This window comes from Ruegeria sp. C10 (assembly GCF_056537805.1).
In genome coordinates this window covers 457,703-515,373 of sequence record NZ_JBQFSC010000001.1, presented here as the reverse complement: position 1 = coordinate 515,373, position 57,671 = coordinate 457,703, and the positions used below count along the sequence as shown (strand labels likewise).

The 57,671-nt window shown below is 55.0% G+C and carries 49 protein-coding genes and 1 tRNA gene (2 of these 50 running past the window's edge); 21 read left to right on the top strand and 29 right to left on the bottom strand.

All coding sequences use genetic code 11. From position 1 onward, the window contains the following. From nqrM to ACR0DE_RS02310, 3 genes are all read right to left on the bottom strand, one after another. A protein-coding gene (nqrM, locus tag ACR0DE_RS02320; protein WP_170393970.1) for a (Na+)-NQR maturation NqrM crosses the window boundary here: on the bottom strand, window positions 1-169 show its 5' portion. The gene continues 62 nt to the left of window position 1, outside the view; only the first 169 of its 231 coding nucleotides appear in the window; the start codon lies at window positions 167-169; the stop codon falls past the left edge of the window. A gap of 15 nt (window positions 170-184) precedes the next feature. Next, window positions 185-1,210, bottom strand: a complete 1,026-nt coding sequence (locus ACR0DE_RS02315) for an FAD:protein FMN transferase (protein WP_480751586.1) — start codon at window positions 1,208-1,210, stop codon at window positions 185-187. 67 nt (window positions 1,211-1,277) lie between these two features. Continuing rightward, entirely contained in the window at window positions 1,278-1,463 is a 186-nt protein-coding gene (locus ACR0DE_RS02310) for a hypothetical protein (protein WP_480751583.1), read from the bottom strand. Between the two features lie 120 nt (window positions 1,464-1,583). Between ACR0DE_RS02310 and ACR0DE_RS02305 the strand changes: the two genes are divergently transcribed. Then, window positions 1,584-2,108, top strand: a complete 525-nt coding sequence (locus ACR0DE_RS02305; RefSeq protein WP_170393976.1) for a CBS domain-containing protein — start codon at window positions 1,584-1,586, stop codon at window positions 2,106-2,108. Between the two features lie 4 nt (window positions 2,109-2,112). On the opposite strand, the gene ACR0DE_RS02300 is transcribed toward ACR0DE_RS02305, so the two are convergent. The 7 genes from ACR0DE_RS02300 to ACR0DE_RS02270 form a co-directional block, all read right to left on the bottom strand. Beyond that, window positions 2,113-2,892: a metallophosphoesterase gene (locus ACR0DE_RS02300; RefSeq protein WP_480751579.1), complete on the bottom strand. Its 780-nt coding sequence runs from the start codon at window positions 2,890-2,892 to the stop codon at window positions 2,113-2,115. A 134-nt stretch (window positions 2,893-3,026) separates the two neighbouring features. Continuing rightward, complete coding sequence (nqrF, locus tag ACR0DE_RS02295) at window positions 3,027-4,250, bottom strand: NADH:ubiquinone reductase (Na(+)-transporting) subunit F (protein ID WP_170393981.1); 1,224 nt, start codon at window positions 4,248-4,250, stop codon at window positions 3,027-3,029. A gap of 10 nt (window positions 4,251-4,260) precedes the next feature. Beyond that, window positions 4,261-4,869: an NADH:ubiquinone reductase (Na(+)-transporting) subunit E gene (gene nqrE, locus ACR0DE_RS02290; protein WP_050603817.1), complete on the bottom strand. Its 609-nt coding sequence runs from the start codon at window positions 4,867-4,869 to the stop codon at window positions 4,261-4,263. Then, window positions 4,869-5,522, bottom strand: a complete 654-nt coding sequence (locus ACR0DE_RS02285) for an NADH:ubiquinone reductase (Na(+)-transporting) subunit D (RefSeq protein ID WP_152460184.1) — start codon at window positions 5,520-5,522, stop codon at window positions 4,869-4,871. Before ACR0DE_RS02285 ends, nqrE begins: the two co-directional genes overlap by 1 nt. Beyond that, window positions 5,522-6,337 carry a Na(+)-translocating NADH-quinone reductase subunit C gene (locus tag ACR0DE_RS02280; protein ID WP_170732679.1) on the bottom strand — a complete coding sequence of 272 codons (816 nt, stop codon included), beginning with the start codon at window positions 6,335-6,337 and terminating at the stop codon, window positions 5,522-5,524. Before ACR0DE_RS02280 ends, ACR0DE_RS02285 begins: the two co-directional genes overlap by 1 nt. After that, on the bottom strand, window positions 6,330-7,538 hold the full coding sequence (locus tag ACR0DE_RS02275) for an NADH:ubiquinone reductase (Na(+)-transporting) subunit B (RefSeq protein ID WP_170393985.1): 1,209 nt from the start codon (window positions 7,536-7,538) through the stop codon (window positions 6,330-6,332). The genes ACR0DE_RS02280 and ACR0DE_RS02275 overlap by 8 nt, the downstream gene beginning before the upstream one ends. A 5-nt stretch (window positions 7,539-7,543) precedes the next feature. Beyond that, window positions 7,544-8,887 (bottom strand): Na(+)-translocating NADH-quinone reductase subunit A, encoded by a 1,344-nt coding sequence (locus ACR0DE_RS02270; RefSeq protein ID WP_480751574.1) that lies wholly within the window; start codon window positions 8,885-8,887, stop codon window positions 7,544-7,546. Between the two features lie 299 nt (window positions 8,888-9,186). On the opposite strand from ACR0DE_RS02270, the gene ACR0DE_RS02265 reads away from it, so the two are divergent. Both ACR0DE_RS02265 and ACR0DE_RS02260 read left to right on the top strand, forming a co-directional pair. Next, window positions 9,187-10,302, top strand: a complete 1,116-nt coding sequence (locus ACR0DE_RS02265) for a THUMP domain-containing class I SAM-dependent RNA methyltransferase (RefSeq protein WP_480751569.1) — start codon at window positions 9,187-9,189, stop codon at window positions 10,300-10,302. A gap of 126 nt (window positions 10,303-10,428) precedes the next feature. Further along, window positions 10,429-10,505, top strand: a tRNA-Pro gene (locus tag ACR0DE_RS02260). A gap of 60 nt (window positions 10,506-10,565) precedes the next feature. Here ACR0DE_RS02260 and ACR0DE_RS02255 read toward each other — a convergent pair. The 7 genes from ACR0DE_RS02255 to ACR0DE_RS02225 all read right to left on the bottom strand — a co-directional run bounded on the left by ACR0DE_RS02255 (window position 10,566) and on the right by ACR0DE_RS02225 (window position 17,148). After that, window positions 10,566-11,624 carry an aldolase/citrate lyase family protein gene (locus ACR0DE_RS02255; RefSeq protein ID WP_480751566.1) on the bottom strand — a complete coding sequence of 353 codons (1,059 nt, stop codon included), beginning with the start codon at window positions 11,622-11,624 and terminating at the stop codon, window positions 10,566-10,568. 12 nt (window positions 11,625-11,636) lie between these two features. Beyond that, window positions 11,637-12,437, bottom strand: a complete 801-nt coding sequence (gene hpaH / locus ACR0DE_RS02250) for a 2-oxo-hept-4-ene-1,7-dioate hydratase (protein ID WP_480751563.1) — start codon at window positions 12,435-12,437, stop codon at window positions 11,637-11,639. Beyond that, window positions 12,434-13,288 (bottom strand): fumarylacetoacetate hydrolase family protein, encoded by an 855-nt coding sequence (locus ACR0DE_RS02245; RefSeq protein WP_480751560.1) that lies wholly within the window; start codon window positions 13,286-13,288, stop codon window positions 12,434-12,436. The genes hpaH and ACR0DE_RS02245 overlap by 4 nt, the downstream gene beginning before the upstream one ends. Before the next feature lie 63 nt (window positions 13,289-13,351). Further along, a complete protein-coding gene (gene hpaD, locus ACR0DE_RS02240) occupies window positions 13,352-14,335 on the bottom strand; it encodes a 3,4-dihydroxyphenylacetate 2,3-dioxygenase (protein WP_170393998.1) in 984 nt (327 codons plus the stop codon). A 12-nt stretch (window positions 14,336-14,347) separates the two neighbouring features. Then, a complete protein-coding gene (gene hpaD / locus ACR0DE_RS02235) occupies window positions 14,348-15,199 on the bottom strand; it encodes a 3,4-dihydroxyphenylacetate 2,3-dioxygenase (protein WP_480751557.1) in 852 nt (283 codons plus the stop codon). Between the two features lie 51 nt (window positions 15,200-15,250). Beyond that, window positions 15,251-16,762, bottom strand: a complete 1,512-nt coding sequence (hpaE, locus tag ACR0DE_RS02230; protein ID WP_480751555.1) for a 5-carboxymethyl-2-hydroxymuconate semialdehyde dehydrogenase — start codon at window positions 16,760-16,762, stop codon at window positions 15,251-15,253. 2 nt (window positions 16,763-16,764) lie between these two features. Further along, window positions 16,765-17,148 carry a 5-carboxymethyl-2-hydroxymuconate Delta-isomerase gene (locus tag ACR0DE_RS02225; RefSeq protein WP_170596489.1) on the bottom strand — a complete coding sequence of 128 codons (384 nt, stop codon included), beginning with the start codon at window positions 17,146-17,148 and terminating at the stop codon, window positions 16,765-16,767. Window positions 17,149-17,253: 105 nt separating this feature from the next. Here ACR0DE_RS02225 and hpaR point away from each other — a divergent pair, with 105 nt between their 5' ends. Continuing rightward, a complete protein-coding gene (gene hpaR / locus ACR0DE_RS02220; RefSeq protein WP_170394006.1) occupies window positions 17,254-17,694 on the top strand; it encodes a homoprotocatechuate degradation operon regulator HpaR in 441 nt (146 codons plus the stop codon). 34 nt (window positions 17,695-17,728) lie between these two features. On the opposite strand, the gene ACR0DE_RS02215 is transcribed toward hpaR, so the two are convergent. Beyond that, complete coding sequence (locus ACR0DE_RS02215) at window positions 17,729-19,081, bottom strand: aminotransferase class III-fold pyridoxal phosphate-dependent enzyme (protein WP_480751552.1); 1,353 nt, start codon at window positions 19,079-19,081, stop codon at window positions 17,729-17,731. Between the two features lie 32 nt (window positions 19,082-19,113). Then, window positions 19,114-19,893 (bottom strand): IclR family transcriptional regulator, encoded by a 780-nt coding sequence (locus tag ACR0DE_RS02210; RefSeq protein WP_480751548.1) that lies wholly within the window; start codon window positions 19,891-19,893, stop codon window positions 19,114-19,116. Between the two features lie 109 nt (window positions 19,894-20,002). On the opposite strand from ACR0DE_RS02210, the gene ACR0DE_RS02205 reads away from it, so the two are divergent. The 11 genes from ACR0DE_RS02205 to ACR0DE_RS02155 all read left to right on the top strand — a co-directional run bounded on the left by ACR0DE_RS02205 (window position 20,003) and on the right by ACR0DE_RS02155 (window position 34,572). Continuing rightward, window positions 20,003-20,932 carry a tripartite tricarboxylate transporter substrate binding protein gene (locus ACR0DE_RS02205; RefSeq protein ID WP_170394012.1) on the top strand — a complete coding sequence of 310 codons (930 nt, stop codon included), beginning with the start codon at window positions 20,003-20,005 and terminating at the stop codon, window positions 20,930-20,932. A gap of 62 nt (window positions 20,933-20,994) precedes the next feature. Beyond that, on the top strand, window positions 20,995-21,531 hold the full coding sequence (locus ACR0DE_RS02200) for a tripartite tricarboxylate transporter TctB family protein (protein ID WP_170394014.1): 537 nt from the start codon (window positions 20,995-20,997) through the stop codon (window positions 21,529-21,531). A gap of 10 nt (window positions 21,532-21,541) precedes the next feature. Then, window positions 21,542-23,074 carry a tripartite tricarboxylate transporter permease gene (locus ACR0DE_RS02195; RefSeq protein WP_170509171.1) on the top strand — a complete coding sequence of 511 codons (1,533 nt, stop codon included), beginning with the start codon at window positions 21,542-21,544 and terminating at the stop codon, window positions 23,072-23,074. 5 nt (window positions 23,075-23,079) lie between these two features. Beyond that, window positions 23,080-24,564 carry an aldehyde dehydrogenase gene (locus ACR0DE_RS02190; RefSeq protein WP_480751544.1) on the top strand — a complete coding sequence of 495 codons (1,485 nt, stop codon included), beginning with the start codon at window positions 23,080-23,082 and terminating at the stop codon, window positions 24,562-24,564. Between the two features lie 73 nt (window positions 24,565-24,637). Further along, window positions 24,638-25,870, top strand: coding sequence for a Tm-1-like ATP-binding domain-containing protein (locus tag ACR0DE_RS02185; RefSeq protein ID WP_480751541.1), 1,233 nt, complete (start codon window positions 24,638-24,640; stop codon window positions 25,868-25,870). 331 nt (window positions 25,871-26,201) lie between these two features. Further along, on the top strand, window positions 26,202-26,570 hold the full coding sequence (locus ACR0DE_RS02180; protein WP_170407142.1) for an antibiotic biosynthesis monooxygenase: 369 nt from the start codon (window positions 26,202-26,204) through the stop codon (window positions 26,568-26,570). A gap of 208 nt (window positions 26,571-26,778) precedes the next feature. Beyond that, window positions 26,779-30,138, top strand: coding sequence for an adenylate/guanylate cyclase domain-containing protein (locus tag ACR0DE_RS02175; RefSeq protein ID WP_480751537.1), 3,360 nt, complete (start codon window positions 26,779-26,781; stop codon window positions 30,136-30,138). Between the two features lie 43 nt (window positions 30,139-30,181). Further along, on the top strand, window positions 30,182-31,123 hold the full coding sequence (locus ACR0DE_RS02170; protein WP_480751535.1) for a hypothetical protein: 942 nt from the start codon (window positions 30,182-30,184) through the stop codon (window positions 31,121-31,123). Further along, complete coding sequence (locus tag ACR0DE_RS02165) at window positions 31,110-31,586, top strand: hypothetical protein (RefSeq protein WP_170732660.1); 477 nt, start codon at window positions 31,110-31,112, stop codon at window positions 31,584-31,586. Before ACR0DE_RS02170 ends, ACR0DE_RS02165 begins: the two co-directional genes overlap by 14 nt. Next, window positions 31,583-33,487, top strand: a complete 1,905-nt coding sequence (locus ACR0DE_RS02160) for a GMC family oxidoreductase (protein ID WP_480751531.1) — start codon at window positions 31,583-31,585, stop codon at window positions 33,485-33,487. Before ACR0DE_RS02165 ends, ACR0DE_RS02160 begins: the two co-directional genes overlap by 4 nt. After that, window positions 33,484-34,572, top strand: coding sequence for a ferritin-like domain-containing protein (locus tag ACR0DE_RS02155; RefSeq protein WP_480751529.1), 1,089 nt, complete (start codon window positions 33,484-33,486; stop codon window positions 34,570-34,572). The genes ACR0DE_RS02160 and ACR0DE_RS02155 overlap by 4 nt, the downstream gene beginning before the upstream one ends. A gap of 444 nt (window positions 34,573-35,016) precedes the next feature. Here the strand turns inward: ACR0DE_RS02155 and ACR0DE_RS02150 are convergent, their stop codons facing one another. The 7 genes from ACR0DE_RS02150 to ACR0DE_RS02120 form a co-directional block, all read right to left on the bottom strand. Then, a complete protein-coding gene (locus ACR0DE_RS02150; RefSeq protein WP_480751526.1) occupies window positions 35,017-35,361 on the bottom strand; it encodes a RidA family protein in 345 nt (114 codons plus the stop codon). A gap of 116 nt (window positions 35,362-35,477) precedes the next feature. Next, complete coding sequence (locus tag ACR0DE_RS02145; protein ID WP_480751524.1) at window positions 35,478-36,494, bottom strand: D-cysteine desulfhydrase family protein; 1,017 nt, start codon at window positions 36,492-36,494, stop codon at window positions 35,478-35,480. 16 nt (window positions 36,495-36,510) lie between these two features. Further along, complete coding sequence (locus ACR0DE_RS02140) at window positions 36,511-37,239, bottom strand: TSUP family transporter (RefSeq protein WP_170511778.1); 729 nt, start codon at window positions 37,237-37,239, stop codon at window positions 36,511-36,513. A 100-nt stretch (window positions 37,240-37,339) separates the two neighbouring features. Next, on the bottom strand, window positions 37,340-38,083 hold the full coding sequence (locus ACR0DE_RS02135; RefSeq protein ID WP_170407124.1) for an aspartate/glutamate racemase family protein: 744 nt from the start codon (window positions 38,081-38,083) through the stop codon (window positions 37,340-37,342). Between the two features lie 30 nt (window positions 38,084-38,113). Continuing rightward, entirely contained in the window at window positions 38,114-39,352 is a 1,239-nt protein-coding gene (locus ACR0DE_RS02130) for an NAD(P)/FAD-dependent oxidoreductase (protein ID WP_170561922.1), read from the bottom strand. A gap of 4 nt (window positions 39,353-39,356) precedes the next feature. Continuing rightward, a complete protein-coding gene (locus ACR0DE_RS02125) occupies window positions 39,357-41,570 on the bottom strand; it encodes a TRAP transporter permease (protein WP_480751521.1) in 2,214 nt (737 codons plus the stop codon). A gap of 80 nt (window positions 41,571-41,650) precedes the next feature. Beyond that, window positions 41,651-42,658, bottom strand: coding sequence for a TAXI family TRAP transporter solute-binding subunit (locus ACR0DE_RS02120; protein WP_480751519.1), 1,008 nt, complete (start codon window positions 42,656-42,658; stop codon window positions 41,651-41,653). A gap of 127 nt (window positions 42,659-42,785) precedes the next feature. Here ACR0DE_RS02120 and ACR0DE_RS02115 point away from each other — a divergent pair, with 127 nt between their 5' ends. From ACR0DE_RS02115 to ACR0DE_RS02090, 6 genes are all read left to right on the top strand, one after another. Next, a complete protein-coding gene (locus ACR0DE_RS02115; protein ID WP_480751517.1) occupies window positions 42,786-43,748 on the top strand; it encodes a LysR family transcriptional regulator in 963 nt (320 codons plus the stop codon). Between the two features lie 278 nt (window positions 43,749-44,026). Continuing rightward, window positions 44,027-45,016 carry a glycosyltransferase family 2 protein gene (locus ACR0DE_RS02110; RefSeq protein WP_170395047.1) on the top strand — a complete coding sequence of 330 codons (990 nt, stop codon included), beginning with the start codon at window positions 44,027-44,029 and terminating at the stop codon, window positions 45,014-45,016. Beyond that, the gene (locus tag ACR0DE_RS02105; protein ID WP_170422658.1) at window positions 45,009-46,685 is read left to right on the top strand and encodes a glycosyltransferase family protein; all 1,677 of its coding nucleotides are present in this window, start codon (window positions 45,009-45,011) and stop codon (window positions 46,683-46,685) included. The genes ACR0DE_RS02110 and ACR0DE_RS02105 overlap by 8 nt, the downstream gene beginning before the upstream one ends. Further along, window positions 46,682-47,866: a glycosyltransferase gene (locus ACR0DE_RS02100; RefSeq protein WP_480751514.1), complete on the top strand. Its 1,185-nt coding sequence runs from the start codon at window positions 46,682-46,684 to the stop codon at window positions 47,864-47,866. The genes ACR0DE_RS02105 and ACR0DE_RS02100 overlap by 4 nt, the downstream gene beginning before the upstream one ends. A 13-nt stretch (window positions 47,867-47,879) precedes the next feature. After that, complete coding sequence (locus ACR0DE_RS02095) at window positions 47,880-48,713, top strand: class I SAM-dependent methyltransferase (RefSeq protein WP_480751510.1); 834 nt, start codon at window positions 47,880-47,882, stop codon at window positions 48,711-48,713. A gap of 4 nt (window positions 48,714-48,717) precedes the next feature. Next, window positions 48,718-49,635: a hypothetical protein gene (locus tag ACR0DE_RS02090; RefSeq protein WP_480751507.1), complete on the top strand. Its 918-nt coding sequence runs from the start codon at window positions 48,718-48,720 to the stop codon at window positions 49,633-49,635. A 204-nt stretch (window positions 49,636-49,839) separates the two neighbouring features. Here the strand turns inward: ACR0DE_RS02090 and ACR0DE_RS02085 are convergent, their stop codons facing one another. The 3 genes from ACR0DE_RS02085 to ACR0DE_RS02075 all read right to left on the bottom strand — a co-directional run. After that, on the bottom strand, window positions 49,840-51,714 hold the full coding sequence (locus ACR0DE_RS02085; RefSeq protein ID WP_480751505.1) for a heparinase II/III domain-containing protein: 1,875 nt from the start codon (window positions 51,712-51,714) through the stop codon (window positions 49,840-49,842). Between the two features lie 471 nt (window positions 51,715-52,185). Beyond that, window positions 52,186-54,780 (bottom strand): hypothetical protein, encoded by a 2,595-nt coding sequence (locus tag ACR0DE_RS02080; protein WP_480751501.1) that lies wholly within the window; start codon window positions 54,778-54,780, stop codon window positions 52,186-52,188. A gap of 354 nt (window positions 54,781-55,134) precedes the next feature. Further along, window positions 55,135-57,671 carry the 3' portion of a calcium-binding protein gene (locus ACR0DE_RS02075; RefSeq protein WP_480751498.1) on the bottom strand. Its footprint extends 361 nt past the window's final position, so 2,537 of the gene's 2,898 nt are visible here — the last part of the coding sequence; the start codon falls outside the window, past its right edge; the stop codon is at window positions 55,135-55,137.

The window sequence follows — 57,671 nt, the reverse complement described above, 5'->3', positions numbered from 1 at the left end:
GGCTGTCGGGATCGATATCCTTTTGACAGACCACACATTTATCGGCACCCGAGATCGCGTTCAGGCCACCGCAGCTGCCTTTGATGGTTTTGCCCATCAACATCACACCCAGCGCCATGCCAACCATGACGATCAGCAACAGGAAAAAGGCTAGAATAAAGGTGCTCATAGCGGTTCCTACCGGTCAGTTGGTCCCCAGCGCATCCTTGAAGGCGCTGCTTTGTACGGTGATATAGGCTTCTTCTCCGCTTGTCACATCCCGCGAGATGAAGAACACGGCAAGTTTATGCTCTTCGGCCAATTCCATGCCCTTTTCCTGGCCCAAGGCCAGCATTGCCGTTGCCCACGCATCCGCCATCATGGCGTTGTCTGCTAAAACAGTAACCGAAGTGGTGCGATGAGTAATCGGGCGGCCCGTCGTCGGGTCAATGATATGCGAATAGCGCACCCCGTCCTGTTCGAAGAAGTTCTTGTAATCACCCGAGGTCGCCATTCCCAGATTGTCGAGCGGCACGATCAACTGGATTGATTGCGCGCCAGTCTCGGGTTTTTCGATCCCGATCCGCCAGCTTTCGCCTTTGTCATTCTCGCCCATGGTCACCAGATCACCACCGATCTCGACCATATAGTTCTCGATCCCGGCCTCGCGCAGCTGTGCGGCAACCGCATCGATGCCATAGCCTTTGGCAATCGCAGACAGGTTGATCCCGACTCCGGCCTCTGACTTGGCCAAAGTGCCCGCTCCGCGATCCAAGTCTAACAACCGCGCTTGTCCCACTTGCCCTAGCGCTGTCGCGATCTCGTCATCTGCCGGAATTGGGTCTTCAGGTTTTCGCGGTCCAAACCCCCACAATTCGATCAGCGGACCAAGGGTGACATCAAACGTTCCGCCGGATTTCTCGTGCACCTCATTTGCGGCCTCGATCACGAAGGCAAACTCGTCCGACACTTGCATCGGGTCCGTGCTGCCTGAGGCCGAAAAGGTCGAGACCTCGGAATTCGGGTCCCAGTTGGACATCTTGGCGTTGACCTGCGCCAGAGTCTCCTGAACCGCTTGGCCAAGCGCAGCTTCGTCCAAATCATCGCCGATTGCAGTGATGTTAAACGTGGTGCCCATCGTCTCGCCGGACAGGCGCACCACGTCCGGTTCTTTGTCAAACAAGCAGGCCGAAACAATCAAAAGTGAGGCCAGTGCGATCAGTGGGCGCATGATGCAATCTCCCGGGAGTGTTCTTGCCCGGCATATGCCAGTGACCCTGTTCAGAGTCAAACCGGCCTCAGATCTTCAGCGGCAAAAACGCCAATGCACACAGCCCGACTGCTGCCGGGACACCGAACAGCCAAGCGCGCTTTTGCCAACCCTCCGGTTGCTGTTTCCACGCCATGCGAAAATTGTGGCCGCAGACCACCACGATAAAGAAGATCAGCGCGGCAACTGGTGGGGTCAGATACAGGTTGCTCACAAGCAATTTCCTTTTAAAGTGGCCAAGTTACGCCGGTTTTCGAAATTGCACCCTATACAGGGCCGGTCCCTGCGGTAAGGTAGGTTGTAAGGACAATACCGGTGAAAGAGGAGACCGCCCATGGCCCCAAGCTCTTACCAGCCTCCGACACGCGGCGACAAGGCCGCGGCGACAACCCGCAGTCAATCAGTTGAGACCAATCTGTCGCATACCCAGACAACGGTTGCGAAACTGATGGAAGGTAAAGGGGATGCCGTTTTTTCGGTGCGGCCCAACGACACGATTCACTCGGTCGTGGATATCTTGCGCGAAAAACGCATCGGGGCTGTTGTTGTGACAGATCAGAATGGTGCCCTGCAGGGTATCCTTTCCGAACGTGATATCGTGCGCCGTATGGCGGAAACGCCCGGCCAGACCCTACCCCAATCCGTGGCTGATCTTATGACGACTGAGGTTAAAACCTGCAGCCCCGAAGATTATCTGAACGACGTGCTGAAAACCATGACCGAAGGCCGGTTCAGGCATATGCCCGTGCTGAGTGATGGAAATCTGCGCGGGGTGATCACCATTGGCGATGTGGTTCATTTCCGCTTGAAAGAACTGGAATACGAAGCACTTAGAATGAAGCAAATGATCGTCGGTTAGCGACTTACGCTGATACGCGCGCGATTCCGGTGCGCGCTGTCGAGATAAATCGGACAGAACCAGGCGAGATTTCCGCAGCCGTCAACTGATCGGTGATGAACGCACCTGTATCGATCGAAATGACATCATGCTCGACCCGAGCTTCGTCGACGATGGTATGGCCATGCACCACCCATTGCTCGTCTTTCCGGCGTTTCTTGCGGAAATGAGGATGCCCCCAAAGGCAAGTTCTGTCCTGTTGCCGATCGACCGGCTGCGAAGGATCAAGCGCGGCATGAACAACCGTTACATTCCCGCTCGTCCAGGTCAGCGGCCGATCATGCAGCCAGTCCAAAAGCGGTTGTCCCATCGCTTGCTGCAGTTGTTCGGCAACGGCTTGCGGGTTGGACTGGTCAATATCAGCAAGCCCAAACGAAGCCAAAGTCTGAGCACCGCCATTATACAGCCAGACACGCTCCATCCGGGTTGGATCAGACAAAAACCCAAGCAGCATATCTTCGTGATTGCCTTTCAGGCAGATCGCCCGGGTTTCGGGGTTCGTGTCGAGGTGATGTAGCTGACGCAACACCTGCGCGCTGTATCCGCCCCGGTCAACATAGTCGCCTACAAACACCACCGGACAGTCGTTATCCAGCGCAGGCAGGAGCCGTTGTAAAAGATCCAACCTCCCATGAATGTCTCCGATTGCGTAGAATTTTTCTGTAGGCGCCAAAGAATGCAGATCCACCGTCCGATCAGGCGGTGTTTGAGATGCGATAAGCCTTTTAATCCATCCGGTTAACATAAGACCTGCTGCCTAATGCGGAAAAATATGGCGCAGCATTCGCCAAATGCAGACGTTGATATTGGCAGCCTGCCCAACATCAGACCCAAAAATGAAAATGGTCGGTCCCAAGGGTTGGAACCGACCGATGCTGTTTATCCGCCAAAATCATCGAGCATGATGTCTTCGCGGTCCACGCCCAGATCCAGCAGCATGTTGATGACCGACTGGTTCATGATTGGCGGACCACACATGTAGTATTCGCAATCCTCGGGTGCGGGGTGGTTCTTCAGATATTCCTCGAACAGAACGTTGTGGATAAAGCCAGTGTAGCCTTTCCAGTCATCCTCGGGCTGGGCGTCCGACAACGCAACGTGCCATTCGAAATTGTCGAATTCCTTGGCCAGCGTGTCGAAATCTTCGACAAAAAACATCTCTTTCTTCGACCGCGCGCCGTACCAGAAGCTGATCTTGCGGTTGCGGTTTTCAAGGCGTTTGAGCTGGTCAAAGATATGGCTGCGCATTGGGGCCATACCAGCACCACCACCGATGAAGACCATCTCTTTTTCTGTCTCGCGAGCAAAGAACTCGCCAAAGGGACCTGAGATTGTGACCTTGTCGCCCGGTTTCAGGTTGAAAATATACGACGACATCTGACCCGGAGGGATACCTTCGGACCCAGGAGGGGGCGAAGCCACGCGGACGTTCAGCATGATCATGCCTTTTTCATCCGGATAGTTTGCCATGGAATAGGCGCGTTCGATCGGTTCGGCGACGACGGATTTGTACTGCCATAGATTGAAGCGATCCCAATCCTCGCGGTATTCTTCTTCTACGTCGAAATCCGTATAGGCGAGCTGGTGTGCAGGCGCTTCGATTTGGATGTAACCACCAGCGCGGAAGTTCACGTCCTCACCTTCCGGGAGGTCCAATGTCAGAGCCTTGATGAAGGTCGCCACATTCTCGTTCGAGCGAACTGTGCATTCCCATTTCTTGACGCCGAAGACCTCTTCGGGAACTTCGATGTCCATATCCTGCTTGACTGCAACCTGACAGGATAGCCGGTCACCACAAGACGCCTCGCGCTTGGTGATATGGCTTTCCTCGGTCGGCAGGATCGAGCCACCGCCGGAATGCACGCGCACGCGACATTGCGCGCAGGTGCCACCACCACCACAAGCGGAGGGTACGAATAGCTTCTCTGCCGCAAGCGTCTGCAGCAGCTTGCCACCCGCCGGAACCGAGATTGTTTTCTCACCATTGATGGTGATGTTCACGTTACCGGTTGAAACCAGCTTGGACCGCGCCGCCATGATGATGGCAACCAAACCAAGAACGATAACGGTGAAAAGGGCTACACCTAAGCCAAAGGTTTCCATTCCGCCCTCCTTACAGTTTCACGCCCGAGAAGGACATGAAGGCCATCGCCATCAGTCCAGCGGTGATGAAAGTGATGCCCAGGCCTTGCAGACCATCGGGAATGTCCGAATACTTCAGCTTTTCCCGAACACCCGCCATCGCGGTAATCGCCAGAGCCCAGCCAAAGCCAGAGGACAGACCGTAAGTCGCCGCTTCGGCAAAATTGTAGTCGCGTTCCACCATGAACAGTGAACCACCCAAAATGGCGCAGTTTACAGTGATCAGCGGCAGGAAAATCCCCAGCGCGTTGTAGAGCGGGGGGAAGTACTTATCCAGCACCATCTCTAGGATCTGAACCATCGCCGCAATCACGCCGATATACGAGATCAGTCCAAGGAAGGTCAGGTCCACATCCGGGAAACCCGCCCAAGCCAGCGCACCCGGTTTCAGCAGATAGTTCAGCAGCAGATTGTTGGCAGGCACGGTGATGGCTTGCACCACCATGACCGAGATGCCCAGACCCAGCGCAGTTGAAATCTTCTTCGAAACAGCGATGAAGGTACACATCCCCAGAAAGAAGCTGAGCGCAAGGTTTTCGACAAAGATGGCCTTTACGGCCAGTGAAATCAGACCTTCCATCAGTGGGCCTCTACCTGCTGGATTTTGTATTCACGCTCTTCCACCTGGTTCGGCTTCCATGTGCGGAAGGCCCAGATGATCAGACCGATGATGAAGAAAGCCGACGGCGGCAGTAGCAGCATGCCGTTGGGCACATACCAGCCGCCATTGTTGACGGTCTCCAGAATGGTGACGCCGAACAATGACCCGGCCCCGAATAACTCACGAATGAAACCTACCAGCAGCAGGATCAGTCCATAGCCCATTCCGTTACCCATACCGTCGATGAATGACGCGACAGGAGGGTTCTTCATCGCAAAGGCCTCGGCGCGGCCCATCACGATGCAGTTGGTGATGATCAGGCCCACGAAAACCGACAGCGTCTTGGAAATCTCAAATGCATAAGCCTTGAGGATCTGGTCCACCAGGATCACCAGTGAGGCAATGATAACCATCTGCACGATGATCCGGATCGAACCCGGGATTTGGTTTCGCAGGCACGAGATAAAGAAGGACGAGAACGAGGTCACGAAGATCACCGCCAGCGCCATCACCATCGATACCTGTAACGACGAGGTCACCGCCAGCGCCGAACAGATGCCCAGCACCTGCAGCGTGATCGGGTTGTTGTCGACAAGCGGGTCGACCAGCATCTCTTTCTTGGTCTGAGACATCAAAGCTCTCCTGCTTGCAGTTTGGCCAGGAACGGAGCATAGCCCGCGTCGCCCATCCAGAATTTCACCAGGTTATCGACACCAACCGAAGTCAGCGTCGCGCCTGCCAGCGCATCGACATAGAAATCAGGACCTGCTGCGGGTTGCGACTTGGCAACGGTGATTTGCAGATCGCCTGCATCATCGCGCAGCTTTTTGCCATTCCACAGCGCCTTCCAGCGAGGATTGTCCACCTCGGCGCCAAGGCCCGGTGTCTCACCGTGCTGATAGAACTGCAGGCCGTAGATATCGTTGCCGTTGTTTTCCAGCGCGATGAAACCATAAAGCGTGGACCACAGGCCATAACCGTGAAGCGGCAGGATTACCTTGTCGAGCGCGCCTGCATCATCACGCAGCAGATAGATCACGCGGTACTTGGACTTGCGCCCGATCCCAGCCGGGTCATCGTTCAAAGCGACGCTCAGTTCTGGATCGCTGGCAGCAGCGATATCATCGAAGGTGGTCGCGTCGAACTGATCGTCAACGAATTCACCTGTAGACAATTCCAGTACATGCGGTTCAAACGCAGCGAATGCCTCGGTCACATCAATGCCTGGTTCGTAGATGCCGGCAACTTGCAGAACGTTGACTTGCTTATCCTTCAAACGGTTGATTTCCTGCACCGGGCGCAGGCTGACCGCAGCAGCAGACACGACCATCGAGGCTACAAGGCAGACGGCAACGGCAACAAAGATAGTCTTGCCAACCGAATCCGGCGAAGCAGCCAGAAACTTGGCAATCGCTCCCTTGGGTTCATTGGATTGCGTATCAGACATGGCGACGCGCCCTCCGTTTGATGTTTGCCTGGACGACGAAATAGTCGATCAGCGGCGCAAAAACGTTTCCGAACAAGATTGCCAGCATCATACCTTCTGGGAAAGCGGGGTTAATGACGCGGATCATCACAACCATGATACCAATCAGCGCGCCATAGATGTAGCGGCCCATATTGGTGTGGCTGGCCGAAACGGGCTCAGTTACCATGAACGCCAGACCAAAGGCGTAGCCCCCAAGAACGATATGCCAGTACCAAGGCATCGCGAACATCGGATTTGTGTCCGATCCGATCAGATTCAGCAGAAGCGTGAAGCCTATGGTGCCCGCAAGACAGCCCACAATCAGGCGATAATTGGCAATCTTGGTCGTCAGCAGGAAGGCCAGGCCGATCATGCAAGCCAGCGTCGATGTCTCTCCAAAGCTACCCTGAATTTGCCCGAAGAACGCATTGGCCCAGGTGATCCCGTCGGCCGCCAGTGCCTGAACGCCTTCAGCAGCGGAGATGCCCAATGCAGTCGCACCGGAAAATCCGTCCACCGGGGTCCAGACTGAATCCCCCGACATTTGCGCGGGATAGGCGAAATATAGGAAAGCACGCCCGACCAGCGCGGGGTTGAGGAAGTTCTTGCCCGTGCCACCAAATACTTCCTTACCGATCACGACACCGAAAATGATGCCTAACGCGACCTGCCACAATGGCGCTGTCGCAGGCATAATCAGGGTGTAAAGCATCGAGGTTACTAGAAAACCCTCGTTGACCTCATGGCCGCGTACAGTGGCGAAGATGACCTCAAAAATACCGCCCGCAACCAGTGTGGTGATGTAGATCGGAAGGAAATACATCAATCCATGCATCACATTGGCGAAAATGCTGTCAGGGTTCAGCGAGATGCCGAACACCTGCAGGATCGCAATCCGCCAGCCTGTTGCCGAATCCGGTCCCAACGTAGCGATGGCCGAGTTTGCCTGATAGCCAGTGTTATACATCCCCCAGAGGATTGCGGGGATCGTAGCAATCACGACATAGGTCATGATCCGCTTCATATCCACGTAAGAGCGCGCATGCGGCGCGACGGTCGTGACGGTTTTCGGAGTGTAGATAAAACTTTCCACCATCTCGTAGATGGGGAAATATTTTTCGTACTTGCCGCCCTTGGTAAAGTTCGGCTCGATCCGATCGAAGAAGCTGCGCAAACCCATGTGGATCAGCCCTCCTTTTCAATCTTGGTGAGGCAGTCGCGCAGCGCCAGCCCATATTCATATTTCGCAGGGCAGGCAAAGCCCACAAGGCCCAGGTCTTCTTCGTCCAGTTCCAGTGCACCCAGCGCCTGCGCGGTGTCGGTGTCCATCACCAATAGCGCCCGCAGCAATTGCGTCGGCAGATAATCCTGGGGCATAAGCTCTTCGAATACACCCGTCGGCACCATCGCGCGGCGACCACCATTCAGGTTAGACGTGAATGAATAGAGCTTCTTGGCAAAAGCCGATCCCAAAACAGGCTGTACCGCATATTTCGAAGACATAGGAAGAATCCAGCCCAGTGTGTGCTGATCATGATCTTCGCGAATAATGCTGATCTGTCGCGCAAAACGGCCCAGGTAGGCGGTCGGACCATCGGCATGCTGCCCCGACAAGATCGACCCCGAGATGATCCGCGCGATCCCGTCGACGTTCACTTCATCCCGGGTCAGGTCATCCGTCGACGCGCCCATCACGGTGCGGATCAGGCGCGGTTGGCGCGCGCCCGGTCCAGACAGAGCAATCACGATGTTTGTATCCAGATGACCGGTCTGCATCAGACGACCGATCGCGATCACGTCCTGGTAGCCAATGGTCCAAACCTGCTTGTCCCCTCCCAGCGGCTCAAGGAAGTGAATATGAGTTCCAGCAAGGCCCGAGGGGTGTGGGCCGGAAAACGCAGCCGCTTCTATACCTGGCAGATCGGAACCGGGGATGGATGCCCCCTCTTGCTGGCACAGATAAGTCTTGCCGTCGGTCAGGTTTGAGACAGCTGCGAGACCAGCCGCAAATGCCTCGCCCGCATCCGCAATAACCAATGCCGCATCACCTGCCAGTGGATCGCTGTCCATGGCTGTCACGAAGATTGCTGTAGGCTTGGAGCCTGGTTCGGGCATCTTTGAATAAGGACGTGTCCGGAAAGAAGTCCACAGCCCGGCCGCGCAGAGCTTAGCCGTAACACCTTCGGCAGTCTCGGCATCGCCGGTGCCCGAGAAATCTATGCCGGCGTCATTGGCATCCGAAACCTCGATCACCACGCTCTGCAATACACGTCGCGCCCCGCGATTAATTGCCACGACCTTGCCAGTCAGCGGCGCGACCATCATCGCGTCGGGCGCATCCTTGTGGCAGAATAACGGCGTTCCTCGCTGGACCGCGTCGCCCTCTTGCACCAGCATCTTGGGCTTTAATCCGATATAATCACTGCCCAGAACGGCAACCGACGAGAATTCAGGCCCCGGCTGGATTTTCTGTTCGGGCGCGCCTTCAACCGGCAAATCCAACCCTTTTTTTAGTTTGAAAGTTTGCATGTTGCTACGTTCTTCCAAGCCTTTGTCCTGCGCCTGCTGCGCGCCATCTTACAATGATGCCAGGAAATAACACGAAATTTCCCGTCTGTCCGGTCGCGAAAGCGCCATTATCCGACCAGAATCCGCAGGCGTATTTCCGATCACGGGTCCTTTACGCGGGGATGAGTGCAAACGCAAACCTGTTACCGCCCAAAATCGAAAAGGAATGTCACATTCTTTTGAGCTTACGGTCGTTCAGAACAATTTGCCCATTTAATTTGCGTGTCGCACAGGCTGATCAACCGGTGTAAGCAACCACAATGGACAACAATGATAAATTCGAGATTTTTCTGATTGCCACTCCAGGGCTCGAAACGCCTTTGTGTGCCGAGGCCATCGAGCGCGGATTCTCAGGCGCCAGGATCGTTCCAGGTGGTGTCGTGTGCCGTGGCGATTGGCCGGAAGTCTGGCGCGCCAATCTGGAATTGCGCGGTGCCAACAAGGTTCTGGTGCGACTGGGCAGTTTCCCCGCCGTGCATTTGGCGCAATTGGACAAGCGCGCCCGAAAATTCCCGTGGGCGAGTTATCTCAGGCCAGACATTCCCGTGAAGGTCGAAGCAACCTGCCGTAAATCTCGTATCTATCATGCAGGAGCGGCGCGACAGCGCATCGAACAAGCCATATCCGAGGGGCTCGGCACCTCAATCTTACTCGATGGCAAAGTCCGCGTGCTGCTACGAATCGAAAAAGACATATGCACGATCTCCGTCGACACATCCGGCGAGCTCTTGCACAAGCGCGGTCATAAGCCTGCAGTCGCCAAGGCCCCGATGCGGGAAACAATGGCTTCGATGTTCCTGCGTGAGTGTGGGTTTGACGGGTCTGAACCGGTTCTGGACCCGATGTGTGGCTCTGGAACATTCGTTATCGAAGCGGCTGAAATTGCACTTGGTCTGCCCCCAGGCCGCTCACGTCAGTTCGCATTCGAAGATTTGGCAAGCTTCGATCCAGATGTCTGGCAAAAAATGCGCACTCGTACCGGTCGACCCGAAACGGAGCTGAGATTCTTTGGCTCAGATCGCAATACAGGCGCAGTCGATGCTTCACGCTCTAACGCCCGACAGGCACAAGTGGATCATGCCACCCGATTTCAGCACTGTTCGGTCAGTGATATCAAGCCGCCAGAAGGCCCAGCTGGGCTGGTCATCGTCAATCCGCCCTACGGGGCACGCATCGGTGATGAAAAGCGCCTGCGGTCGCTCTATGGCAGTTTAGGCAAGGTATTATCCAGTCGTTTCCAGCGATGGCGTGTCGGCATCATCACCACCACACCCGGACTTGCCCGCGCAACGCGATTGCCAATGCTTCCCCCCGGCCCAATCGTTGATCACGGCGGAACAAAAATCCGACTGTATCGAACCGATCCGTTGCAGTGACTCAGCGAATTCGCAGATCGGGCGAAGGGTTAAAACCACCCCTCGAATCCAGCGACGACATATGTGTGTACGCCCAAAATCCCTCTTGCACATCGATATGACGAGGTATAGATCACGCGCCACGGTCGGAGTGTAGCTCAGCCTGGTAGAGCACTGTCTTCGGGAGGCAGGGGTCGGAGGTTCGAATCCTCTCACTCCGACCAAAAACAAAGTTCCTGAAGGGCCTCTTTGTTTTTCTGCGATATCCAGCTTAGCAAAAGTCGCTAGTCATCCCAGTTCAGTTCAAACTCTTCGCGAAAGGCAAACCGTTTCAGGTGATCGGAAATCACTGTCTTCCAACTGTCCAGGTCATCGCGTGGCTGCGCCGAGGCGCGAACTTCCAGTGCTACTGGCGTCGCCTTTAGTTCGACGGCATTGCCACTATCAAAAAAAACGGTTCCAGTATTTGCATCGAACTCGACCTGTCCCTTATGTGACCAATGTTTGCACAATTTCTGTAAGTACTTGCTGGCATTTTCTGTTGTCGCCGATCCGATAGCGTTTTGTCGCGGCAAAAGCGCGAGGCCGTTTTGCGCTTTTGCGCGCATACTCTTTGCGAAAAGGGTGACGTCAATTTCAGTGGCCAGAAAGGTCACGCCGATCTCAAGGCACCTACGCTGCATTGCTGGGTCCAGTGTTAGGATACCCGCGGCTTTACCTGCCGCGACGATGCGGGTCAGCGCGTCTTCAATGGCCTCCACAACATCTGGATGCCCGGCGTTGCCGATATGACCCATGTCGGCGGCCAGATCTGCAGGTCCGATAAAAACTCCGTCTACTCCATCAATTGTCAGAATGTCGTCTAGAGCGGCCATGCCAGCGTTGTTCTCTACCTGTACCAGCAGACAAATCTGCTCATCCGCCGTATCAAGGTAGTCCGGGATCTCGGCAAATTGCGAAGCCCGTGCAAGGGATGATCCCACACCTCGCACGCCGTGTGGGGGGTATTGCACCGCCCGTACCAGTTCGCGCGCCTGATCAGCGCTTTCGACCATCGGCACCAGAATACTCTGAATACCCGCATCGAGATATTGCTTGATCATCCATGTCTCACCAATCGGTAGACGTGCAACGGGCGCGCTGCCCGAACTTTCGATCACTCGCACCTGTTCAAGGGTCGAGCGCAGGTCGTTTGGTGCGTGTTCGCCATCGACCAACAACCAATCGAACCCTGCGTTCGCGGAAATTTCTGCTGCATATGCGTCGGCCATTCCGATCCAGCACCCGACCTGAGGCTTTCCAGCCTTTAATGCGGCCTTAAAGGTGTTCTTTGGTGCGGGCATGTCGCTGCTCCTTTAGGCAAAACTGATGTCGACGGATCCAAACGATCCGAAATCGGCGTGGATTTCCGCACCCGATGGGCATTCGATCGGGCGAATGAAGCTGCCGGACAGGATCACGTGGCCGGGTTCAATGCTCTGGCCGTATTGCGCCATGCGACGGGCCAACCAGACCACACTTTCGACCGGATCATTCAATACGCCCGCACCCAGGCCGGTTTCCTCGATTTCACCGTTGCGGAAGGTTAGGGCCCCTACCCATCGCAGGTCAAACGCATCCGCTGGGTGGCGTTCCGCCCCTAGTACAATGCCGGCATTTGCAGCATTGTCGCTGATCGTGTCGAATACAGTGCGTGCCTTTCCAGTCTCAGGGTCTGCCCGCTTTATACGAGTGTCGAGGATTTCAATGGACGGAGTAACATAGTCGGTCGCTTGCAAAACCTGATCGCGATTCACATCCGCGCCACCAATGTCCTCCTTCATGACAAAGGCGATCTCGGCTTCGATCCGGGGTTGGATGAAACGACCTGCGGGAACGGTCCCGCCATTTTCAAAGGCCATGTTGTCAAACAGGATACCACTATCAGGAATGTCGATATTCAAAGCATATTGCATCGCTTTCGAGGTCAGCCCGATCTTCCAGCCGATGACCTTGCGCCCTTCCGCCAGCTTGGCCCGATAGATGGCATTCTGCACTTCATAAGCGTCATCCATCGCCATTTCGGGATACCGCAATGTCAGTAGACCGATCTGCTGTCGATTCCTTTCCGCGTTCAGCAGATCGGCGGCAGCGCGCGCATGGTCTTCGGAGGTCATATCTGCTCATCCTCGATGGTGTTGCGCAGGGTGCCGATCCCATCGACGGAAACCTCGACCACATCGCCGGGAGCCAAGTATTTTGGCGGATCAAATCGTGCACCTGCGCCGGTTGGGGTGCCGGTAACGATGATATCGCCCGGTTGAAGCGTCATAAAGGTTGATATGTATTCAATCTCGCGCCGGATCGGAAACATCATTCGGTTCAACGTATCGTCCTGACGCAACTCACCATTCACATGGGTCTGAATGCGGGCGCCATCCAGTTGCGCGGCATCAGTGAAAGGGACCAGCCAAGGGCCGATGGCACCCGATTTGTCCCAGTTCTTGCCTTGGGTGACGTTGAACTTGGCGTGCCGAACCCAATCGCGGATCGTACCTTCGTTGCACAAGGTCAGGGCTGCGATATGGCCATAAGCATCGTCCTGCGAAATCCGGCGGCCTGCTTTGCCGATCACGATGGCCACTTCACCTTCGTAATCCAGCGTGTGATTTTCAGGCGGTCGGATCAGTGGGCGATTATGGCCGGTAAATCCACTGGCGAAACGCGGAAATAGCGACATGTATTTCGGCTGGGCGCTTCCATCTTTGTATTCCGCGTTGCGATCTGGAAAGTTCACGCCAACGCACAGAATACGGCGGACATCCGGCATCACCATCTCAAAGGTGAAATCCGTATGGGTTACCGGCTTTCCCTCAGCAGCCTTGATCAATTGGCCAAACGCCCCTGCGGCGACAACCTCGTAGAGGCTTTTGAACTCGGCAAATTCGCTGTTTAGTGCGACCGCGCCTTCATCAGTGATCGCACCAAAATGTGTTTCACCGTTGGCAGTGTAGGTTGCAATGCGCATCAGGCCTCCTCGGCGTTATGGAACCCGCCCATACTAAGATGTTTTAGATCAAGCATACTTTGCTTACGGTGCGATGATGGGAGACGCAGACAGGTCTGGCTCGTTTACATCCACACCGACAAAGGATGTGCCGTGTTCAAACCAACTGCGCGGCGCCGGAGCGCCCCAGAGCGTCTGACGCTGCGGGTCCTTCAGGTCCCATTTGATCGGCTCCAGATCGGGGTCAACGGTCTGATAATCCGAGCAATAAATCTCAATCCGGTGTCCGTCGGGATCGAGGATATACAGGAAGAAAGCATTCGAAATACCATGTCGCCCCGGGCCGCGTTCGATGTTGTCCACATAGCCGGTGGTGGCCATTAGATCGAGCAAATCGATGATGTTCAGTGGTGTTGGCACCCAGAAGGCCACGTGGTGCATCCGTGGGCCTTTGCCATTGGTGAAGGCCATATCATGCACCCCACCCTTGCGGTGCATCCACGCGGCCCACAGTTTCTTGCTGTCTTCGTCTTCCGTATACTCGGTCACGCGGAACCCGAAATCACTATAAAACGCGACACTGTCATCGACATTGGTCGAGAAGCAGTTGAAGTGATCGATCCGCAGCGGTTTCACACCACGATAGAGTGCGTATTTCTGATGGATCGGCTCCAGGCGATCCATCTTGTGATAGAACTCCAGCGGTATGCCCATATTGTCCGAGGTTAACAGAGTCCGGCCCTGATAGGGGCGATCAACCCATGAGGTCGGTCGGCCTTTGGATATAAAATACGCCTCGGCCCGATCCAAATCATCCTCGTCGAATGTTTTGAAGCCCATGACCTCGACAGTCGCCGGCTGATCGGATTTCTGCAGGATCACACAATGATGTCCACGTTCCTCCATAGCGCGCAGGTAGACATGTGTGTCGCTTTCGTCCGAGACCTGCAAACCCAGAACCTCCGAGTAGAATTTGCGCGAAGCAACAAGATCGCTGACGTTCAGGCAAACATGGCTCAGCCGGATCGTGTTGAAGTCGGGGTACAGGTTGGGGGCTGGAACGGGCATTGAAACCTCCTGTTAAACGGGGAAGATGACGTTGGTCTGACCAGTGCCGGAGCTTGGGAAATACTCGGTCACAACCTCGCATTTTTTGTCATAGGCGTCCCAACCCAACGCTCCGTAGAGCATCGACGTGTCATGCATCGAGCCTTCGCCGCAGCAGAAATTGGCATAGTCGCCCAGCATTTTCAGGAACGTGGCGTGGTCGCCGTTCTTCCACATCTCGAGCACATGCAAGTCCATCTGACGGTTGAATTCCGAGCTGATGGTGAAAGTGCCGTTATTGGCGGCATAATCCTTGTTCGCCCAGATCTTGTGCGACAACGAGCCTGACGCGACCAACAGCACCTTTTCATTGCTGGCCTCAACCGCTTCACGGATGGCCTCACCAATGACCCGGCTTTCGTCATGGCTATGCACCGTGGCCCAGGCCGCGACTGAGACGACTTTCATATCATGCTCGCGGCTCATGAAGCGCATCGGGACCAGCGTACCGTATTCCAGTTCGAGACTGTCCAAGTGATGCGCCAAAGTGTAGACGCCTTTGTCCGACGCGATCTTTGCGATGGCATCACCCATTTCAGGATTGCCCTCATAGGAATAGGGCAGGTCCTGGATGAACTGCGGGAACTCGTTCGACGTGAACAGACCTTCGAATTTTTCATTGGCGTTGATGTGGAACCCGGCATTGATCACCCAATGCGTGTCGCAGATGATCACCGTGGTCGCCCCCAGCGCTTTTGCACGGCGCGCGATTTTGCGGTGACCATCAATGGCAGGCTGGCGTTTGCCTTTCACCGGGCCTTCCTGCTCGGACATGAGCAGTGTCGGCACATGGGTCAATTTGGCGGCAAGAACGATTTCTCCCATGGTCTCCTCCTGGAGTTAAGGTTTTTCGCGCGATTGTCGTCTGAGGGGTCGCTATAGCTTACCCAACTGCATGATCTTGTGCTGGCCTGTGGCAAAGCCGACATGCTTTTGTTCCATGTAGAACTCAAAGCTCCAGTCGCCGCCGTCGCGCCCGATGCCGGATGCTTTGACCCCGCCAAACGGTGTGGGCAGATGGCGCACGTTTTCCGAGTTCACCCAGATCATTCCGGCCTCAAGCTTGTCCGTGAAACGTAACGCGCGGGTCAGATCGTTGGTCCAGACATAGCCGGTCAGACCATATTGCGTGTCATTTGCGATCTGCAGCGCCTCCTCCTCAGTCGAGAACGGGATCACGGTCAGGACAGGGCCAAAGATTTCCTCGCGTGCGATGCGCATTTGATTGTTAGCGTTAGTAAACAGGGTGGGCCGTACGAAGTACCCCTCTTCGCCCACCTTGACGCCACCGGCCGCGACGGTCGCGCCGTCTTCCTTGGCGATGTCGAAGTATGAAGTGACCTTGTTGTAATGCTCTTCCGTTACAAGAGGGCCAATCTCGGTTGCAGGGTCCAACGGGTGGCCGACTTTGATGTTGTTCACGCGCTCGATCAGCTTGGCTTCGAACTCTTCCTTGATTGTATCATGTACCAGCAGCCGCGAAGAAGACGTGCAGCGTTCGCCGTTGATCGAATAGATCATGAAGATCACCGCATCCAGCGCGCGATCCATGTCGGCGTCGTCAAAGACGATGACCGGGTTCTTACCGCCCAACTCCAGATGCATCCGTTTCAGCGTATCTGCGCCTTGCTTGGTAATGATGCTGCCAGTACGGCTTTCACCGACAAAGGCAATGGCTTTGATCAATGGATGTTCGGTCAGCCGCTTACCGGCGTCTGGACCAAAACCGTTGACAGTGTTCAGCACACCCTTGGGCAGACCGGCTTCTTCCGCGATTTCGACCAATAGCCGCGCAGACAGCGGTGAATCTTCAGCCGGTTTGTGGACGACCGTACAGCCAGCGGCCAGTGCCGGAGCGATCTTCCATGTCGACAGCATGAACGGGGTGTTCCACGGCGTGATGACACCAACGGGCCCGATTGGGACGCGGGTGGTTATGTTCATCAGTGTCGGTGATTTCAGGTGTTGACCATCCCGCGCCTGAACCGCCTGATCGGCAAAATAGCGAAAATTCTCAGCCCCTCGCAGGGCGGCTTTGGACATAAAGCGCAGGGTCTGGCCGGTATCCCAGCATTCGCACAGCGCGATCTCTCCGGCTCTTGCCTCAATGCCATCTGCAACTTTAAGCAATATCCTGCGGCGCTCCGTAGCGGGCATGTCGCGCCAGTCTGCAAAGGCATTATGCGCGGCCTGTGCCGCCGTATCGATATCTTCCGCCGTGCCATGGGCAACGTCGCAGATCACCGATTTATCCACCGGAGAGATCGACTGGAACACCCCTGCTGACCCATCTTGATCTTCTCCTGCGATCCGGTTCTTTATCCCAGTCCTCTTGAAACGGGCAAGGAAACCATCAAGCCGTTCAATATTCTTGTGCTGGTCACTCATGGTCAGGCCTCCAGATGGTCGCGGATCGTACCGGTTTTGGGGGAGAGGTCGGGATCGATGTCGCGCATCTCAAGCGACAGCGCGATGGAATGCTGGCTCATGGCGGGCTCCAGATAGGTTCGGGCCGCCTCGAAGATGCGCTGCGTTGCGTCCTTCTTGTCGGCCTGCGAACGACCGGCCCGCAGCCGGATCGAGATATCGATGAACCCATGCTTTGGATTTCCGTCTGCGATGGCATGGTGATCAACACGGATCGCTCGGACGCGAATGCCTGCTAGCGGAAAGGTGTCAATCTCAGCCGCCGTTGCACGGATGCAATCGCACAGACCGCCCATGTCGATCCTGTCTTCCAGGTTCCCGGAATATTCGACGTGAAAATGCGGCATGATTCCTCCGTTATTAATTAACATGTTTACCATTATGAGCTTATGTCGTCAAGAAGTTGCGTTGTTAATCTTTGCATTTCCTGGGGCAGCACACTAGAAGGCGGCATGAACACTCAAAGCCATACCAAGAGCACCTCAAGGTCGCTTCCCATTGCATTATTGCGCGCCCGCGAAACGATCATGGCCCCCATCAGGGACATGCTGCAGGATATACAGATATCCGAGCAAAAATGGCGCGTCCTGCGCGTACTGGATGAGCTTGGCGAGGTCGAGCAAAGCGCTATCGCCAAAGAAGCTTGTCTGTTGCTGCCCAGCCTGACGCGAATATTGCGCAGCATGGAAGCCGATGGGCAGGTCACACGTCGTCAGGACAGCCAGGATAAAAGGCGGACGATGGTGATGATTACAGATGCGGGTCGGCAGATTTTGAAAGACAACCTGCAAGCGTCATTGGCCATTTCAAATAGTATTGAGGCGCAGATGGGGCGAGAGAAGCTTGATGAGCTACTGGACCTGCTTGAAGAGCTGCAAGCTGTTAAGGTTTGACCCCGCCAGTTGGCAAGCGGGGTCTGCGCGACGACTACAAACTCGACAATCCTGTATCCAGCGCTGACAGGATCTTCGCAACATCGTCGGATGTGACAATCAGAGGTGGCGAAATGATGATGTTGTTGCCAGATACGCGCACCATCACACCATCCTCATAAGCTGCCTTTTGCACCTGTATTGGCAGTTGTTTGGCAATCGGCGCTTTGTTTGCGCGGTCCGAGACCAGTTCCAGCGCGCACATAAGGCCCTCGCCCCCTCGGACGTCACCGATCACCTCGTGCTTTTCAGCCAGTTTCTTCAAGCCCTCGAACAGCTCATCCCCGCGTGCTGCAGCGTTTTCCCAAATCCGCAGACGATTGATTTCTGAAAGAGCCGCCAGTGCCGCCGCCGCGCCGACGGGGTGACCGGAATAGGTGTATCCCTGATCAACGGATGCCAACCCGGTTGTGTCATTTTCAAATACCTCGGCAACTGCCCCCGAGATCATCGCGGCGCCAAACGGGAAATAGCCATTGGTGATCGCCTTGGCCGTCGTCATGATGTCAGGCTGGACGCCCCAATGTCTCGCTCCGCTTTCACTACCGGTTCGACCAAACGCCGTGATGATTTCGTCTGAGATCAGCAGAATACCGTTCTTCGAACAAACCTCACGCACCATGGGCATAAAGCTTTTGTGCGGCGGAATTACACCGCCAGCGCCCAAAATCGGCTCCATGATGAAGGCGGCAACCGTGTTGGCCCCCTGGAACGCAATCTCGGCTTCAAGCGCTTTGACGCAAAGCTGAGCCAGGCGTTCAGGGTCGGTTTCGTCAAACGGGTTGCGATAGGTCCAAGGCGCAGGCACATGAAAACAGCCTGGCATCATGGGTTCATACACGGCGCGGAACTTCTGATTGCCGTTGACCGAGGCAGCAGCGAAATGGGTGCCGTGGTATCCCTGTTTGAGACTGATGAACTTGGTGCGACCGGCCTCACCCCGAACTTTGTGGTACTGGCGTGCCAGCTTTAGTGCGACTTCCACCGAATCCGATCCGCCCGAGGTGAAAAAGGCGCGCGTAAGCCCGTCAGGGGCAAAGAACTGCGCCAATTCGTAAGACAGCTCGATCGCCTTGTCATTGCTCGTGCCCCGGAAGGTCGAATAATACGGCAGCGCATTCAGTTGATCAGTGATCGCCTGTTTCACCGGATCGCAGGAATAGCCCAGATTAACGTTCCAAAGGCCACCCACGGCGTCGATGACCTTGTGCCCGTCCACATCGATGATGCTAACCCCTTCCCCGCCGGTCAGAATGGTCGGAGGGTTGTTCCGGCTGTCGGCCGGGTGCGCCATCGGATGCCAGAAATGGCGGGCGTTGTTCTCCTTAAGAAAGTTGGAGTCTTTCATGTTGCGGTTCTCCGGGGGTTGTCCACTTTCGCTTATGGGTGGAACTCGGTTGGAAAGGCCTCGGGCATTTGGCCGCCGAAATTTGCGGTCAGATCGCGCGAGAGGGATTGAAGTGATTTCAGGATCAAGGGCAGGCGCTCATGAGTGGCTCTAATCTCGGGCACGGCGATCGAAATGGTTCCAAGGGCGATTTGATCGATGCCGAAGATTGGCGTTGCAAAACCAAAAACACCCTCTTCATAGCTGCCATTGCTGTTGGCCCAACCAGCCTGCTGGATCAGAGCAACTTTTTCCCTTATCAGATCAGGGTCTGTCAGAGTGGATTCGGTGAAACGTACCTGCGCGTCCTGATCCAGACGATCCAGCAGGAAAGGTGGGCCAAAGCTGAGCATACATAGACCCGCCGCAGTCGCGTTGACCGGGATGATCTCGCTTGGATCAAGGCTGACACGAACGCTGTGCTTTGTTGTCTCAACCACGATGGCGGTTTGCAAGCTGCCCTGTTCCAGCAGCGTTAGGTGCAGGCTTTCGCCAACCTCTTGCATGGCCAAGTGCATTTTCTGGCGCGCGCCTTCAAGACCGGGTTTGGCAATCTCGCGTAGTGCCGCAAGCCGCAGCGCAGCCGGTCCGATGGTATAGGTTTTGGACTGCGGGTTTTGTTCGATCAACCCGAATTCTTCAAGCGCTCGTAGGTGACGCAGGGCTGTCGCCTTATTCAACCCTGACAGGCGCGCGGCCTGACTCAGGCCAATTTCGGCCATCGTATTTGAGAATAAGTCCAGCATTTTTAGGGCATTAAGCGCGGCACCCATGTGTTTTGCCTCCTTCCGCTGAGGTTATCCTTGACAGAATGAACTTAACAAAGCAAGATTATTATTGTTAACACGGTTCAATTAATGAACCATACACTGGGAGGTGTAAATGAAAAAGTTTATTGCGGCAGCCGTGATGGCCGCCTCGGCAACGGCCGCTTTGGCAGAATACCCCGAAAAGCCGGTATCCTTTGTGGTTCCTTGGCCTCCGGGTGATCTTGAAGATGTCCTGACCAGAATGATCGCAGATGAATTTCAGGCGATGTACGGGGTACCGGCAGCTGTTGTGAACAAGCCCGGCGGCGGTGGTGGTCCTTTCCCCGGCGCAGTCGAAGTCGCCACAGCACCGGCGGATGGCTATACGATCGGGTCGTTTGTGATTGGTGTTCCGGTCATCGGGCCCGAGATTGGTATTCCTGAATTGAACCCGAACCCGTTTGAACCGATCGGCATCTTCCTGACCTACCCGTTCGTAATCGCGTCGAGCAAAGACGCCCCGTTCCAAAGCTGGGATGAGTTGGTGGAACACGGCAAGTCAAACGACGTGGCACTCGGCCACTTTGGCTCGGTTCTGCCACCCACGCAGGTTACTTTTGCCGCCGCTGTCAGCAGCGGTTTCGACTTTGCCAGCGAAGCCGCGTTCGATGCGCTGGACTGCAACACCTTGGCGTCCGGTGACGTTGATGTCATCAACACCACGCTCCAGCTTATTCTGCCCTGTCTGGATGAAGTGAACGTGCTGGCCAGCATCGGCGGCGACCGGATCGCTCTGGTACCGGATACGCCGACAGTGGTTGAGCTTAACCCAGACCTGCCATTGGCGCTGTGGAACGGACTGTTTGTTCACAAAGACACGCCGCCTGAGGCTCGCGAAAAAATCACCGCCGCAGCCCAAAAAGCACTGCAATCGGACAAGGCTAAAAAGCTTGCCGAAGAAACCGGTGCGCTGATCTATTGGCAGGATCCCGATGCTTCGAATGCCCAGATCGAGCAAGATAAAGCGTCATTCGCCAAAATAGAAGAGATTCTAGGCGAGTAACACCCCGGATCGAGGCGCGGGCAGTGATTTCCGCGCCTTCTTCATAGGGCTGGGAGGATGAAATGATCGCAAGAACGCTTCAGGACATGTTCAAACGGTATCGCCGTCCGGGTGATATTGTCTTTGCCGTATTGTTCCTGGCTTTCTCGGTGTTTCTGCTGTCTCAGCTTGGGGAGCAGACGCAGGTCGTCAAGCGGACCAAATGGTTTGCTCAACCCGGTCTGTGGCCCACCGTTGCCGTGTGGTGCATGGTCTTGTTCAGCTTTTTACATTGGCTCAGCTCTGCCTTATCCGATCGGATCGATGGTCGTTGGGCCGAGGTCGGGTTTTGGGTCCGGTCTCTGGAATATGTGGCTTATTTCCTGATTTATGTCCTACTGGTGCCACAGCTTGGCTATCTGCCGTCCACCATGTTGTTCGCGGTGTTTCTGACGCTGCGCTCAGGGTTTCGAGGCTCGGGCGCGATCGGTATCGCAGCCCTGTTCGGCTTCGTCGTCACCATCGTGTTCCGAGCGTTTCTGCAAGTCAAAATCCCGGCAGGGGCTGTCTATGAATACCTTCCCGACTCGATCCGCGCCTTTGCGCTGACATATTTGTAGGGAGGCACGTATGGATACCCTTCTGTCCGGTGTTTCAATCCTGCTGCAATGGCAGGTCATCGTGGCCTTGTTCATCGGCTCGATCGGTGGTGTCATCATCGGCGCGCTGCCCGGTGTGGGCGCTGCCGTTGCCATAGCCATCCTGTTGCCCGCAACCTTTGCCTTTGAGCCCATCGTCGGTCTGACCTTGTTGTTGGGGATTTACGGATCATCCATGTATGGCGGCGCGATCCCGGCCATCCTGATCAACACGCCCGGCACGGCGGTCAATGCGCTGACGACCTATGATGGCTATCCAATGACCAAGCGCGGCCAAGGCCACAGGGCGTTATCGCTGGCTTATTCAGCTTCATTCTTCGGGGGGGTCTTTGCCATCATCTGCCTGATGGTCCTCTCGCCCGTGTTGGCCATGATCGCCCCGCATTTTGGCAGCCGCGAGATTTTTTTGGCCGCGTTGCTAGGTATTGTTCTGGTCGTTTTAGCCCATAGAGGACAGATCTTTGCAGCAGGTATGCTTGCTGCATTTGGCGTCTTTTTGAACACGGTCGGACTGGAGCCCGTCAAATATACGCGCCGCTATACATTCGATCAAAGTTGGCTGGCGTCAGGCGTTGACCTGATCGTGGTTGTGCTGGGCCTGTTTGCGCTCAGCCAGGCTTTTCTTTTGCTGTTGGAAAAGAACCACGCTCCAGAGGACACCCATGTCAGCGGGAATATCTTTGCAGGTTTGAAGGAACTGTTGGGCCTGAAACGGATCGCTACCGTTTCTTCAAGCATCGGGGTATTCATGGGCATGGTGCCGGGAACGGGTGAGTTCACTTCGCAGTTTCTGTCATACACTTATGCTCAGAAAAGCTCGAAAAATCCCGACAAATTCGGCGATGGCTCGCCCGAAGGGTTGGTGGCATCCGAAGCCGCGAACAACGCCGTGCCGGGGGCAGCGATGATCCCCCTACTCGCCCTCGGTATACCCGGCGAAGCGCTTACGGCGATGATGCTGTCGGTCTTCTATGTTCACAACGTGATCCCCGGCCCGCAACTGTTTGAGAACCAGATGGATTTCGTCATGGCCCTATATATGGCGCTGATCCTGCTGAATGTGATCGTTCTGGTCTTTCTGCTGTTTTCGACAAACCTGCTGTTAAAGATCATTCAAATCCCCACACGCTTCCTCGGCGTGATGATCCTGATCCTTGCTTTTGTCGGAGTATACAGCCTGCGCAATTCGATCACCGATTGCGCGATCGCTGCGGGGTTTGGCGTCTTTGGTCTGATCCTCAAACGGCTTGATCTGCCGATCGTCCCGATCATCCTGGGCATGGTATTGGGTGGAATCATGGAAACCAAGCTTCGCAGCGCAATGGCTCGGGTCAAGACGCCGCTGGACTTCATCGACCGGCCCATCGCAGCCATCCTGTTCTGCCTGATCGTGCTGATCCTGATCCTGCATTTTCGCACGCTGTACTACGAGTTCAAAAACAAGCTGCGCCCCGAACCCCATGTCCCAGCCGTGGATTCCGACCACCCGAACCAACAAGGATAGCTTTCATGGATCAGTCTTCCATCGATGCCTTGCGCGTGCAGGAGATTGCCCCACGTGGACACTTTATCAATGGCGATTTTTATGCCGGAGAAACCGGCGCCCTGCATCAGGTGCTGTCGCCCATCGACGGCCAGCCTCTTGCTCAAATCGCCGAGGGTAGCCCGGCGGATGTGAACACAGCCGTGAGCACCGCGCGGGCAGCGTTTGAGGATGGCCGGTGGTCGCGCATGACCCCCGCAGGGCGCAAGAAGGTTCTGCTGAAACTGGCGGATCTGATCGAATCCCGCGCGCTTGAACTCGCGGTGCTAGGCGTACGCGACAACGGAACCGAGATCAATATGGCCTATAAGGCCGAGGCGCTCTCGGCTGCGGCCACTTTCCGCTACTATGCCGAAGCCATCGACAAGATTTACGGGCAGATTGCCCCGACGAGCAACGATGTTCTTGGCCTCGTACATCATGCGCCTGTCGGAGTTGTCGGGGCGATTGTGCCTTGGAATTTCCCGTTGATGATCGGCAGTTGGAAAATCGCCCCTGCCCTTGCGGCGGGCAACTCCATCGTCTTGAAGCCTGCAGAAAGCGCATCGCTCAGCCTGCTTAAAATCGCTGAGCTGGCTGCCGAAGCCGGAGTTCCGGATGGCGTCTTCAACGTGGTGACCGGGCGCGGGTCGGTCGTGGGGGAAACTTTGGCCTTGTCGATGGATGTGGACATCATGGTCTTCACAGGATCCGGCGCGACAGGTCGGCGACTGCTGGAATACTCGGCGCGGTCCAATCTGAAACGCTGCTATCTGGAATTGGGTGGCAAGTCTCCGAATATTGTTTTCGCTGACGCGCCCGATTTGGCGGAAGCTGCAAAGGTCTCGGCTGCCGGGATTTTCCGCAACTCCGGACAGGTCTGTATCGCGGGCTCGCGCCTGCTGGTGCAGCAGGACATCTACGAGGATTTTGTCGCCGAGATCACGCGCTACGCCGCAGCCTTTCGCGTTGGTGATCCGTTGAACCTGAACAGCCAGATTGGTGCCGTGCACAGCCTGCCCGAGTTAGAGGCCAATTTGGAGTTCGTTACCAAGGCCGAAGCTGAAGGTGCCGAACGTCGTACGGGCGGAAACCGCATTCTGACCGAAACCGGGGGCTACTATATGTCCCCCACAGTTATGGCAGGTGTCAAAGAAACGGATCATCTGTTTCAGAACGAAGTCTTCGGCCCAGTCTTGGCCGTGACCCCGTTCAATGACGAAGCCGAGGCGATCCGGCTTGCCAATGCCACAGTCTATGGGCTCGCAGGCGCAGTCTGGACCTCGAACCTCAGTCGCGCGCATCGCATGGTGGCCGAAGTGCGGACCGGGGTCATGCATGTGAACACCTATGGCGGCTCGGACCTGACCGTTCCGCTTGGGGGCGTGGGTCAATCCGGGAATGGGCATGACAAATCTTTGCACGCGCTTGAGAAGTACTTTGAATTGAAAACCGCCTGGATAAAGCTCTGACTGCGGGGCGTCTGAACGACATGTCTTCACCGCTTTGTCTGAGGCCCATAGGTCGCATGAATAGGAGGAACCAATGACCACAAAGACAATCCTGCTGATTGGGACCTACGACACGAAGGAACCCGAGATGCGGTTCATCGAACAGGCGATCAAGGCGCAGGGCGCGGATGCGTTGACGATGGATGTCTCGGTATTGGGCGACCCTTTGGAGCCAACCGACATCTCCAAGCACGACGTCGCCCAAGCGGCTGGAATGACCATCGAAGATGTCATCGCACAAGGGGACGAGAACAAAGCCTTTCGCGTGATGTCAGACGGTGCCTCAAAGGCCGTTACCCAAGCCTATGCGGATGGGCGATTTGACGGGATGCTGGCGACCGGGGGCACTATGGGCACCGATCTGGCCCTGGACTGTGCACAGGCCTTGCCAATGGGGGTGCCTAAATACATCGTGTCGACCGTCAGTTTTTCTCCGCTGATCCCGCCGCACCGACTGGCTCCGGACATTCAGATGATCCTGTGGGCCGGGGGGCTCTATGGTATGAATTCGATCTGCCAGTCTTCGCTTGCGCAAGCGGCCGGCGCTGTTGTTGGTGCCACAAAGGCTGCCACAATACCGGATCGCAGCAAACCGCTGATCGGGATGACCAGCCTTGGGTCCTCGTGTCTGCGCTATATGAAAACGCTCAAACCAGCGCTGGAAGAGCGCGGGTTCGAGGTTGCCGTTTTTCATTCCACCGGAATGGGCGGCATGGCATTCGAAAAACTGGCGGGTGAAGGAGCCTTTGTCTGCGTCATGGACTTCTGCATGCAGGAATTCGGGAACCTGATGGCGGGTTCCGTGGTCTCCAGCGGTGAGGATCGCGTGACAAATGCCGGGCGTGTCGGCACGCCACAACTGGTTGCACCGGGTGCGTTGGACCTTTTGGACTTTGCCGGATGGCAGGACATCCCTGACCAGTATGCCGACCGCCCATTCCATGAACATAATCGCCTGATAAAAAGCTCGGTCTTCAATGGCGATGAACGCCGTGCATGGGTGCGGGAGCTTACCAACCGATTGGAGGCCTCAACTGGCCCGGTTCACTTTTTTCTGCCCGTTCACGGGGTCGAAGCCTGGGACAAGGAGGGTGAAGAGGCGTATAATCCCGAAGCCCTAGCCGAGATGATGGATGAGGCCCGTAAAGTCATGCCCGGGCGCGTTCCTATGACCGAAATAGACGCACACATCAACGATGCCGCGTTTTGCGATCATGTATTGGCCCAGTTCGACGAATGGGTCGCAGAAGGCGTGGTCGCAACATAAATTCGGGATTTACGCCCGTCTTTATGATATACACGCAGGTCAAACACAGCCTCGGTGGCGGTGAGTTCGGGCGCATTCTTCCACGTGCGGCCGACTTGCAGATGGATGCATAACCATCACCGCTTGGATACTTGTTAAAGACTATTTTTCGGCGGAACCGTGTCACCGGTTCAAGGTGGCCAAAGACCTGCGCAGTAAGTGAAGAATTGAACTCAACAAATGCCCAGGATTAGCGACCCGTTCCGCCGGTGACGTTGCCAATATTGAGCGGCAACCAAACCGTTGGACCCGCATTTAGACGATCGGTCCAACCCATGAAAGGAGCGAGGAAATGCTAACCACGATTGCGATTTGGTATCTGAACCCAGAAACCCGGTCCGAAGGTATTGCGGCACTCCGGCGGCTTGCTAGGGACGTCAAGAAAAACGAACCTGATACCTGGGGTTACCTTGTGCACTCAGGTGGCGCTGACTCGGTCCCGCCATGCGATGACGATAAGATTGTGTTCGTAGAAATCTACAAAAACGAAAAGGCATTCAAAAAACACCTGAGCAAAGGATCGGATTTTTCGAAGTTCCTAAAAAAAAGTGGTCACCTTTTTCTTTCGGCCCCAGGGAGCGAGAGCCCATTCTTTCAGGTCATGAACGTTGATCGCATTCAGGGATTCGTACGCCCCGAAGCTGGGTCGAGCAACGGCTAAAGGTAGGTCGGGCGATCCCGGCCGCCCCAAGGAAACCCTGTAATTTTGTTGATCCACGGGGCTTTGCGCCGGGTAAAGTTGCAGCCTGGTTCATCCATCAGGAATTGTTGGGCGACGCATTGTTGATATTATGCTATAAGAAGCCGTGATTTCGTTCTATCGTTTCTAATTTTGACCTGATCTATCTAAACTTACGAAGGCGACCATTTTGGTAAGTCCTGACGTTAATTGCCCAAATTGTGGTTCGGCCAATCCTGCCGGATCGAAGTATTGCCAAAGCTGTGGAAACGCCCTGTCCCTTACGTGTACAGTGTGCGGAGCCCCAGCTTTGCAAAAGGCAAAGTTCTGCACGGCCTGCGGTGCGTCTGTGGTCGGATCAGCGCCGGTCAAAAAGTCAGAGCAAGACAATTCACCGCCACTAACACCCGCACCTGAAAATGTTGCGGAACGGCGGCAACTGACCGTCATGTTCTGCGATCTGGTTGGTTCTACCGCGTTGTCCGAAAAATTTGATCCCGAAGACTATCGTGAGCTTATCACCCAATATCGCGATCTGGTCGGTAGCACGGTTGCGAAATTTGGCGGTGAGATTGCAAATTATGCGGGTGATGGTGTGGTGGCTGTCTTTGGTTACCCCGTCGCCCAAGAGGCCAGCCACTATTCGGCCGCGCTGTGCGCGCTTGAAATTACCCAGATGGCAGAGGGTATTGAAGTTGGATTTTCCAGCCAGCCGGTTGCGACCAACGTTCGTATCGGAATGCATACCGGACCCGTTGTTGTTGGCACCGCCAACAGCTCTTCATTGGACGAAAAGATGTGGCTGTTCGGAGACACACCGAACGTGGCGGCCCGTATTCAGTCCGTTGCCGAGGTCGGGCAAGTCGTGATCTCCGAGGTGACGCGACGCCTGATTGGTGAACGGCTCGACTTTGTGTCTTTGGGCGCGCCGCAATTGGCAGGGATTAGCGCTCCGCTAGAGCTGTTTGAGGCCCGGCAGAAGGTTTTGGGGTTCGAAACGGGGCGCAAAGACTTTTCACACGACAAAACACCAACCATCGGTCGGACGGCGGAAATTGCCTTGGTCCGATCTCGGTGGGAGGGTGCGCTGGAAGGTGAAGGGCAAGTGCTGTTGCTGACCGGCGATGCGGGTGTCGGAAAGTCTAAGATCGCCTTTGGATTGAGCGATGATCTGGCCGAAGAAGATGCGTCGCAATTCATTCTGTTCGGCTCACCGCTTCATCAAAGCAGCGCATTTTACCCGATAAAAAACGCGCTTACGGCGTTGACCGGAATGACACCTGATGAGACTCCAGAACAGAACCGAGCTAAGATCATCGGGTTTTTGTCTGAACTCGGTCTCGATGATCCTGACTGTGTTATGCCCATTCTGCGCCTAGTGGCGCTGGAAGACACTTCAATCCCGGCTGAACCAATGGCGCCTGAACGGGAAAAGGGTGCGTTGATCGAAGCGTTGCTGCGGCTTTGCGCAGGATTAGAACAATCTTCACCGCTGATGTTGTTGCTGGACGACGTACATTGGTTCGATGCTTCCACGCTTGAGTTTGTCGACGGATGGGTTGAACAACTATCAAGTAGACGCTGCCTGGTCTTGATGACCGCCCGCAGTGAATTCCAGTCACCCTGGCGAAACCAGTCACATGTCACCACCTTGGAGCTGAACCGTCTGGTCCGGCGCGATATCTTCAAACTGGTTGAAAGCATTTCGGGGATCCGGCCTTCGGATGAGGTTCTGACCCAGTTGGCAGACCGAACCGATGGCGTGCCGCTGTTTGTCGAAGAACTGACCAAAATGGCAATGGAATCCGGTCTGCTGGCAAGCCGGGGGCAAAGTAAGGCCGAGTTGTCCATGGCGATTCCGGAGTCTCTGCAGGATTCCTTGATGGCCAGGCTGGACCGATTATCCGCCAGCCGCGAAATCGTGCAGGTCGCTGCTGCAATCGGGCGCAACTTTGAAAGAAACCTGCTTAGCCACGTTTTGAAATGGAGCGACCAGGAAATCACCAGAGCGCTGGAGCAGCTACTTGAAACAGAGTTGATTGTTCCCGCCGGGCTGAGAGGCGTGGAAGACACATATCGGTTCCGTCACGCCTTGGTACAGGATGCGGCGTATCAATCCATGCTGCGTTCGACAGCGTCCAGATGGCACGGTCAAATCGCGGCGGTTCTTGAAGAGAACTACAAGGAAATTGTTAAACACGAGCCAGAGATTCTGGGCCATCACTATTGGCGGGCCGGTGATTATTTGGCGGCCGAGCTCAACCTTATGCGGGCCGCGCGTCAGGCATTGGATCATTCTGCAAATGTTGAGGCCATCACCCATCTGCAGCACGCCCTGGAATGTCTGCAGGAACTGCCTGCGTCGCAAGACCGCGACCGGCGCGAGATTGATCTGCAAATCACCATCGCGGTTCCTTTGGCGTTTGTACGAGGATACGCACACAATTCGGTCCTTTCCGCATATGCCCGGGCACAAACCTTGTGTCGTGAATACGGCGAAACAGAGCGGTTGTTCAAAGTCGTCTATGGCCAGTTCCGATCGACAATGCTGGGGGGCGAATATGCTGTATCGAAACAGAATGCGGATCGCCTGGTGTCGCTTTGTCAGGATCTGAAAAGCCCTCTTGCTATTGTATCCGCCGAGAGATCACTTGGCTCGCTGCAGACATATCTTGGCCAGCCGCTGGACGCCCTAACGCATTTGCAGGCAGGGATTGATGTCAATCTGTCGCTTGAGCACCGGTTCATGGGGCTGGATTTTGACGTCGTTGATCTATCCGTCGCGCTTCAGGGATATCGTGCGCTGTCTTGCTGGTTGTCAGGCGACACGAAAAGCGCTTTGGAAGCGATCGAAAAGGCCGTGCTTCACGCGGAAGAAACAGCGCATCCCTTCAGTCAATCCTTTGCAAATGCATTTCTGGGTTGGATCTCGCAGTTCCGCGGTGATGAAGACCTTGTACTGGAAAGCTCGGCCAATCTGATTGCGCTTTCAGAGGAGTACTCGTTTCAGTTCTGGCGTGGATGGGCGCGGATCATGAACGGATGGGCACGCCGGAACGAGTTGGGCGACGGCGCGCTGAAGGAAATCGAACTTGGTCTTCAGGAATGGCGGGATACCGGCTGCCGGCTGGGGTTGAGTTTCTTTCTGTATCTTTATGCAGACGCGGCCATCCTGCACGGACATCTCGAACTCGCAGAAGAGCTTTTGGACGAAGCCGAGCAGATCACGTTGGGTGGGGGGGAACAATTCTGGATTGTCGGTTTGACCCGGCTAAGAGGACGTCTGGCGCTTGCCCAAGGTCATGAAGAAGCGTGTATCGATCATTTCGAGCAGGCTGTCAGTTTGGCGCTGGACCGCGGGCATTTTGGTCCGCTGCTGCGTACGATCAAAGAGCTGGCAAAGCTTGATCCAACCCCCGATTGCCTGAACCGGATCAAAAAAGCGGTTGAAGAAGTCGCCGGGTTCGATGGTCCGGATTTGGCCGAGACACGCGCTATTCTGAGTAAACTTGGAACTGCAAAAACGGAGAGCTCATCACAGGACATTTAAAAAATACGAGATAGTCAAAGCCAGTCGGGAGGACATAGCCATTATGACTAAGAAGAAATCAAAAGGTGACCGCTGCCATCAGACGAATGTCACCGGTGTCATGCCAAAACTGCCCAAGCAGTTTGATACGTTTCCCTTCTATTATGCCTCTCTGCAATGCCAATGGATGTATTGGTATACCTCGGTCGAAGCCGCCAAACCCTTCGTCAAGGGTACAGGATTGTGCGTGGCGGAGTTCCCCGATGAAAATGGAAAGAACAAAGCTGTCATTCTATTGAATTTTCAACGCTACACCGCCCACTATGACAATTCCTTGGGCTTTGTGAACGAGGTTGAATTTAACCTTCTGGCTTACCCTTCGAACCGGGTGCCCGGCGTTCCGAAGATGTCCCTGACCGAGTATCTGCACGGCCGCGATCAGACCAAGACCATCGGGCATCTGCGAATACACGTAGCCGCAGACAATGCGGTTGCTGTCAAAGCTGGGCGTCAGGCCTTTGGTGAGCCCAAGTTTCTGGGGCAGTTCAATTACAAGGTGCCGTCGCTGAACGCCAAGATGAAAGGCCATCCGCCAATCTCTCCGAAATCCTGGTGGATTCAATTGGTCAACCCCGACGACCCGCAAACCATCGTCTACGATTTGACCGCCGATTTGGGAAAGCTCAGCGGCAATCAGTGGACGACAACAAATTGCACTCCGATCCCAGAATTCGCGACCGGTCTTGGCCGCACTGTTTGGACCCGCTGGACAATCTCGGGCCTCTTCGAAACTGCAATGCTGGACGACAAGGACGGCAAGCGCATCGCCAAGACATTCAAACTGAAACTCGGCAACAACGATTTCCCGATGACACGGGACATGCATCGGTTGTTCACCGACTTCACCCCTGTCGCCGTACAGGTTTTTGAAAGCCCCCCCGCCTGCTTCGAGCCGCGCGGGTTCTACGTGGATGCCATTGATGGAGACCGCCATGTCACAGCATGACAACAGTCCCGCCCATCAGGCCTTCCTGACGGTCAGCGCGGCATTGACGGGTTACAATAGTGCCGAGTTGCAAGGGACCGGGTGCACCGGGGAATACTGGCATCAATTCCGACAGGTTCTACCAGAAGAGATTTTGAACCGGTTTCTGTCTCACGCTCAATCCCTCGGGCAAGGGGACGATGATCAGATTATCCGCCAAACTTATCTGTCGGACAGGTGCCTTGGCCCGATTGCGCGTTCGCTGATTCAGCTTTGGTACACGGGTCAGTGGGTTCCGCTTTCGCAAGAATGGCGCGAAAGCTACGGCGCTTCTCGCTTTGATGTGGTCAAGATCATCTCGACACGCTCGTACAAGGAGGGATTGGTCTGGGACGCCATCGGTGCCCATCCCATGGGGGCAAAGCAGCAGGGTTTTGGTGCTTGGGCGCTTGAACCTCCCCGGAAACGGGAGGCGGGCCAATGAACGCGATTACAGACGACGACAGAACCTATGATGTGGTCATTGTAGGGGCAGGATTTTCTGGTGCCATTCTGGCGAAAGAGCTTGTGTCAGCAGGGCATACAGTTCTGATCCTCGAGGCCGGTGCAGATCACGGTAAAACGTGGGAGACCTACCGATCCTATCTGGATCAGTACTACCTCTCGTTGGCGAAAACACCGAACTCACCCTATCCGGATCTGCCGACTTTGCCGTCACCTTCGGTGCTGGACATTACGGCGGTTCGCGGCACCGAACCGGACACGAACGGGTACTTTGTTCAACGTGGCCCGTTGCCCTTCGGCAGCAACTATCTGCGTGCCTATGGCGGAACCTCCTTGCATTGGCTGGGCACCAGCCTTCGGATGATGCCCGCAGATTTCGAAATGCAGAGCAGGTTCGGCCAAGGGGTCGATTGGCCATTTGGCTACAAGGATATTCGATCCGACTATGAAAGAGCCGAGTGGGAGATCGGCGTCTCTGCGGACGCCGAGGAACAGACACCCAGAGCATTGGGAATAAAGACCTCGGGCAAGCATGATAACCGGGGGTACTTTGCTAAAGGATATGACTTCCCCATGCACTCGATACCCTCGTCTTATATCGACGGGTTCTTTGCCCGGGCAGACGGCATGCCCATTGAAATTGGCGAAGACCCTAAAGATACAGTTAGACTGAAAGTCTCACGCACTCCACAAGGCCGCAACTCAACCCCGCGCAAGCCAAAAAATGCCAATGGCATACCTGTGGGCCGTAAGATGAGGCCCCAATTCCGACCGCGCGGGTCAACCGGCCCGTTTGCTTATATGGGCCAGCGCTGCGAGGGCAACTCAAGCTGTATCCCGATCTGCCCAATCCAGGCAAAATACAATGCAATGAAAACGCTGGATGATGCCAGGCATCTCCGCAAACATCACATGAAGACAATCACGCAAGCCGTGGCGTCCAAGGTCGAGCTTGCCGAAAGCGGTCGGGTTTCGGGTATCGTGTACAAGAAGTACCCGTTCTCCGGTGTTGCGCAATACGAACTGCGCCGTGCCAAAGGCAAACAATACGTCCTTGCCGGTGGAGCGGTGGAAAACGTAACTCTTGCGCTGGCTTCCGAGATTTGTCGGACTAGCGGCGAACTGGGCCGCAACCTGATGGATCATCCCTACATGATGACTTGGGGTTCTGCGCCCGAGCCGGTTGGTCCGTTTCGTGGGCCGGGATCGACGTCAAGCTACGCCAATTTCCGGGACGGGACCTTTCGTGACAGAACTGCCGCACATAGGCTCGAGATCGGAAACTGGGGCTGGAACTTTGCCACCGGGGCCCCAAACACGGATGTGGCGCGCTTTGTTGAACAGGAGAACCTCTTTGGCAAAGCGCTTCGTGACAAATTATATCACGATGTTCAAAGACAGGTTCGCATCGGTACGATGGTCGAACAACTGCCCCGCTCGACCAACCGAGTCACGATTGATCCCGCCTATCGCACTCCGATGGGTGAATATCGCCCTGTGATCAGCTATGATCTGGATGACTATTCGCGGGCCGGTTTGGCGACGGCGTACGACACCTGCACGCAGATTTTTCAGCGCCTGGGTATTCGAAACCACACGGCCTACAACCCGTCTGACGCCGGATATTTCACCTATGACGGCCGGGGATACACGTTCTTTGGCGCAGGTCATCTTGTCGGAACCCATCGGATCGGAACGCACCCGCGCAATTCGGTGACTAATGACGTAATGCGAACCTGGGATCACGACAATTTGTGGATGGTAGGCGCCGGATCGATGCCAACAATCGCAACATCGAACCCGACACTCACGATGTCGGCAATGGCTTACCGAGCCTCCAGAGCAATATCGGATGCTGTTCGGAAAGGGGGTGCAAAATGACCTCGAAAGACAAACTGGAGAAAGAGCGCGCGACACTGTGTAAACTGTTTCAGGAGGCGCTTATTCTTGAACTCACTACCATTCCTCCCTATGCGACTGCGTGTTATTCGATCCTCGAACAAGGCCAGTATGACCGGTCTGAGCCAACAATCGTAAACGCCGAACCCATCGAAGTGATCCGGCAGGTTATGGTCGAAGAAATGCTGCACATGGTTCTTGCGGCGAATGTCATGAATTCGATAGGCGGAACTCCGGAGCTGAACAATCCTAAGCTGCTACCCAAATACCCCCAGCCACTGCTAAACGGGCGCGGTCCAACTGTTTATCTGCGCAGGTTTACGCCAGACCAAATCAAGAGCTTTCGTGCGGTTGAAACGGCACCAAAAGATGAAAGAGCTGCGAAAAGCGGTGATTATCATACGATCGGAGGTTTTTACATCTACATCCGGGAAAGGTTGCGCAAAGCCTGTGATACTTATGGGGATGCCGCGATTTTTACTGGTAATGAGGCACGACAAATCACCGACGCCGACTATTTCGGTGCTGGAGGTGAGGTGATCGAGGTGATTGGCACCCCGTCGCAGCGCCGTAAGGCCGCGCTGAAGGCGATAAAGAAAATCATGGATGAAGGGGAAGGCGCAGACCTTGGTCACAGAGCTGGCGACAATGACATCATCCCTGGCCCTGACCACCGCGAGGATGTTGCGCACTATTTCAAATTCAACGAAATCCTGCACAGCCGGTATTATAAGCCAGATGATAGCATAGACGGCCCGCCCACCGGTGGCGACCTCATCGTCGATTGGAGCGCGGTATCCCCGATGCGGGATGATCCGTCCGAAAAGGACTTCAAAAACGCGCCAGAGATCGCAGAAATATCTGCTGAATTTAACGCGGCCTGGTCCGGCCTGCTTGATGGTCTGCACATCGCGTTCAACGCGGACAAGACTGCGCTAAGGTCATTGGTCCCAGCAATGTATGACATCAAGTCTCTGGCGCAGAAATTGATGCGTATTCCTTTGCCGGATGGATCAGGGGAAACTGCCGGGCCAACTTGGACGTATCTTGCAAGGACAAAGAGTTGATCGCTCGTTTCGTTGCAAGTCGATTAATACGCGGCAGCTATTTGGTCAAATTCGGAAAGCAATAATTTGCTGTATTAGCAGCGGCATAGCGCAGTCCTGAATCGGCCAAAATGATCTGAGATAGCACTCGAATAGCGCTATTTATCGTGCGTTGTTTCTTGACTCACCCAGGATGCGTGAGGATTTGAATCCACGACGATGACTTCGGTCAATCGATATGAACCCACTGGGCGCGCATCACATGCCAGTTGGTGGTGAAACTGCGAAACTAACGCATCGCCGTCATCTCCCGTCAGCAATCGCTTTCAGAGACGCAAATGTGGGCACGCGAACGCAGACGCGAAGACCTAGGGTGTTTTCTGGACCGTGAATAGCTCAATCTCCGAGGGATTGGACTTGCAAAGGTCCAGAAAACCTACCCTATTAACCGCAATCAGCCGCCGCTCAGTCGTAAGCTGCCGTCACGATCATTTCGACCTTCAATACATCACGGGCGAGCTTGGATTCTCCGCAGGCGCGGGCGGGCGCGTGGCCTTCGGGCACCCAAGCGTCCCAAACGGCATTCATCTCGGCAAAGTCTGCGATATCCGCCAACCAGATTTCGCATTTTAGGATGCGGGTCTTGTCGCTGCCTGCCTTTTGCAAAAGATCCTCAACCTTGGCCAGAATGGCCTGCGTCTGATCTGCCACGGTCGGCGCGTCCGAAGTCTGACCGCACAGGTAGGCAACGCCGTTGTGTTTGACGATCCGGCTCATGCGCTGACCGGTTTCGATGCGGGTGATTGTCATAACTTGTACTTTCTCATTGTTGAATTTAGCAGTGATTTGAGCTGCCCACGGCACAAGCGTTGAAATGCCAATGGGAGCCATAGATCAGAAGCCGGCATTACGAGGCCGAGGTTCATTCAAGTCAGATTGTCCGCCAGTTCATTTTGATATCCAAAAAGGGCCGGCAGCCCGCCGGTGTGCAGCAGAATGACCTTCTGACCCTGTTTAATCTTCTGGCTTTCAACCAGATGCATCAAACCGGCGAATGTCTTGGCGGAATAAACCGGGTCGAGGAAAACCCCTTCGGTCCGTGCCATTTTTTCCAGTGCGGCACGCGTTCTTGCGTTCACTTTGCCGTAACCTGGCGGCAATGCATCGTCATAGACATCGATCCGCGCCTGCAATAGAGCGGCATCAACATCCAGCAAGTTTGCAAGTTTCTGTAGAACGATCATCATGCGGGCGTGTTGCTTCTCGCGATCTCTGCGCACGCATATTCCAAATACCGGGGCCGTGCTGCCTTCCAGTGCTAGACCGGTTAGCAAACCGCCATGCGTAGCACCACTGCCTGACGGCACAACCACCGCATCGAAACTGGGCATCTGGGCGCACAATTCCTGTCCGCCAACGACATAGCCCAACGCCCCCAGAGGTGGATGATTCAAGCCCAGATGAATGACGTATGGCGTGCGGCCTTGGGCCTTCAATTCGTCAGCACGCGCGTGCAATGCCGCGTCGGCCCCAGCTTCGTCTTCGCCCTCGGGATAGCTCATATGCTCGGCACCCAGAATCTGTGCCAAAAATACGTTCCCGGACCTGTAATACTCTTCGTCCATATCTGGGACACGCTCTTCTAATTGAAGCACGGATTGCATCCCCAGCTTAGCGGCCGCCGCAGCTGCAGATCGGACAAAATTGGACTGAACAGCACCGGTGATTAGAATGGTATCGGCACCTTGTTGCTGAGCATCGCCGAGGTAGAATTCGAGCTGCCGTGTTTTATTGCCGCCAAACACAAGCTCCGTCAGATCATCGCGCTTGAGCCAGAGATCGATCCCCAATTCCGCCGACAACCTGTCCAAACGTTCCAGAGGTGTCGGGCCCGACATAAGCCGGGCGCGAGGAAATCTCTCCAGATTGTCGTTTCGTTGCATCGTGTACCTCCCGGGATTATGCAATCATATAGGCGCGCTGGAACAGGACACAGCAAGCGATGAAAGAAACCACGCGGATCGCGGCTATGACGACCGATTGCGGCAAGTAAGGGCCCCCTGCCCGTCCAAGCAGGCTGCCTACCAGCGTGATTATGACAAAGCCGAGCAGTTGCGGCCCGTATGTGATGGCCTGCGTTTCGGACAGGCTGTGCAACAGGAATGCAATGCCATAAGCCACCAGCGCGATGGGTTGCACCAGCTTGGCCACCTCTTTTGCTGAACGGCCCTTTGCGATCAAACCAAACACCATAAGTGGGCCCGGTGTTGCTGCCCAGACGGTCGCAAGCCCGGACAGTCCTGTAATGGCTGAAAACCCAAAACGCCCGATTGTGCCGCGCAAGGGAAGCAGGGTGGTGATTAAACCGATCAACAACAAGCAGGCCGTCAAGGCCAGAACAAACGCCTCGTTCAACAACGGATAAACAGTAAGACCGGCAGCTACACCGACACAACATGCGATGATCGCATTAAGAATGAGTGGCTTGTTGTTCTTTAGTACATGACGGTCCGTCGCGACTACCGACACAAGGGTATTCAGCAACAGCAATATGGGAACTGCCGTCGAGGTGCCGAGCAGGATCATCATCGGGGGACCCGCGATGATACTGAAACCGATGCCCACGCCAACCTGCAGCATTGCCCCGAGGCAAATGGCGGCCATCAAAATGGACAGATCAATGGTCACATAGCACTCCTGCAGCTTTGGCATTGTTGCAAGACCTCAGATATCCTGAGGTTACGGCCATGGTCCATGTCATTCCTTCATTCGAATTGATTGGCACGCACTAACGCTGCCGGGGCATCAATCCAGAGTATAGCTCGCGGGCCGCTACGGAATGTGCCATTTGCGCAAGTGTCGTCAGATCATACACGGGAAGGCACAGTTCTTCCTGAAGGCGCGATGCGTAGGGCGGCAGGTCTGTACACTCCAAAACCAGTGAGCGGATATCAGGGGCCTCAAGCATCAGGCTACGGGCTGCGTTCAGGACCTCGGCCTCGATCAGGTCTGTGTCCATACGGGTGCGGGTATTCCGCAAGATCACTTCTGCAAATTCACTAGTGTCCTCCAGTCCCTTCACCGCCACCGGAACACCGGCGGCACCGACGCCTTCAAAATGCCGGGCAGTCAAAGCAGAAGCGTCTGCAGTCAAAACACCCACCGGAGCGTTCGCGCCGGTCATGTGATAAGCCAGCGGCACCTGGATCAGGCTGGAAGCAAACACCGGAACTGAAACCGCTGCAGCCAGTTCTTTTTGAAACAGCGCAAGAAAGCCACAGCTGCCGGTAATGGCGCGCACGCCTTCGGCCTCAAGCCGTTTGGCACCTTCGATGAAGGGTTCAAGCAATTCCGGCGTTGGGTTGTTCAGAAGTGTCGGGACAGTCACCCCGTCGATCATTTCATACAGAACCGGAAATGGCAGGCTGGACGGATTCTTGATATGGCCCGGTGGCTTTGGGAAATAGCTTTCAAGGCAAAGCACACCGATTGAGGCCCCGCAGATATTCTGGCCGCCTTGATAAATTGGCATTGTCATCAGGTCCTTTTTTGATTTGAAAGTTCAAAACCGGGTTGGTGTATACGGTGCTAGATCGATATTCGGGATGCGATCCGAGACGATATCCGCCACTAGCTCGCCGGTTTTCGGGGCCATCATCAGCCCGTAATGAGAATGCCCGAACGCTGCATAGAGCCCCTCTTGGTCTTTTACTTGCCCGATTGCGGGCAAGCTGTCCGGGAATGACGGGCGCCGACCCATCCAAAACCGCGCCTCACCTGTATCAAGCTCGGGCATCATAGCCTTGGCCTGTTGGGACAGGATTTTCTTCTTCCGTGGGTCAGCGGGTGCATCGGCGCTGCCGAATTCGGCTGTACCGGCGACCCTAAGCCCCCCAAGCATCGAACTTGCGACCACCTTTGCATCCACATCCATGACCGAGTTGTTCAGTTCGACCGCAGGGGTTGGGAATTCGACATGATATCCCCTTTCGGCCACGAGAGGCATAGGCAATCTCAATGGTTTCAACAGGTCGGCAGACCATACGCCTGCCGCAAGAACAACATGGCTGGCGGTTAGCGTATCCTGCGCAGTTGCAATCTGCCAACCACCCTCTTCTGCGGGGGTAAGCTTGGTGACTTCGGTTTGCACAATCTCAGCACCTTGCACTTGCGCCTTTTCGGCCAAAACCGCTCCCACACGTCCCGGAGCGGTTACACGCGCTTGCCCTTTGATCACGATCGCACCTTTGAACGCTTCGGACATAGCGGGCTCCAATCGGCGCAGTTCGTCACCGTCGACGCGTTCCAGATCGCCGCCTTTTTCTCGGCGGATAAGATATCCAAGCCCGTCCAGATCAGCCTGTTCTGGTCGGCGAAAGGCGTGGATGTAATAGCTATCGGTGATCAGGTTCTCGTGCCCGGTACCATGTAAATGACGCCGGTACAGATCGACGGAGGGGCGACAAAGAACCTCCATCGCGTCCGAGACTTCGCGAACAGTTTTTTCTCCTGAGTTTCCGAGAAATCGCAACCCCCAAGGAATCATTTTGGGCCAGAAGCTGGGCCTAACTGACAGCGCGCTCTTTGGGTCAAGCAGCATTTTGGGCAGCATTTTCCAGATACCGGGCATTGCTTGCGGAATGATCGACCAAGGCGAAACCACACCAGCATTCCCGAACGAGGTTTCCTGACCCGGCTCACCTCGATCGATCAGCCGAACCTGAATGCCCCGTTCCTGCAGCGACAAAGCGCAACAGATGCCGACGATTCCTGCGCCGATGATGGTCACTTGTTCTGTCATCAGTTCAGGCCGGAGATTGACTGCGGTTGCGCGCGATCAATTGGGTGACGATGACAGGCGAGGCAACGGCCAGCGCGATCAGGTCTGCCGTCAGGCTGGGCGCGACAAAGATAATCCCCGCGAGGGCCATCAGAATCCGCGCCGCAACATTCATCGGTTTCAGCCAGTAGCCCACAACCGCAGCCGACAGGGCGATGACCCCGGCGATACAGCTGGCGGCGGTGTAAGTGAACTCCCAGAAATTGAAGCCGGTTGAGGATACGAACAGCAGAACTGGCGCATATACGAAAGCCATCGGCGCAATCACCTTGCCCAATCCAAGAGTGAATGCCGACAGGCCAGTGCGGAACGGATTCGAGTTGGCGATTGCAGCAGCCGCGTAGGCTGACGTACAGACCGGTGGCGTGATCTCGGACACCACGCCGTAATAGAGCACGAACAGGTGGCTGGCGATGGGCGGCACGCCAAGCTGCGCCAGTGCAGGCTGTGCGACCGATACCAGCATGATGTACAACGCTGTGGTCGGGATACCTGCGCCCATCAGGATACAGACGATGGCTATGAAGACCAGTGAGATGAATAGCTGCAGGTCTTCCATGGCAAACAGCTGGAAGCTGCCGAACGAGATCATGTTGTAGATATCTGACGCCAGATTGCCCGCGCCCTGTGTCACCATGAAGCCAATGCGAAAGCCGATGCCAGTGGTGTTGATCACTCCGACCACGATGCCAACCGCAGCCGCTGCGGCACCAACGGCCAGCGAGTACTTCACGCCCAGTTCGACCGCCTGCAGCATCTCGGGCACTTCAATCCGTTTCTGTGGATTCAGCGTGGCAATAACCGACAGGCCACAGAGGATTGCGGTCATCGTCAGGTCGAACCCGCCATCCGAGAATTTCCAAAGCACAAAAGCCAGGAAAGCCGCGGCATAGACCAGCGTTGGCGGCTGCTTAATCCGCGACATGCCCGCGATAACCGCCAGAGAAATACCGCAGAAAGCGGACATGAACGGCGTGTAGCCCGTAAACAGCACCACCAGCAGGCCGATCAGTGGCACGATATTGGCCCAGCCTTCCGCCCAGACGGCTTTGAGTTGCGGCAGTTGCTCTTTCGCCAGACCCTTCAGGTTCAGCTTGCGTGCCATCAGGTGCACCACAGCGAAGACGCCGACATAGTGCAGAATTGCTGGGAAGATCGCCGCGATTACAATGGTGGTGTAGGGGACCTCAAGGAACTCGGCCATGATGAAGGCCGCAGCGCCCATGATCGGCGGAGTGATTTGGCCACCAGCAGAAGACGCAGCCTCAACTCCGCCCGCAAAATGGCCCGGGTATCCGAGACGCTTCATATTGGGAATGGTCAACGCGCCGGTCGATACGGTGTTGGCCACCGATGAGCCCGAGATCGTGCCAAAGAAAGCCGAGGAAACCACTGATACCTTTGCCGGACCGCCAGTATAACGGCCCGCAAGTATAGTCGCGTTGTCGATGAACAGCTGCCCCAACCCGGTGCGCTGAGCGATGACCCCAAACAAAACAAAGTGGAATACGATGGTCGAAACCACCCAGAGCGTGACGCCGTAGATACCTTCCTGCGGGAAATACATCGACGAGACGAAGGTTTTGAAGTTCACGCCTGGATGCTGCAGCAGGCCGGGAAAATATGGCCCCAGCAGGGCGTATGAGATGAACACACAGATGATCAGTGGCAGTACCCAACCCAGCGTGCGCCGCGCGATGTCCAGCACCAATAGGATGATGATGACGCCCAGAAACACGTCGTAGTTGTTTGGGTTGCCCATTCGGAAGGTCTGTTCTTCGATTCCGAGAAACGGAATGCCGCGCCAGGCAACACCGACGTAAAGCGCGGCAACGATGCCAAGCGCCATGAAAACCAGGTCATATAATGGGATGTTACCGATGCGGAACCGGCTGACCTTAAGGGCATAAAGGCTTTTGGCCCCGACAATCGGGATTGTGGCGTAGACCAGAATGAACAGCAGGGCGAGGTAGATGCCCATGTGCCAGTGGTCTGCGGGCAGGCCGAATCCGGCCGTGAAGAATTCGTAGAACGCTAAAATCAGGGCCACAACACGGAGAACTTTTCCAGCGGTGGGCGTCACCTGCCGGACGGCGGCACCTTCATCGAACTGTTCCTCGATGGCCGCTAGTTCCTCGGCTGTCAATTCGTGGTCATCAAGTTTCTGGGTCTCGGACATGATGGCCTCCCGATTTCGCATAGTTCCAGTGTGCGGTGCCCCACATAGGGGCACCGACGATACGGTTCAGTTTGTTGCGTTTACTGAAGAAGTCCGGCTTCTTTGTAGAACTTCTCGGCACCCGGATGCAGTGGAACACCCAGCGCCTCTACACCATCCAGCGCGGTATCGGGCGTGATCTGCTTACCCTTGGCATGGCCGTTGTCCAGTAGCTTGCGGGTGTTGTCGTTCCACAGGGCTTTGGTCAGCTTATATACAAGATCTTCGGACAGATCCGAGGACACAACCAGCATAGCACTGACCGCAGGGGTCTTGGTTTCCGCGTCTATGCCTTCATAGACACCACCCGGAATGGCCGAAGGAATATAGGCCGGAATGATCTCGTTGATCTTGGTCAGATCTTCATCGCTGAACGAATGCAGGTTCATGCCTTTGGTTGACGACAGTTGTACCATCGCGGCAACTGGCCAGCCCGCAGCGTAGAAATAGGCGTCTAACTGACCGTCAGCCAAACGCTCGGCGCTTTGACTGTTGTTCAGTTCGGCTTCATCCATATTGTCGCGGTTTACACCCCAGGCGTCGAGCATCTGCAGAACAGCAACCTGCGTACCCGATCCGGCCTGTGCGATACCGACGCGTTTGCCTTCCAGATCGCCCAGGTCGTTGATCGTCTGACCGGCGGGCAGCACGAGATGCAGGTCCTCGGGGAACAGATTTGCAACGATGCGGAGGTTGGGATGAGGTTTACCCTCGAACTTGCCTTCACCCAGATACATCGATCGGGTCACATCAGCCGCGGCCAGACCGGCCTCAAGCTCACCATTCTGCACGGCGGCGTTGTTGAATACAGACGCTGTTGTGGATTGCGCAATCGCGATCAGGCCCGGAACGCCACATTGGCCGCCTTCTTCACATGGACGCGATCCTGGAGGGGCGGAAATTCCGTTGGCGATGGTGCCGCCGATGGGGAAGTAGGTTCCGCCTGCGCCACCGGTCCCGATGCGGAAGAATGTTGGATCCTGCGCCAGCGCAGGGGCGGCAAGCGCGCCTGCCAAGGCCAGTCCGGTCAAACATTTCACGAATTTCATAATCATCTCCGTTGTTGGATCGCTGGATTCGGTTTTCCCGAATTCGATCTTCTCAGCGTAGAGACGATTCGCATAAATGCAAATTTTTTATACTTCACAAAACTAAGGTTTTATTTATACATTAACCATGAACCTTATGCAGCTCACAGTGTTTCGCGAAGTGATGGAGACCGGCTCTATCTCGCAAACTGCCAAGAAACTGAATCGCACTCAGCCGGCGATTAGCCTTGCGTTGAAAAACTTGGAAAAAACGCTGGGACTGACCCTGTTTGAACGCAAGGGAAGACGCCTGGTTCCGGTTCCTGAAGCGCACTACCTTCTGGCCGAAACCACAGGCATTCTGGACCGTCTCGCCACCATCTCCAGCACAATGGAAGGGTTGATCAAAGGGCATGCAGGCAGCCTGAACATCGCAACGATGCCTGGCCCGTCCGCCTTTTTGTTCCCGCGTTTCATCAGCCAGTCGGTCGGAGAAAACCCCGATATTCGCATCACTCTTTCCACCCGCAGTTCACCTCAGATTATGGAGCTTGCAGGGACCCAGAACATCGACTTCGGATTTGCTGATTTCGAACATTCAGCGGGCAAAGAACCGCAGTACTCTGCCGAACTAATCAAAGCAGATTGCTTCTGTGCCATTGACCGCACCCACCCACTTGCTTCGCGTAAGAGCCTGACACTGTCTGATCTGAACGATACGCCTATGGGCGGCTTGCATGCGTCACACCCATTCCAGCGCAAAATCCGGCAGGAATTCGAGGAGGTCGGTGCTGAGTACAATCCGACAGTGACCTGCCAGTATTTTCAGCCGCTCATCCCCTTCGTCAGCTCCGGGCAATGTTGCAGCATCGTTGATCCGCTGACCGTCGTGACCGAGCAAGAATTGAACCTGTCCGACGGAAAGGTCGCTTTTTTGCCATTCAAGAAACCGCTCAGATATGAATACGCGATCCTTGAACCCAACCACCGGCCGCCGTCTCAACTGGCTTTAAAGATCAAAGCTGGATGGAAAGCCGAGGTCTTAAAAGTGTTGGAAGACGTGAAGGCGAATCCTCACACAGAATGGATCTTCCAGGCCGGGCGTGAGTAAAACTGATCGGCCCCAATGAGTTGATCTCTTGATCGCTCGAAGCGATTTACAGCGTCAAGTTGATTTGAGAAGAAAGGCGGCTGGTCGCAATTCACGGATTTAGAGTAACGCAGTTTTCGGTCGACACCGATGACGCACCAACCATCGAGTATTCATACGAATTGTTTCAAAGGAGCGTTTCAACCGTTTCAGATGGCTCAACAATTACCCCTTTTGGACACAATTTTGTCCCAAAATAAAATGTAATTGCACTCAATAGTTATCAATGTGGCATGATCATGATGCTTGTCGTCCAAATACCGGCGCTTAACGAGGAGGAAACCCTTGCCGAAGCGATCGCGGCAATTCCCCGATCGATTCCTGGCGTCAGTAAAGTTGAAGTACTGGTCATCGACGACGGCTCCACCGATCGGACCGTTGAAGTCGCCTGGAACGCCAAAGCTGATCACGTTCTGGAAATGAGCAGCCATGTCGGCCTCGCCCGTGCGTTCAGTGCCGGCATCGAGTATGCACTTTCATTGGGCGCGGATGTGATCGTCAACACCGATGCAGACAATCAGTATTGCGCTGACGACATTCCGGCCCTGATTGATCCGATACTGAAGCGTAAGGCACAAATCGTGGTCGGCGCTCGCCCGATCAGAGAGATCGAGGGCTTCTCGCCGTTGAAGAAAACCCTTCAACGGCTGGGCAGTTGGGTCGTGCGACTGGCTAGCAAGTCAGAAATCCCTGATGCGCCCAGCGGATTTCGCGCCTATTCCCGAGATGCCGCTGCCCGACTCTGTGTTGTCAACACTTATACCTACACTCTGGAAACCATCATTCAGGCCGGACGCAAACATATCCCGATGACCTCGGTGCCTGTTCGGGTCAACAAGGTAACACGCCCGTCTCGTCTGTTCAGAGGTATCGGAGAGTATGTCACCCGCTCCGCAAGAACTATTCTGCGCGTTTTTGTGATCTATGCACCATTGAAGTTCTTCCTGACGCTTTCGGCAGTATTCGCCTTGCCTGGCTTAATCGGGGTTGGGCGATTTCTCTATTATTACGCGACAGACGGGGGGGCTGGGCATGTTCAGTCGCTGGTTCTGTCCGGTGTGCTGCTGGCAATGGCCACGATACTGTTCGCCGTTGGTATCCTGGCCGATCTTATCGCCACCAACCGTAGTCTGCTGGAAGACATCCGGGCCCGAGAGTTGCTGCGCGCGCCGATTAGACCTACTGAAGTAATTTCCCTCGACCCGGTCAGGGCGGTAGAGAATGGATAATCCGGCGCTAGGCGATCAGCGAAACGCCGGATTGGTAGGGGCTATCACTCTTGATCGAGTGGTACGTGCGAGCATTGTCGTTGTCTTCGTGTTTATGCTGGTGCTGGCGTATACTCATAATGTGAATTGGGACGAATTCTATTTCCTGTCACATGTCCATGCCTTCCTCGACGGTCGATTGGACCGTCCAATGCAGACCTTCTTCGTGCATGGTTTCACATGGCTCGATGCGCTGCGGGGTCATGAGATGGAACAGATATTTGCAGCCCGGCTTGTGATGGTTGCATGCGTCGGGCTGACCACAATTTCTGTGCACCGTATCGCCCTGTATTTTACCGAACAGCGATTTGCCGATATCGCTGCTCTGGGTTTCCTGACTTCAGGCTACGTTTTGGCCTATGGCGCCAGTTTCCGTGCCGATCCCATTGCTGCGGCGTTACTGACTTCTTCGATTGCAATCTTGCTGACCACGCGCCTGTCTGTCTGGCAAACACTGGCAGCAGCGCTTCTGAGCGCTCTAGCCGTACTGGTTACGATCAAATCGGCACTCTATCTGCCCGCATTTCTGGCCGTGCTGATATGGAGGATCGAAGATCGAATAGCGGTACGGCGCATCACTATCACGGGTATCTTGGCGGCTGGCATTTGCGTGTCATTCTACCTCTGGCATGCGTCTGGCCTTCGCGTCGCCGAAGGCAACCAGACGGCAAACAATGCAAAGGACGCGCTGAATACGACGCTGTTGAAAAGCGGCATATTCCCACGATCAACTGAATTCATGAGTTGGGCTATGCTCAGTCTCCCACAGATCATTCTTGTGGGGATCGGACTGTGTGCCGGTCGGAATGCTCGGCGGGTTCTGTTGATTGCGCTCTTTGCTGCACCGCTCCTCTCGGTGGTGATCTATCGCAATGCCTTTGTCTATTTTTACCCCTTCGCTACCCCACTCCTGATGGCAGCCGTCGCGATCGGAGCACAGAGGCTTGGATCATCACGACGCTCGGCACAACTGGTGATGGTGATGCTTGCGGGGCTTTTTGTCCAGGCAGCCCTAGCACTGCAAGATCGTGCAGGAAACCAACGCGCCACTATTGCGGAAATTCATCGCCTGTTCCCAGATCAGGTCGCCTATATTGATGACAGCCACATGATCGCAAGTTTCCCGAATCCTGGTTTCTTCATGTCAGGCTGGGGCGTTGCACGCTATCAGGCGGCGGGCCAGCCCGTATTTGCCAGAATCATCGCAGAACAGCAGCCACCTCTACTTATCGCCAACAAAACTGCTCTGACGCTGACGATGGACCCAAGTTCGGCCAATGGAGCCGAGCCTGTGCTGCTGCCTGAGGACCACAAGATACTACGCGAGTCATATGTGCACTATTCGGGATCGATCTGGCTTGCCGGAGGATCAGTGACGCTGACCGACGAACCGGTTGAATTGGCACTTCCGTTCCCCGGACGATATCGGGTCGAAACCAGCCAGCCAGTACAGATTGATACAAGTGCCGTCGCATCTGGAGACATTCTTAGCATTGGCGCAGAGGCAGTAACAATCAACGGACCGAAAGGTGTTGCTGTCAGGCTGATCTGGGATACTGGTGTGGCTCCGGTCGCGCCAGAAAGCTTGGATCGAGAGGTTTATACCGGCTTCCGGATGCTTTCGCCATGAATACCGATATGCCTCTTTCCCCTCCGGTGGTCAGCACCACTCCGATACCATCTGAGCCCGGCAACAAGCGGGTGATTTTTTGGGGAACATATGATCTTAGCAAACCGCGTACTCGAATTCTCCGAACTGGATTGCAAGAGCTCGGCGTAGAAGTAATTGAAATCCACGCAGAGATTTGGCCCAAACACGCGGATAAAAGCCAGTTGAACATGGCTGTGATGATCCGAGTGTTGTTCAGCGCGCTCTTGGCCTATCCGCTTCTGATCCTGCATTATTTGTGTGCGCCTCGTCATGATTCAGTGATGGTTCCCTATCTTGGCGCGCTCGATACATTGGTGTTGTGGCCCTTTGCCCTGCTACGTCGGCGGCAGATCACCTGGGACATGTTCCTTTCGCTTTACGACACTGTCGTTAACGATCGAAGTATGGTTGGGGCCAAGTCACTGCCGGGCCGGATGCTTTGGGTCACTGAATGGCTGGCCTGCCGGGCAGCGCATCATGTCTTGCTCGATACGAAGGCGCATGCCGAGCATATTGCACGGATCTTCAATTTGCCTGAATCCAGGATTGGAGCAGTGCCGGTGGGAGCTGAGCCGGGATCCTTCCAGCGTCTGCCTCCTCCTGCGCGCCACGACGGTCCCACTACGGTGTTGTTTTACGGACAGCTCATCCCGCTGCATGGGCTTAAAACGATATTGACGGCAGCTACCTCGGATCGAGGTCGCGATATCAATTGGCACCTGATTGGCACCGGGCAAGAGCGCCTATTGCTCGAGACAGCTCTGGTGGATGCGGAGCATAAGCATATCTCCTGGCAGAAGTGGGTTCCCTATGAGGAACTGACCGAGGCAATTTCAAATGCCGACATTTGCCTCGGCATTTTTGGCGCCTCTGGCAAGGCTGCGTCAGTGGTGCCGAACAAGGTTTATCAGGCGCTGTTGTCAGGGCGTTCAGTGATCACCCGGAGCTCACCTGCCATGATCGAAACTTTCGGCACCGAAGCTCTCGGGGTGAAGCTTATCCCTCATTCAAATCCCGAAGCGCTGCTGGATGCCATCGCTGAATTGAGGCACGAGGGCTATCCGGTAATGCCTGAAGACAAACTGAAAATGGCCCAGCCGCATGAGATCGCGCGGACTCTTTGCGGATACTTGTTTCATTGTGCACCTCAAGCCGGATAAAACTGTGGTCGACATGACTGATACCACCATTATTTCCGCAGAGCATAGTGCTTCTGCCATCTATCACAGGCACTTTGGCCCGGCCCTGCCGCAATCCAATTGGGTGCCCGCGCCGCGGTATCTTCTAAGGCGTGATCGGGTTATGCGGCATCTCAAAAATCTGATGCCTTGCAGAGTGCTTGACATCGGGTGCGGACCGGCTGCGCTATTGTCAGAACTGGCAGAACAGGGTTTTGAAGCTTATGGCGTAGATCGTTCGCAGCAGGCCCTTGAACTGGCAGATAAGCTCAACACTCAAGCCAGCCCTATGACACTCTTGGCCGAGCTTGACCCGGATTGGAAAAACTCCTTCGACCTGATCATGTCATTTGAAGTGATTGAGCACTTGGAACAAGATATTGAGGCCATGAGAGAATGGCAAACTTATCTGAAACCCGGTGGAACAATGATCTTGTCGACGCCTGCGCACCCATCCCGCTGGAATGCGGCCGACGTTTGGGCCGGGCATGTTCGGCGCTACAGTAGAGAACTTTTAGTACATTCGGTTCAGGACGCCGGCTTCACCGTCGAGACTATTGAGTGCTACGGTTTTCCTTTGGCCAATATCATGGAGTATTGGCGTGCTCGGGCCTATGGGCAGATATTAGAAACCAACGCCAAATCTGGTAAAACAGCGAACGACCTTACCAACGAGAGCGGTAGCGATCGTTCCATTGAGCGGCGCTTCTGGCCTGTGTTTTCTTCCATACCCGCAGTCACGGTCATGCGGCTTTTTTTCCAGCTACAACGCCCGTTCCTTAACACCGAATTTGGAAATGGTTTTCTTGTAGTGGCGCGCAAAACGTAAACACATGGCTACCGCCCTGCGCTATATCGGCACCGCTGCTGCCCTGATCTTCATCGGAATCATTCTGGTTCGACACGCAGGAGACATTGCAGCGCTCGACCTCGGGTCAGGCCGCGCCCGTTATGCACTGCTAGGTGGGTTTACCCTTTATGTGCTGTCGCAGCTCGTAGGTGCTGTGGCTTGGGGGGTGACGCTAAACATCTATGACGTTGCCCTACCGCGCACACGCGCTGAAAGTCAGTTAATGGTATCGCAGATCGGGAAATACATCCCCGGCAATGTTGCCCACCTTTTGGGACGTTTCGCCCTCGCAAGGAGTGATGGAGTGCCATCCGCAATTATTGCGTCATCTCTGTTGCTCGAGATCGGTTTTCTGCTCGCCAGCGGTGCTCTGGTCGTCGGAATTGTGCTCCTGACCATGCCCGATCTTGTCGCCGCAGTAATTGCAGACCTTCCAGGATCCTGGCTCGATGGACAGATGATAATCATCTTCTTCGGAATTCTGGCCTGCATCATGATTGGCCAGATTGTGATCTGGCGCAAAGCTGGAAAACCGAAACTTAAATTTTCAAAATGCCTGATGCTATTGTTTCTGCATAGCTTCAACTTTTTGATGCTGGGTTTGTCACTTTGGTGTGTCGCACGGGCGATCTACCCTCAGGGTGGTGCCGGTATATTGCAATGCATCGCAATCTTTTCGACAGCCTGGGTCATCGGTTTTCTGATGCCGGGCGCACCCGGTGGTATCGGTATTCGAGATGGAATTATTGCTCTCGGACTTGGCCTTTTCACTGATCAGGGAGTCGGTCTAAGCGCTGCGATCGCGCATCGCGCGATCTCGGTTCTGGGGGATGTAGCTGTGTTTGGGCTTGGCGTAACCCTGCGCCGATATCTAAGCAGTGGTGAGCACGAAGCTGTATAGGTTTAAAAATTTGGATCGGGTCAGCCAGACAATTTGCAGCGGAGTCTATCGTATCTGAAGGTCGCCATGCGCTGTCTCAGGCGCTAGGGTGCCGTCTTCAATTCGTTTCCAAACATAGTGCGACTTCTGGTGCGTACTACATTCCTTGAGCGCACCCAGTATCGCCCAAAGCCAGGGTTGAGGTCGTTCAAGTTTGACCCAAACCTATCGTGAGTTTTCAGCAGGCAACCGATCAATGTGCTTTTTCACAACATCGTTCGAGAGGGTCGCGTTCAGTCGCCACTCACCTAACGGGATGACCGGCTTGTTTGCGGCCTGTGCATCAGGTTCAAAAGTAACGGCAATGGTTTCACGCTTGTCGCTTTCATCAAGATCAAGCTGGATCATGAGCCGTGTAACGCCTGAATTCGGATTCTGCATCGCACAGTCAGAATTGAATGCCGTTTCGCAAGGATTGGCTGAAAGTTGAGAGAAGGTGGCGTTTGGCGGCGACAGTATGCGCGCGGTTAGTTCTTTCCCATCCTGACGCAATGTGGCCTTGGAGCCATCAACCGTTACCTGCGCTTCGGTATGCATTGCCCACGCCACCCGCCCCCGTTGATCAGGGCTAATTTCATCCTGAACCAACACTGTCGTTCCATCGACAAGAGCTATGCCTCGTCTGACCGTTCCCTTGGGCTTTCCATAGGCGTCTGAAAGATCGGCGATTGAAAAATCGAAGCCTGGAAACTGCGCCAACTCCTCAACATAGGCCCGCCCCGTTTCGATTTGATTTGCCATGTCAAAGGTCAGCGTATTCTGCCCGATCGTGGCGGTTCGATAATAGTCAAAACGTTTGTCAGTAAAGTAGCCGGGCAATTGGTAATTTCCGAGCCCAAGATCCACCCCCCAACGTACACCGTCAGCTTCAAGCACAAAGGTGCCCGCATCAAGGTCATTGTGATGGCTGCTAAGCGGCCCAGCCTTGAGGCCGATATAGCTGGCCTTAGGGTCATTCCAACCAGACCGCATGGTTACGATCCCAAGCCCTCCAGACCAATAGGATGTTGATCGGGCAGTGATTGGTTCACTATTGCTTCGCTGCTGCCAGATCAGCTCGAATGCTGGATGGGAAGACCGCATTTTGCTATTCATTTTAATGTCGTAGCCCGGGCGATTGAACCGCGACGCCAACCAGGTCAACACAACAAGGTCAGTGCTTGTATCGCTGTCTCCAAAGTTAAACAGCATGCCAGTTGGCCCAGATGCATGGATCAGGAACTCCCCAAAATCCTCCAACCCTACCATTCTAGAGAGATCAAAATCATGCCCGAGGACGGAAACAAGCGCATCAAACGCCACCGCCGCGTCCCGGGCGGACAAAGCCCCGTACATCGGTCCTTCTGGCCATGCACCATCCGGAGCAAACATTGCCAACCCATTTCTAAGTGAAACCTGAGCCTGCTCAATAATATGATCAGCCAGTTCCGGTTCTGTTTCTGACACAACCAGAGCAGCGACGATCATTCCCGCATTGCAAACGATGTTCCAGTTGAAGGATGCAACGGGCCAGGCGATATCCGCAGTAGCCGTCCCATCAGGAAGCGACGCGGGAACAGACACTGGGTTCACCCAGTGTTGGGGGGCGACCCAACCCTTGTCATAATAAAGCGTATCCAGATCGTAGATTTTTGCGGCTTCTTTCAGCCCCTTCTCAACAAGTGCCGATCGAATGATTTGATGATCCTTTTCGTCCAGATTGTCACTAATCCAACTATATCCAAGCGACACCGCCAATGTGACACGGCTTAATCCCAGAAAATGTGCGGGCTGCCATGTTTCCAGTTCCGAAAATTGCAAGAGCTCGGTTCTGGCGCGATCGGCATAGCGACTGTCACCGGTCAATCGCCAAGCCAAAGCCAGTGTGGTGAGGCGTTCGACCGGACGTTGTCCAAATCCACGAAAAGCTTCGTGAAGCTGACCATCTCCATTCCGAACTGCCTCAACAATAGTAGGCGACTGCAAATGCGCTTCTGCAGTCTCAATCAATGCCTGATAGTCAGCCGCGAATACCTGATCGGCTGCGCGCTGTGTTTCCATGCGCTGGACGATCTCATCCGTTAGAACGACTTGCGGCACTGAGTTTTGGGACAAAGCGCTTGTAGCGCAAAAACAAGCGAAGGACAAAACGAACAAAAAGAAGGCTTTAATCGGATTCACACTTCTAACGGTTGCGATCATGGGTTTCTTCCGCACTGGAAACGCCTGCAACCCGACTCTGCAGCGGTGGCCAAATTCTGTCAAAGACATCCGATTAGTTTGGCTTAGCAATTTGATATGCTAAACGCTCCGTCCGGCAGCCTATTGGAGTAATGTTTAAGTAGAGTCGGAAGGACAAACGATAAGAAAGCCAGCCACGAGAACCTAGCGCAAGCGATCCGAGCATTAATATTATGGTCGCATGGCTTGATCACGGAACCGAACCGGAAACGAGGCAAGAGCCCATCGATTTTCATGTGTTTGTTTTCGTTCCCGGCCTAGCGCAGACCGGGAACCACTTATTGGAGTGCTTCAGGCGATGGACATGCCGAGCGCTTCAAGTTGGACTGTCAGGGCGCTTTCTGCTTCGGCAACACTGTTCCAGTCATCAGCCGTCAGGTTGCCAAGATCCAGATCCTCGGCCTGAACATCCTGAAGTGTAACGGTATGGCCGCCATTTCCGACAACTTCAAAGATAAGATCGCCATCAATTTCGGTGACCGACACATCGCTTTCGCTCAAAGCGTTGAAATCGATGATATCTTCATCGGCATTAAAACCGATAATCTGGGTCTTTACCCCCCAGTTCCAGGTAAGCTCTGCCACATCCGCTTCAGCGCCGAAGGTTACAATTCCTGGGGTTTGGCTGTTTCCGGGTTCGTTGGTTCCACTACCGATATCTGGTTGGGTCGATCCCCCTATCAGATCTCCGACCCGTGTCTGATAACCGTCTGTCGTCGCACCGACAGGAGCCTGTGGGGTCAGCAGTATGGTGCGATCAACCAACGTCGCATCGTTCTGGTCAAAGCCAAATGGTACCTCGAGATTGTCTTCCATCACCTGATCAAAATGGAATTCGACCAGACCCGGGATCAGGTCAGCCTTGGTCACGCCGGTCAGCGTAATGCTTTGTCCGGTCGGCAAGGATGAGATCACCAGACCATCGCCACTGTCCTCGACGCTAAGCCGCTCGCGGGTTCCGAAATACAGAAAGCTGATCTTCATCGTTGAAGGATCAAAGCCGTCAATAACTTCGTGCACGCCATATTCGTGGCTGCGAACATAGACTGTGTCAGCATCGCGAGGTCCTACGCCCTGCTCCCAACTAAGAACGCCGCCCATATCCTGACGGAGGTGTTCGTTGCCGACCACACCAAAGCTGTCGATGGTCACGTCCTGGAAGGTGACACCTTGCACGATTTGCGCCGCGTCCGACCATGGGCTGTCGATAACAATCTCGCCGGCCTTGGATTTGGTGACGATCATGCCGTGAACCGACGTACCGCCAAAGTCCAACTCGTCCACACCGGGGCGGAATCCGGTTATGTCGTCAGCGTTGCTATCGGCCCGGTATTTCACCCCGCCCGTGTCTGTATTGCCGGTGATCGCGGGCGGGTTTGACCCGTCTGCATCATAACTGAGGTCATAGCCCTCTCCGTCTCCCGGCGAGACGATAACTTGCCCCAAAGCTGTGGACACTTCGTTCAACACCGTCTGATCCGTGATAGAGAAATTGCTGAGCGAAAGATCGGACAGGCCAAAACCAGTGAATACGATCTGCTTGGTTACATTGCCCGAGGTCAGCTCAATTCTAACGGTCTGCCCCAGAGCGTCCCCACTCTCTTCGAAAATCGAGAAGTTATCAGCCCCAATGTCCGGTCCGATTTCAATGACATCTCCCATCGCGGGCAGGAAGCCTTCGACCGTCTGTGCCTCGCTGGCAAGGCCCAGCATGATGTGCATATGTTGGTGGCTATGGCCACCGCCACCACCATCTCCGCCACCATCGCCACCGCTGGTCGGCATTGAACCATCAGTGCCTATCAGCCCAAGCACTTCAGCTGCGGCGGTATTGTCCAGAATAGTGAAGTTTGCCGGGCTCAGCTCAGCAAGTGTCACACCGCTGAGGGTCGTGGCCTGGTTATTGGACGGGATCGAGAACACAACCGCGCCATCAACCTCGGCAACCTCCAACGCGTCTGCACCGACCCATGCGATGAAGATCGTATCGGTCGTAGGGTCGAAATCCGGGATCGTTGCATTCGTGCCCCAAGCCCAGTTAATCACCACATCCGCAGTATCTTTTGTGGCGTCAGCAGTCCCGTTGCCGATCGGTTCCATGGGTTCCGGATGTATCACCGGTGGGACAACGGGCGGCGACGTATTCCCGTTATCGGTGCCGCCATTTGTACCCGTGGGCAAGACACCGTCGGTGTATACCTTGATAGCGTCTTCGATACTTGGCGCGTCAAAACCGCCGAATTGCGAGACATACCGCAGGATCGAAGTACCGTATTCATCGGTGGATACACTTCCACCCTGAAGCAGAGCCAACGTACCCCATGCCCCCCGCAGGTGCGCGGCGGCCATTATGCCAGTGAGACTGAGCGTGACAGAGACGGCCTGGCCATTTTCCAGATAAGTGCGTGTCGTGCCGAGATAGTCCGACAGGCTCTCTCCCTGATAGCCCAGCCCGGTTTCGATGACTTGAAGATTGTAGCCAAAAGCTTCTTGAATCGCGCGCTCCTGCGCTTCGGCGGTTGTGAACTCTGCCAGCGAATTCACCCCGTTCTTACCGGTCCATGTGCCATCCCAGGTGTTCGAAGCCGCGCCATTCCCATAATAGACATCATCGGTGTAATACCCGAGGTCAATTAACAGCGCCTCGCCGAACTGATATCCAACAAAACCAAGCGAGTTCATCGAGCGATAGGACATCGCGTCCCATTCATCACTGCTTAGATCAGACCAGCTGGAATAGCTTGGATAGAAGTCGGCAACGGCCCCTCCCGCCCATTGGTTCAGCTGCCAATCCTGAATGATTCCTGCGTCGTATCGATCTCGATCCCAACCAGCTTCAAATGCACGCAAAGCGTCGCGAAATTCTTCATATGTTCCATTACTCATCTTGAAACAGACTCCCATCTTGTCGTTGTTTCAGCCCAAGTGTTTCGGCTTTATTAGCCCGATGAATTCAGGCCCAACTTGCGTAACAAGTCAGAAGTTCAGGACACGTTAAGAGTTCATTAACGAATTAATCTGAGCGGATGCGGGCCTAGGCCAACCTTTTGATGCGCTAAAAAACGCTGTACGTCAGTGGGTTATAGCGGGGTTTGAGCAAAAGATCGGTGTAGTTGCGCGAGTCTTCGCCAAATTTGGAATGTCGCAATAATTAACTTTGCATCATTGCCAGATCGAACTGTTAAGAAAGCCTCAGCCGATCCAGACCGGCTGAGGCGTTTTTTGGTAATCAGGCGATGATCAGAGACCCCAATCCTGTGATTGCTGAGCCGTCAGCTCGCTGATGTGCTGCATGACATCGAAATGCTCATCAACACCCTGTACGCTGATCACCTTTTGGCCATTTGCCGTGACCCAGTGAGTGCTGGAACGCCATTCGATCTGAAGTTGATCCAGAGACGAGATCCCGAACCCTTCCAGATCGATAACAATCGAGTCGTCAGCCTCAAAATCCCGGATCACCTGACCACCATACTGGCTGCCCGGGCCGGTAATGACAAAAGTATCGCTGCCTTCGCCACCGAACATATTGGCAAACCCGGCTTCTGAAGACTGGTCTGCATCAAGGATGATGACGTCGTTGCCGTCTCCACCATTTGCATTGGTGATCATCGCTCCTTTGCGGATCACGATGGTGTCATTGCCGTCGCCGCCGTTCAGAGTAGCGAACTGATTGAGCGCACCGCCAACAATGTAGTCATCACCAGCACCACCATTCAGGGTCAATCCACCACTGCCGGTGTCGCCGATCATGTAGTCCCAACTATCGGTGCCATCTACGGTAACGAGCTCTTCGCTGACCTCGGCATCAATCCGGTTGCCATACTTCTCGAACCACTCCAGCGTGTTTGCACCAAAGGGCGGTTCGTAGACAACCTTATAGCCTTCTTCATCGTTGCCAACCAAGCTGCGCAGATCGATGTATGACGGGTCAAATCCGTTCCCGTCATCGTCATAGCGCACGATGATCTCGTCTGTCAGCTTGTTGAACAGCACGATCTGGCCGTTTTCGATGCGGTGATCCAGATCGAACCAGCCGGTCATCCCGTAGGCGTCGAGGTCAATCTCGATACGGTCGCCTTCATTGGCATCGAAATCGGTGATCGTGTTCTCGCCGCCGTTCAGAATGAAGGTGTCAGCTCCTCCGTTACCGGTCAGCACGTCTTTACCATCACCCGAGGTGAAGACGTTATCGCCGTCGTCGCCGATGATCACATCATCATGGTCGCTGCCATAGATGTTCTCGACGCTCCACAGCAGGTCATAGCCTTCCTTGTCGCGGATCTCGTCATTGAGATCGAACGGTGTGGCGCTGTTGCCGTGCCAGGCCCAGTAGTACTCACCGCTGGCATCTTCCGACTTGTTGTTCATGTCGACATAGATGCCGCTCAGGCTGTCTCCGTACCAGGCGGTGTCATTGCCTTCGCCGCCGTACAGCTTGTTGAAACCGCCGCCACCAGCCATGACATCGTCACCGCCAAAGCCGTAAAGGACGTCATTGCCGTCATTACGGATTTCAGCCTCGTTACCACCATGGGTATCACGCTCAGACGTATAGCCCTGCAGAACATCGTTATGGTTAGTTCCCAACTGACGATTCTCGCCAGACGAGCCGACCATCGATATCCCGCCATAGGCGCCGAACGTGACGAACTTGCTGGTCCCAAGGTCTGCGACGTCCTCGCGGCTGAGACCCAGATCAATCTGTTGACCCAGACCATACTGGGCGCCATCCGGACCAGTGATGAGCGCGGTTTCTTTCAGCCTTTGGATAAATGCATCTGTGTTCTCTTTCGAGATACTCGTCGCGTTCGGAAAGATGTTTGACGGCTCATCCCAATAGAATCTGGCAATGACCTCGTAAACATTGTTCTCATTTAGCGCCAACAGTTCAAAGCCTGCATCGGTAATGTCCATGGCCTCCAGCTTTAGGGCCACGACACTGTCCAAATTGACAGGTACGGTAATCCTGTCTTCAAGCGGATTGAAATCGAGAATCTCAACCACGGAATTAGGATTAACCGCTGCTTCGTTGGCTTCAACAACCTGCTCATCTGTCTTGAAGATGTTCTTGATCCCGTCAATCAAGCTCTTGGCTAGGTTGATGACCAGTTTCGCACCCGGCAGCATCTTGGCCAGCGCCAGATTACCTGCTTCTTCAAGCCACTCTTCGCCCAAACCATTTGATTGGTTATGCTTGGGATCATGAGTTGTTGGCTCCGGCACGGAACCGATGACGAACGTGTCGGCCCCTTTCCCGCCGTAAAGCGTGTCGGCAGAGTTTGCGTCGATATGCCCGGTAAATAGGACATCATCACCGTCACCGCCGACAAGAAGGTCGTTACCAGTACCACCGTACAGTTTGTCGCCTTCATTCCCGGCAATCAGGATGTCATCGCCTTCGCCGCCAACAAGGATGTTCTTGCCTCCGCCGCCAATGATCTTGTCGTTGCCGGATTCGCCGAACAGCTGATCATCACCTTCACCTCCATCGATGTAGTCGTGGCCACCGCCACCATAGATGACATCATTACCGCCATCACCGAACAACTGGTCGTTCCCACGGTAGGCGATGATGATGTCATCTCCGTCACCGCCCGAGATATTGTCCCGATGATGATAGTTGGAATAGTAATTCTTGATCGAGGTGCCGCCATCATAGTTATCCCAGTTTTCGGGGTTCCAACCGTGGATGACGTTATCCCCGTCATTCCCTTCGATACGGGTGTAAAGATATGTCCCCTTGCTTTGCCCACTTGAGAGACGGTGCATCAGGT

Excerpts from the sequence above, each read along its gene's own strand:
- ACR0DE_RS02315 (WP_480751586.1), bottom strand. The coding sequence starts at position 1,210 with ATGCGCCCACTGATCGCACTGGCCTCACTTTTGATTGTTTCGGCCTGC.
- ACR0DE_RS02305 (WP_170393976.1), top strand. The coding sequence starts at position 1,584 with ATGGCCCCAAGCTCTTACCAGCCTCCGACACGCGGCGACAAGGCCGCG.
- ACR0DE_RS02300 (WP_480751579.1), bottom strand. The coding sequence starts at position 2,892 with ATGTTAACCGGATGGATTAAAAGGCTTATCGCATCTCAAACACCGCCT.
- nqrF (WP_170393981.1), bottom strand. The coding sequence starts at position 4,250 with ATGGAAACCTTTGGCTTAGGTGTAGCCCTTTTCACCGTTATCGTTCTT.
- nqrE (WP_050603817.1), bottom strand. The coding sequence starts at position 4,869 with ATGGAAGGTCTGATTTCACTGGCCGTAAAGGCCATCTTTGTCGAAAAC.
- ACR0DE_RS02285 (WP_152460184.1), bottom strand. The coding sequence starts at position 5,522 with ATGTCTCAGACCAAGAAAGAGATGCTGGTCGACCCGCTTGTCGACAAC.
- ACR0DE_RS02280 (WP_170732679.1), bottom strand. The coding sequence starts at position 6,337 with ATGTCTGATACGCAATCCAATGAACCCAAGGGAGCGATTGCCAAGTTT.
- ACR0DE_RS02275 (WP_170393985.1), bottom strand. The coding sequence starts at position 7,538 with ATGGGTTTGCGCAGCTTCTTCGATCGGATCGAGCCGAACTTTACCAAG.
- ACR0DE_RS02270 (WP_480751574.1), bottom strand. The coding sequence starts at position 8,887 with ATGCAAACTTTCAAACTAAAAAAAGGGTTGGATTTGCCGGTTGAAGGC.
- ACR0DE_RS02265 (WP_480751569.1), top strand. The coding sequence starts at position 9,187 with ATGGACAACAATGATAAATTCGAGATTTTTCTGATTGCCACTCCAGGG.
- ACR0DE_RS02255 (WP_480751566.1), bottom strand. The coding sequence starts at position 11,624 with ATGCCCGCACCAAAGAACACCTTTAAGGCCGCATTAAAGGCTGGAAAG.
- hpaH (WP_480751563.1), bottom strand. The coding sequence starts at position 12,437 with ATGACCTCCGAAGACCATGCGCGCGCTGCCGCCGATCTGCTGAACGCG.
- ACR0DE_RS02245 (WP_480751560.1), bottom strand. The coding sequence starts at position 13,288 with ATGCGCATTGCAACCTACACTGCCAACGGTGAAACACATTTTGGTGCG.
- hpaD (WP_170393998.1), bottom strand. The coding sequence starts at position 14,335 with ATGCCCGTTCCAGCCCCCAACCTGTACCCCGACTTCAACACGATCCGG.
- hpaD (WP_480751557.1), bottom strand. The coding sequence starts at position 15,199 with ATGGGAGAAATCGTTCTTGCCGCCAAATTGACCCATGTGCCGACACTG.
- hpaE (WP_480751555.1), bottom strand. The coding sequence starts at position 16,762 with ATGAGTGACCAGCACAAGAATATTGAACGGCTTGATGGTTTCCTTGCC.
- ACR0DE_RS02225 (WP_170596489.1), bottom strand. The coding sequence starts at position 17,148 with ATGCCGCATTTTCACGTCGAATATTCCGGGAACCTGGAAGACAGGATC.
- hpaR (WP_170394006.1), top strand. The coding sequence starts at position 17,254 with ATGAACACTCAAAGCCATACCAAGAGCACCTCAAGGTCGCTTCCCATT.
- ACR0DE_RS02215 (WP_480751552.1), bottom strand. The coding sequence starts at position 19,081 with ATGAAAGACTCCAACTTTCTTAAGGAGAACAACGCCCGCCATTTCTGG.
- ACR0DE_RS02210 (WP_480751548.1), bottom strand. The coding sequence starts at position 19,893 with ATGGGTGCCGCGCTTAATGCCCTAAAAATGCTGGACTTATTCTCAAAT.
- ACR0DE_RS02205 (WP_170394012.1), top strand. The coding sequence starts at position 20,003 with ATGAAAAAGTTTATTGCGGCAGCCGTGATGGCCGCCTCGGCAACGGCC.
- ACR0DE_RS02200 (WP_170394014.1), top strand. The coding sequence starts at position 20,995 with ATGATCGCAAGAACGCTTCAGGACATGTTCAAACGGTATCGCCGTCCG.
- ACR0DE_RS02195 (WP_170509171.1), top strand. The coding sequence starts at position 21,542 with ATGGATACCCTTCTGTCCGGTGTTTCAATCCTGCTGCAATGGCAGGTC.
- ACR0DE_RS02190 (WP_480751544.1), top strand. The coding sequence starts at position 23,080 with ATGGATCAGTCTTCCATCGATGCCTTGCGCGTGCAGGAGATTGCCCCA.
- ACR0DE_RS02185 (WP_480751541.1), top strand. The coding sequence starts at position 24,638 with ATGACCACAAAGACAATCCTGCTGATTGGGACCTACGACACGAAGGAA.
- ACR0DE_RS02180 (WP_170407142.1), top strand. The coding sequence starts at position 26,202 with ATGCTAACCACGATTGCGATTTGGTATCTGAACCCAGAAACCCGGTCC.
- ACR0DE_RS02170 (WP_480751535.1), top strand. The coding sequence starts at position 30,182 with ATGACTAAGAAGAAATCAAAAGGTGACCGCTGCCATCAGACGAATGTC.
- ACR0DE_RS02165 (WP_170732660.1), top strand. The coding sequence starts at position 31,110 with ATGTCACAGCATGACAACAGTCCCGCCCATCAGGCCTTCCTGACGGTC.
- ACR0DE_RS02160 (WP_480751531.1), top strand. The coding sequence starts at position 31,583 with ATGAACGCGATTACAGACGACGACAGAACCTATGATGTGGTCATTGTA.
- ACR0DE_RS02155 (WP_480751529.1), top strand. The coding sequence starts at position 33,484 with ATGACCTCGAAAGACAAACTGGAGAAAGAGCGCGCGACACTGTGTAAA.
- ACR0DE_RS02150 (WP_480751526.1), bottom strand. The coding sequence starts at position 35,361 with ATGACAATCACCCGCATCGAAACCGGTCAGCGCATGAGCCGGATCGTC.
- ACR0DE_RS02145 (WP_480751524.1), bottom strand. The coding sequence starts at position 36,494 with ATGCAACGAAACGACAATCTGGAGAGATTTCCTCGCGCCCGGCTTATG.
- ACR0DE_RS02135 (WP_170407124.1), bottom strand. The coding sequence starts at position 38,083 with ATGCCAATTTATCAAGGCGGCCAGAATATCTGCGGGGCCTCAATCGGT.
- ACR0DE_RS02130 (WP_170561922.1), bottom strand. The coding sequence starts at position 39,352 with ATGACAGAACAAGTGACCATCATCGGCGCAGGAATCGTCGGCATCTGT.
- ACR0DE_RS02125 (WP_480751521.1), bottom strand. The coding sequence starts at position 41,570 with ATGTCCGAGACCCAGAAACTTGATGACCACGAATTGACAGCCGAGGAA.
- ACR0DE_RS02120 (WP_480751519.1), bottom strand. The coding sequence starts at position 42,658 with ATGAAATTCGTGAAATGTTTGACCGGACTGGCCTTGGCAGGCGCGCTT.
- ACR0DE_RS02115 (WP_480751517.1), top strand. The coding sequence starts at position 42,786 with ATGAACCTTATGCAGCTCACAGTGTTTCGCGAAGTGATGGAGACCGGC.
- ACR0DE_RS02110 (WP_170395047.1), top strand. The coding sequence starts at position 44,027 with ATGATGCTTGTCGTCCAAATACCGGCGCTTAACGAGGAGGAAACCCTT.
- ACR0DE_RS02105 (WP_170422658.1), top strand. The coding sequence starts at position 45,009 with ATGGATAATCCGGCGCTAGGCGATCAGCGAAACGCCGGATTGGTAGGG.
- ACR0DE_RS02100 (WP_480751514.1), top strand. The coding sequence starts at position 46,682 with ATGAATACCGATATGCCTCTTTCCCCTCCGGTGGTCAGCACCACTCCG.
- ACR0DE_RS02095 (WP_480751510.1), top strand. The coding sequence starts at position 47,880 with ATGACTGATACCACCATTATTTCCGCAGAGCATAGTGCTTCTGCCATC.
- ACR0DE_RS02090 (WP_480751507.1), top strand. The coding sequence starts at position 48,718 with ATGGCTACCGCCCTGCGCTATATCGGCACCGCTGCTGCCCTGATCTTC.
- ACR0DE_RS02085 (WP_480751505.1), bottom strand. The coding sequence starts at position 51,714 with ATGGAAACACAGCGCGCAGCCGATCAGGTATTCGCGGCTGACTATCAG.
- ACR0DE_RS02080 (WP_480751501.1), bottom strand. The coding sequence starts at position 54,780 with ATGAGTAATGGAACATATGAAGAATTTCGCGACGCTTTGCGTGCATTT.